The following is a 56,070-nucleotide window of genomic DNA, read 5'->3' on the forward strand; positions in this document are numbered from 1 at the left end:
ACAGAACGCCCGCGTGCCACGGCCTAGCCTTTCCAAAGAAAACCGGCGTGAAGGAATGGATGGTGACGATCCGCGTGGCCCGCCCTAGCCTGTCCCGCTCGCCAAGATGCGCCTGCACGCGCGCATGGAAGGGTGCGAAAATTCGATCGATCCGTCGCCGTCTCTCCGCCGGCGGCAAAGCCTCATTGCCCGGAATCTCGGTCGCTTCCGAGCGCAGGGGAATGCTGGTCGGACTGTCGAGCGGCCGGTTGAGGTCGATCAGCATGCGAGAATAGGTACCGAGAAAGCAGATCGCATCCAGCCGCTGCGAAAGCGTTCGCGCCACGGCCTCCGCCCCGATATCCCAGGCAATATGACGACAGAGTTCCTCCGGCGGCAGGCCGAGTCCGTCATATTCGATCGGGATATGACTGGAGGCGTGCTCGCAGATCAGCACGATATCCGAGGCGCCGGCCTCGTTGAGCATCGTGACCGCCGGCGGCCAGTCCGACCCGTTGAGCGGCGCGGTCATCGTCAATAGACTTCCCGGTAGCGTTCGCAGATCGCGGCATCGTCGAGTCCGGCCAGCGCCTTCATCTCCTCCGACTTTACCCCGGCAAAACTTTCAAGGAAGAGCGGCGCGAACCAACCGCGGACGGTGGCATCGGCTTTCAGCGCGTCGAGTGCGGCAGGCAGGCTTTCAGGCAGGCGGATCAGGCCTTTTTCCGCCCGTTCTGACTCGCTCATAATCGAAGGATCGCCCGAGACGATCGGCGGCGGCGGCAGCTTTTGCTTCAACCCGTCCAGCCCAGCGCGGACGATGGCCGCCAGCGCCAGATAGGGATTCGCCGTCGCATCGGCGGCGCGGTATTCGATGTTGAAACTCTTCACCGGATTCCGGCCGCCGATTGTCACCGTCGGGCAGATGCGCAAGGTCGCCTCGCGGTCCCTGTCACCCAGCCAAGTATAGGACGAGCTCCAGCTGTGCGGCTTCAGGCGATAGTAGGAAGAAACGCTCGATGCCGTCAGGACCGTCATCGCCGGCAGATGCTTGATTACGCCGGCGCAGAACGCAGCGGCCGCCGCGGACAGGCCCGCCGGGCCGGCGTTGTCATAGGTCGCCGGCTCACCTTTGCTGTCGATGAGGCTGAAATGGATATGCACGCCATTGCCGACCGAATCCGGCGCGGTCTTGGGCGCGAAGCTTGCCTTCCAGCCACGGACCCGGGCGATCTCGCGGGTGATTTCACGGATCGCAACGGCGCGATCGGCGGCCGTCAGCGCGTCGGCCGGTGCATGCGTCACCTCGAACTGGTCGATGCCGAATTCGGCGATGATCACTTCCGGCGAAACGCCCGCTTCGGTCAGCGCCGCCATCAATTGCGACGCGAACGGATCGGCCCGGCGCAGTCCTTCGAAGGAGAGCACATGTGCGGGCGGCAGGTTGGCGCCGAAAACCTGGAATTCCTGCTCCACGGCAGCCAATAGCGATAGCCCTGTCTCAGCCTTGAGATCGGCCAGCGCATCGCGCAGCATCGTGCGCGTGCAGCAGGACCAGGGCGTGCCGTCGAGCTCGACCAGATTGCCGGGTACGAGGTCGAAGGCGGTCGCCGCACCGGTCTTTTCCGTGCGTAAGCGGGCGTCCAGGTCCGGGATCAGCCGGAGATCGCCCGATGAGCCCCAGGGATTGGGATCGGCGATCGAATTTAACGGCGTCAGCGACACATTGGCCTGCAGCCAGCCGATGCCGATTTCGCTGAGCTGGTCCAGCCGGCTTGTGGAGACGAAGCGGCCCCTGGTCACGGCGGAAATGTCCGTGGTGACGATGCCGGTCAACGGTTCGTAGAGATCACTCATGCGGCTTTGCTCATCGCCTGCATGCGGCCGACCACCGTGTCAGTGTCGGCAACCCAGCAATAGCCGCCGAACGCCTTTAGCGCTCCCTCATGCCGTTCCCCAGAGGCGGCGCAGCAGGCGTCCGAGACGCAGGTGACGTAATAGCCGCGATCGGCGGCATCGCGCACCGCCATGTCGACGCATTGGTCGGTCATGATGCCGGTGATGATCAGGTAGCGGATGCCGAGATTCTTCAGGAGATAGTCGATATTGGTCGAGTTGAAGACGCCCGACGACGTCTTGGGGATCAGGATCTCGTCGCCGACCGGGGCGAGATTTTTGGGCGGCAGGCCCTCCGGCAGCGACGGGGCGATATGGATCGGCGTCAGCTTGTGATCGAGCGAGCGGTCGCGGCCATCTTCAGTGAGGCTCTGGATGATCGTGTGCATCACCTCGATGCCCCTGGCGCGGGCGGCAGCCAACAGGCGCTCATTGTTGGGAATGGTGGTCGAGGCCGTGGTTTTGTAAAAATAGTGCTCAGGCCCGCGTTCGGGATGCGACGGGTCGAGCCCCGGCTCAAGCCAGATGCGCTGCATGTCGACCAGGAGAAGTGCTGTCTCGCCGGGACTATAAGGCGCGTCGCGGCGCATGAGGGGTGGTGTCATCGTGTCATCCTTTGACGGTCTTGGGTCCGGGAAAATCGCGGATCGAGGTTCCCGTCATATTGTCGATCGCCTCGTGGTCGAGCGTCACGGCATTGGCGTGGCGGATGATCTCCAGCGTCTCGATACGGTTGCGCATGGCCTCGTCCATGCCGGCGAGGATATGCGCGACGAAGGCTTCCAACTGCGCCAGCGCCGGCGCCAGCGTGTCGTAGGGTGACGCGGCCTCGACGGGGCTGGTGATGGTCACTTCGGCAATCTCTGCGATCGGCGACAGCCAGGGATCGGTGAACAGCACAATGCGCGCGCCACGAGCCGCGGCTTGCCGCGCGAAGGCGACAATGTCGTTCTGATAGCGCCGATAGTCGAACACGACCAGCACGTCGCGTTTGTCCATGTCGATGAGTGTGTCGAAGGCCTGCGGCGAGAGGGGCCCGAGGTCGCGGACACCGGGCCGGAGCTGCGCAAGATAGCCGGCCAGCATGCCGGCCAGATACCGGCTGAAGCGGCCGCCGAGCAGCGTCAACGGCAGGCGGCTATCGGTCACCAGCTTCGCCGCGCGGTCATAGGTTACCGCGGGCGTCGTCAGCATTGCCTTGTCGATACAGCCGGCGACCGAATGCAGATAGGCATTGATGGCGTCGTCCTCGGCCGATCCGCCGTGGCGCTTGGTTTCCATCATCAGCAGCGGCGAATGCAGCCGCGCCTCGACCTCGGCCAGCAATCTCGCCTGAAAATCCGGATAGCCCTGGAAGCCGAGCTTCATCGCCAGCCGCACCACTGTCGGGTCACTGACGCCGGCACGCCGGGCGAGCCCGGTGGCTGTGCCGAGCCCGGCCGTCGGATAGTCGGCAAGCAGCACCTGCACGATCTTTTCCTCTGACGGCGTCAGGGAAAGGCTGCTCTTCAGCAAGAGGTCGCGCAGGCTCACCCCTGCCCCCATAGTTAGACCCACATGAAGAAAGACTTACAGACAAAACAGTTCTCGTCAATCATGAAGAATTGTTGACAGAGAGGTAAATCTGGCATTTACTTTCGCGCAACGCAGCGAGAGACTGTCCGGAACAGCACGCGATCATTGGTTTTTCCGCCATTTCACCGATGGACGCGAAGCGCGTTTCCGCGCCTTTTGCTGCAGTTCGAGCCGTTGGGGACAGGGCCGGTCGCATGCAGTGGATGAACCTCCGCAATCTGAGCCAGGAGAAGATCGTCTTCGCCATCGCGGTGATCATCTTCATCGCCGCCTCGATCGGCCTGCCGGGCTTTTTCACCTCGGAGAATATCGTCGCCATCGTCCGCTCGGTCTCGGTGCTCGGCATTTTGGCGCTCGGCATGGCGATCGTCATTATCGGCCGCGGCATCGATCTCGCCGCCGTGGCGATCATGGCCATGTCGGTTGCCTGGTACCTGCAGCTGCTCAATGACGGCACGGCCGATGCCATCGCACTGCCGACGGTTCTGGCTGGCGTGCTGTTCATCGGCCTGCTGAATGGCTTTCTCGTCGCCTATGCTGATGTGCCGGCGATTTTCGTGACGCTCGCCAGCGGTTCCTTCGTCTTCGGCTATGTTCGCTCGCAGCTGATCGCGCAGGACGCAGTGCCGGTGCCGCCGGGGCACTGGATCGAGCTGTTCGGCGGCGTGCGCTATTTCAACATTCCCGTCGAAGTGTTCATCTTCCTGGCGCTGGCCTTCCTGATCTTTCTCTTCCTGCGCTTCACCAAATGGGGCCGCTATGTCTATTATGCCGGCGACAATCCGGTTGCGGCGCGCAATGCCGGCATTCCGGTGCGGCCGATGCTGGTGCTGCGCTATGTCATCTCGGCGCTGATCGCCTTTCTCGCCGGCCTGCTGACGGCGGCGAGCCTGCATTCGATCAACACCCGTGTGGTCAATTCGACGCTGCTCTATGACATCGTCCTGGTGGCTGTCATCGGCGGCATCGGGCTTTCGGGCGGCAAAGGCAGCGTCCGCAATGTGCTGTTCGGCGCGGCGCTGATCGGCATCATGCTCAATGCCATGACCATTATCGATATTCCGCTGATCTACCAGAACCTGATCAAATCGACGATCCTGCTGGCCGCGATCATCATGGACGGCGTGCTCAATCCGCGCGACGAGCAGACGGCGCAGCAGGGAGACATCTAGCAATCGCACCCGGCCGAGGCCGGACCGCAACAAGGAGAGGACCGACATGAACTATTGGAAGACCATATTGGCGGCGACCGCCGTGCTTGGCATTTCGCTCTCGGCCACCGTCTCGACCAAGGCTGCTGACGATCCGGCACCGGCGGCCTATTCATCGGCGCTCAAGGGCAAGCGCATCGTCATGGTGCCGATGGCTATGGGCTTCGACCTCGCCCAGGGCTGGTCGGCGATCATCCAGCGCGAGGTCAACGCCTTCGGAGGCAAGTTCGAAACCCGCGATCCGAATTGGAGCGTCGAGGCCGGCGCGCAGGCAATCACCGAAGTGATCTCGTCGGACAGCAAGCCTGACGTGCTGATCGTCATGTCGCCGGACCTCAACTCCTATTCCAAGCTGATGAAGAAGGCGCAGTCGGAGGGCATTTTCGTGCTCCTGATCGACAACCCGGCCAACTTCAAGGCCGATGCCTATGTCGGCGGCGACTGGACTGAACTCGGCCGTCTCGAAGCCGAAGCCGTGGTCAAGGGCTGCGGCCCGAACTCCTCCAAGAAGATCGGTCTCGTGCAGGGCGATGAGGTCAACGCCACCAGCCTGTATCAATATGCCGGGATCATGGAAGTGCTGGCGAAACATCCAGATTTCCAGGTCGTCGCCAAGCCGGATTCCAACTGGGATGCGACCACCTCGCGCAACGTGACCACGACCATGCTGCAGCAGCATCCGGACATCTGCGGCATTATCGATTTCTGGGATGGCGACGCCACCGGTGCCTCGGCGGCGATCCGCGACGCCAAGCTGCAAGGCAAGGTGTTCCTGGTGACCACCGGCGGCGGCGAGAAGACTGCCGATTGCGATCGCATCGCCGATGGCACCTATGGCGCGGTTGTCATGACCGAACTCGCCAAGGAAACCAACAACATGGTGTCGGTGATCAAATACCTGCTGCAGAGCGGCCAGAAGCCTGCGACGGCGTCGCCCTATATCTACACGCTGATGAAGTCGACGACGAAGGAGAATCTGCGGCCCGACAGCTGCTGGGATCTGAAGGCGCTGCAGGCTGAGGCGAAGCAGTAAGGCTGCGTCTCATACTGGACTGCCCCTCATCCGCCTGCCGGCGCCTTCTCCCGGTAGTGACGGGGAGAAGGGAGATGGGCGCACCGACCTGCGCCTCTCAGACGTTTGAGAGCTGTTCCGACAGCGAGCCACCCGCAGAGCAAGTCCCCTCGCCCCGTTTACGGGGAGAGGGCTAGGGTGAGGGGCGAGCGCGCCTCTTGCCCGATCGTTTGCAATTCAATCAGGTCCGTCGATGTCCTTTCGTGAACGCCTGCAAGCTTGGCGATACAACAATATTCCCGATCATCTTATCGGCGAGATCCTCACCAAGCGCTGGACGGACAATGCCATTCCGTTCATCGCGCTGGTGATTGTCGTTGCCAGCTTCGGCACTGCCATCCCCGGCTTCTTCAAGCTCTATTCGCTGCAGGAATCGACCCGCCAGCTCGGCGAATTCTCGATTGTCGTCACCGGGTTGACTGTCGTCATGTTCGGCGGCGGCATCGACCTGTCCGTCGGCTCGATCTTCGCGCTCTCGTGCTTCGCCGCCGTCGGCGTGTTCATGATTCTCGACCAACCCGTCTGGCTGGCATTCATCGCGGCACTGGCGACCGGCGTCGCCTTCGGCGCCATCAACGGCTATCTCGTCGGCTATCTGCGCCTGCGCGCCTTCCTCACCACGCTGGTCACCTTCATCATCGGCCGTGCGATCTTCGATATCCTTGTTGTCAACTATGGCGCAGCAATCCAGACCTCGATGGCCTCCTCCGACATCTGGGATTTTGTCGGTGACAGTACCGTCTACGGCTTTTCCGTCCCGGTGATCGCGGCGGTCGTCATCGCCATCCTCACCCATATCGCGCTGACGCGGTCGCGGCCGGGCTGGCATGTTCTGGCCGTCGGCGGCTCACGCCGGTCGGCCCACAATGCCGGCATCAAGGTGCGGCAAACCGTCTTCATGACCTATGTATTTTCCGGTCTCTGCGCCTCGATTGCTGGCTTCCTGATCGCCTGCCGGCTTTCGGGCGCCGGACCAGGCACAGGTCTCAATCTCGAAATCCTGGCGCTGACGGCGGCGGTGGTCGGCGGCAATTCGCTCGGCGGTGGACGCGGCTCGGTGGTCAAGGGCATGATGGGCGCGATCATCGTGCTGGTAATGACCAATGGCCTGATCCGGCTAGGCTATGGCACCGGCACGAACCAGATGGTGCTGGGTATCATGCTGGCGGTTGCCGTGACGATCGACATCCGCTGGCTGAAGAACCGCCACAAGGTGCTGAACGAAGTCTACGTCGCCCCAGTCTATCTGAAGATGGGCGAGACGCAATCGGCCGAACCGAATTCCGGCACGCCTTATGCGCTCAACAATGCGATTTCGAGGACCGACTATATCGGTCTCGGCGAACTCGAAGGGCCGGAAGACGTCATTCTCGACCGCAACGACCATCTTTATTGCGGCACACGGCATGGCGAAATCATCCGCTTCTTCGCGCCGGATTATGTCAAGTCGGAAGTCTTCGCCCACGTTGGCGGTTTCCCGCTCGGGCTTACCTTCGACAAATCCGGCAATCTGATCTCGTGCGTCGGCGCCATGGGGCTCTATTCGATCTCGCCCGATCGCGAGGTGAAGAAACTGTCGGCCGAGACGCGGCGCAGCTGGACCTCCGTGGTCGACGACGCCCGGCTGCGCGACCCGAATGACTGCGACATCGCCCCCGATGGCCGCATCTATTTCACCGACTCGACCAAGCGTTACGACGCGCATGACTGGGCACTCGATTCGATCGAAAACCGCGCCACCGGCCGCTTGCTCGTTTATGACCCGAAGGACGGGACGACGAAAACCCTGCTCGACGGCTACCGCTATCTCAACGGCGTCTGCATCGCCCATGACGGCAAGTCGCTGTTCGTCGCCGAAAGCTGGGCCTGCCGCGTACACCGCTACTGGCTGGAAGGGCCGAAAGCCGGCATGGCCGAATGCGTGATCAAGGACATGCCCGGCTATCCCGACAATATCAATCGCGCCTCGGGCGGGAAATACTGGATGGCGTGGCTCGGCATGCGCACGCCGAGCTTCGACCTGTCGCTGCGCCATCCCGGTTTTCGCAAACGCATGACCCGGCGCCTGCCGCAGGACGATTGGCTGTTTCCCAACATCAATACCGGCGGCGTGGTGAAATTCGACGAAGACGGCCAAATCGTCGGCACGCTCGGCGACATGACCGGTGTGTCGCACCCCATGGTCACCTCGATGCGCGAGCACAAGGGCCATCTGTTCATCGGCGGCATTCTCAACAACCGCATCGGCAGGTTCAAGCTGCCGGAGGCCGATCCCGACTGGGTTGGCCCGGCATCCTATTGGGGAGCGGTGAAATGATCTTCGATCCGATCCTCGATATCTTTCGTGGCAAGGCGGTGACCATTCCGCCGCTCGACGGTGCGTTCAGGCCGAACACGATATTGGATGAGGCGGATGTGGTCGCCGAGCTCGAAGCGCCGGATGATATGGCGCCTCTGGGTTTTGATGTCGTGCTCATCTCCAGCGGCAACAGCCTTTGGCGGATGAAAGTCAACGAGCCGGCGACCCTTTATCAGACATTTACCGCTCCGATCACGGCGTTAGATACGACAGAAGCCGGTGTCATCGTTGCACTTGAAGATGGCACTCTTCTCATTGATGGTGTTGCGATCGACAAACCCGACGAGATCAAATGCGTCACCGCATTGATCTCTGGATCAAGCAGTGGTCGGCTCTACCTCGCGAATGGTTCGCAGCATGTCAGCCCATCACGCTGGTCGCGGGATCTGTTGTCTCACGGCAGCACCGGTTCGGTTTGGTTCATGGATATGAAATCGCGCGATTTTCATAAGATCGCCGACGGACTTGCCTACCCATCCGGCCTTGACATCACTTCGGGAGGTACCGGGAGGGACGACATTGTCGTCAGCGAGAGTTGGAAACGAAGGTTGATCCGGATTGATGGCAAGACGCACGAGCAAAGCACTCTCATCGACAATTTGCCTGGCTACCCTTCTCGGATGGATGTAGCTGTCTACGGCGGCGTAAGTCTCTGCATTTTCGCGCCGATGAATCGGCTGATCGAGTTTGTTCTGCAAGAAGACGATTATCGGCGCGCAATGATGGAGGAGGTGCCGGAAGAATAYTGGATCGCACCAGCTCTGTCGTCGGGCCGCTCTTTCCTTGAGCCGCTGCAATGTGGTGGCATTCGCAGCATGGGTGTTCACAAACCCTGGTCGCCAAGCAGGTCGTACGGCATGGTCGCCCTTCTCAATGATCATTATCAGCCGACTTACAGCCTCCACAGCCGAGCAAACGGCTCACGCCACGGCATCACGAGTGTCATCCAACTCAAAAACCACGGGGACATCAGATATTACGCTACGTCCAAGGGCGGCAACTGTGTTCTGTCGATCGACCTGGACAAGGGGGCCTGACATGACCGACAGCAGCGACATCATCATCCGCCTCGAAAACGTCACCAAGGCCTATCGCGGCGTCCCAGCGGTCAAGAATGTCAGCTTCGACCTGCGCAAGGGCGAGATCCACGCGCTGCTTGGCGAAAACGGCGCCGGCAAGTCGACGCTGACGAAAATCATTGCCGGCGTGGTCGACATGACCTCGGGAAAGATGTTCCATCATGGCAAGGAGATTGCCTATGCGACGCCGCATGCGGCGCTCGACGCCGGCATTGCCATGGTGTTCCAGGAAACCAGCCTAGTGCCGTCGATGACGGTGGCGCAGAATCTCTATCTTGGCTCGGAAGCCTTCCTCAATCGCCTGCGCGGCATCTATATTTCGGCGCAGCAATTCCTGCAGTCGCTGAATTTCCCGGTCGATCCGACGGCCATGGTCGAGACGCTGGGTGCCGCGAAGAAGCAGATGGTCGAGATCGCCCGCGCCGTCCAGCACAATGCCGAGATCATCATTTTCGACGAGCCGACGGCGACATTGACGCCGGAGGAGAAGCGGCATTTCTTTGCGCTGGTTCGCCGGCTGAAAGCGCGCGGCGTGTCGATCGTCTTCATCAGCCATGCGCTGGAAGAGGCATTGCTGCTCTCCGACCGGCTCACCATTCTGCGCGACGGCGAACTGGTGGCATCCGGGCCGACCGCGGATTTCGACCGGGAAAAGATCATCGCCGCCATGGTCGGCCGCACGCTGTCGGGCGCGCTCTACCGCCAGCGCGATGCCTCCACGCTGCGGAAACCGGGCAAGAAAGTGTTGTCGGTGCAGGACATTTCGATGAGCAATGTCGTGCGCAACAATTCCTTCTCGATTTTCGAGGGCCAGATCACCGGCGTCTTCGGCCTGATCGGCTCGGGCCGCACGGAGACATTCAAAGTCGTCGCCGGCATCTACAAGCGCGACTTCAATCGTGGCGGCACGATCGAACTCGACGACAAACCGGTGCGCTATTACGTGCCGCGCGAGGCAGTCCGCGACGGCATCGTCTATGTCACCGAGGACCGCAAGAGCGAAGGCTTTTTCGAGACCATGTCGATCGCCGAGAACCTGTTCGGCGGCTTGCTGGCGGCCGGCCGCGAGAAGAGCACGGTCATGAGCGTCAAGGAGATGCATGCGCTCTCGGCCGAATGGACGAAGGCGCTCAATATCCGCGCCATCAACGACAATGCCCGGGTCGTCGAACTTTCCGGCGGCAACCAGCAGAAAGTGGTGATCGGCAAAGGGCTAGTGCAGAAGCCGCGCCTCGTCATCTTCGATGAGCCAACCCGCGGCGTCGATGTCGGCGCCATCGCCGAAATCCACCAGATCATCAATGGACTGGCGGACCAGGGGCTGGCGGTGGTGGTGATTTCCTCCTATCTGCCGGAGATCATGAACCTGTCGGATCGCATTCTGGTCTGCCGGCAGGGGCGGATCGTCGAAGAATTCTCGCCGACGGAATCGACGGAAGAGAAGATCATGTATGCGGCAGTTCATTAGCTGCGAGAAGGAATAGCCATGTCCACCGTAAAACTCCTGACCGACACCGAGATCGATGCCATTCCTGCGGCCAAGGCGGTATTTGACGATATCCGCGCCACACGCAAATCCGATTTCGTCAACAATTTCTGGCGTGGGCTGGCGAACGATCCGCCGCTTCTCAAACGCACCTGGGAAGGCCTGAAGGCGGTGATGGCGACGGAAGGCGCGCTCGATCCGCTGACCCGCGAAATGATCTATATTGCCGTCTCGACTGCCAATTCCTGCAGCTATTGCGTCCATTCCCACACCGCCGCCGCACGTGCCCGCGGCATGACGGATGCGCAGCATGCCGAGCTGCTGGCTGTGATCGGACTGGCGGCCCAGACCAACCATCTGGTCACGGTGATGCAGATTCCCGTCGATCCGGAATTCCAGATCGGTTGAATTTGGTACGAGAGTAGAGCGAGCCGTTTCAGTCCTTGCCAACCGTGAAGGTCACCCGCTCCGACGACCAGACCGTTTCGCCATAATTGAAGGGCATGCCGTTCTGGTCGATGTCGACTTTGCGGACGACCAGCACCGGCGTCGACTTCGGCTGGCGTAGCAGGCGGGCTTCGTCGGCGGTCGGCAAGCGTGCCTCTATCTCGGTGACCAGTCTGTCATAGTCGCGGATGCCGTAGGTGGCGAACGCCGCGGTGACGGTCGGAAAACATTCGCGGACCTTGTCGAAATCGGGAAAGCGCGCCGCTGGATAATAGGAATCACCGATCTCTACTGGAATGCCGTCAGCGGTCGACACGACGACGCGATGGATAACGGCGGCGCCGAGCGGCAGCCTCAGCCGAACCACGACATGCCGCGGCGCCGGGATGATTTCGTGCACCAGCAATTCGCCGCCGGGCTCGAAACCCTGCTCGATCAGGTTCTTGGAAAACCGGGTTTTTTTCGATAGCGGATAGTCCAGCATGCCCTTGTGCACGAAGGTGCCGCGGCCCTGTTCGGCGCGCACCAGGCCACGGGCTTCGAGATGGGCGATGGTCTGCCGGATGGTGAAACGGCTGACATTGAAGCGCTGCATCAGCTTGGTCTCGGTCGGCAATTGCTGGCCGGGTCGCAGGGCGCCGGATTCGATCTCGTTTGCCAACAGTTCGGCGATCTGGTGCCAGAGCGTGCTGCCGGATTCACGGTCGATTTCTGCTGTCATCTCGCCCTCCATGCCGAGGCAATCGCCTATGGAAAGGCCCTCTCTGGCCTCCTGAGTTCATCGAAGGGCGGCCATCTCCCCCACAAGGGGAGAAGACTCGCGGCACTCTCCTTGCCTCAATCAGGCACGGCGGAGCCGCAAGTTAAGCCCCTCTCCCTTGCGGGGAGGGGTTTTGGTACCAAAGACGAATGCCTGCCCTCTAAGTTATGGCGAAGCACATACGACGGTTCTGTGACAACCGCGTGAATTCGTCCGGACGACTGGAGGAATTATGCGGCGGCCACAATGTAGGCGCCGGCCATCTTGCGCACCTCTGCAATCTGCCTCTCCGCATCCGCCCCGCCCTTGTCGGCAAGGGGGGGAACTGATTTCAGCAGGTGCAGGATCACCGAGCCCATCGCCGTCGCATGCTCCTCGGCGAGGCGATTGTTTTGCGCTTTCAAAGCCTTGGCGATCCGCTCGATCGATCCGTTGCGCAGCGCGCCACGGCGGCCGGAGGCATCCTCCTGATGATCGACCAGCGATACGGCCACGGCACGGTCGCCCCGCAGCGCGATCATCAGGTCGATGAAGCAGTTGGCAAGCTGTTCGCCGGAAAGGCTTTGGCTGTCGCCGATGATTTCGTCGAGCCCTTCGAACAGCTTTTCGGCGTAACGCATGATCAAGGCGTCGGCGAGCGTCTCCTTGGTCGGGAAGAAGCGGTAGAGCGAGCCGATCGCGGTGCCGGAGCGGGCTGCGATCTCCGTCATCGTCGCTGCATCATAGCCCTTTTCGGCGAAAAGTTCGGCGCCAGACTGCATGATGGCATCGACGCGCAGGCGGCCTCTCGCCCTTTTCGGCGCCACGGCTGATATCACTGTTGACATTTGCGAGGATATCCTCAACTATCTGTTTTGCGAGTCTATCCTCACATAACACGACAGATCTCTCCCGTCATCTCTCCGTTGCAATCCTGTCTCAAGAGGCATTCCCATGCTTGATCCCAAGACCACGGCCCTCGTTCTCATTGATCTGCAGAACGGCGTCGCCAGCAATCCGCAAATCCGCCCGCGCCTGGGCGCGGAGGTGGTCGCCAATGCCATTCCAACCGCCGAGAAATTCCGTGCCGCCGGCGCACTCGTTGCCCTGGTGTTCGTCAACTTCGCCAAGGACTATGCCGACATGCCGTCGCGCAATGTCGACCAGCCGATGCAGCTTCCGCCGGGCGGCCTGCCGGACGGATGGTCGGATCTTGTCGAAGGCATCGAAGGCAAGGGCGATCTCAAGATCCACAAACGGCAATGGGGCGCCTTCCATGGCACCGATCTCGACCTTCAGCTGCGCCGGCGCGGCATCAACACCATCGTGCTCGGCGGCATTTCCACCAATATCGGCGTCGAATCCACCGCCCGCGCGGCCTGGGAACATGGCTATGATCTGCAGATCGTCGAAGACCTCTGCGCCGGACCGAGCGACGAGGCGCATAATTTCGCCTTTACCACTATCTTTCCGCGCATATCGCGTGTGATAAAGAGTGAGAACATTCAATTCCCGGCATCATGACGACCTCTGCCCAACCAAGCACTCGGACCATTGCTTTTCGATGGTCCGGGCTCCTCATCCTCTCGACCGCTTTCGTGGCCGTGCTGGAACTTCTGCACCTCCCGGCGGCCCTGCTGCTCGGGCCGATGCTGGCCGGCATTCTGTTTTCCGCGGCGGAAAAGACGGTGAAGGTGCCGAAGCTGGCGACGGCCTTCTCGCAGGCGCTGGTGGGCTGCCTGATCGCACAGTCCATCCCTCTCTCCATCCTCACGGAGGTGGGCAAGGACTGGCCGATCTTCCTGGGCGGTGTGATCTCGGTGATCGCCGCCGGCGCCTCGCTCGGCTATCTGCTCGCCAAGCTGCAGGTTCTGCCGGGCACGACGGCCATCTGGGCCTCCATGCCCGGCGGCGCGTCGGCGATGTCGATCATGGCCGAATCCTTCGGCGCCGACATGCGGCTTGTCGCCTTTATGCAATATCTGCGCGTCGTCTGCGTTGCGGTCGCCGCCACAGCGGTCTCACGCATCTGGGTCAGTGCCAGCGGTGCCGCGCCGCCGGCAATCATCTGGTTTCCGCCGATTGCCGTGGTGCCGATGATCGAGACGATTGCGCTCATCGTCTTCTCAATCGTCTTTTCGCAGGTGATGAAGCTGCAGGCGGGGATTTTCCTGCTGCCGATGATGCTTGGGCTGGCGCTGCAGACGCTCGGCCTGATCCAGATCGAGTTGCCGCCTTGGCTGCTTGCGATCAGCTATGCCTTCATCGGCTGGAATATCGGCCTGCGCTTCACCCGGGCCATCCTTCACCACGCAGCAAGGGCGCTGCCACGTGTGCTCGGCTCGATCGTCATTCTGATCACGATCTGCTGTGGCTTTGCGGCGATCCTCGTCGAGGTCATGGGCGTCGATCCGCTGACTGCCTATCTGGCGACCAGCCCGGGCGGGGCGGATTCGGTGGCGATCATTGCCACGTCAACGCCCGTCGACGTGCCGTTCATCATGGCGATGCAACTGATGCGGCTCTTCGCCATCCTACTGACCGGCCCCCTCATTGCCCGTGCCATCGTCAAATGGTCGAAGCTGCGGGACGAGCCGATAGCGCCCGCCCCAAGCCAACTGCCGGCGGAGTAGTGCACCGCCGGCTCTCGTTTCTTATTGCCCGCTTTCGAGCCAGCGTACCTGCTCCGGGGTCAGCTTGATGTCCAGCGCAGAGAGACTGTCCTCGAGCTCCGTCAGGTTGCGCGGGCCGATCAGCGGGATCACCGGGAAGGGCTGCGCCAGGACATAGGCGAGCGCGACGTGGATCGGATGGCGGCCGAGCTTGGCCGCCAGTTCGATCGCCCGGTCGCGGCGTTCGAAATTCTTTTCCGAATACCAGCAGCGGACGATTTCCTCATCGTCATGCTTGTCGCGGCCGGCGCGGTCGGTGAAGAAACCGCGGCCCTGGCTCGACCAGGCAAAGTTGGTGATCTGCGTTTCGTTCAGCCAGGCTTTCCAGGCATCGTCGGAGGCGGCGACGCAGCCGGCCCAGATCGGGTCCTGCATTTCGGCCAGCGCGAAATTGTTGGAGAGCGCGCCCGGAGCGGTCTTGCCGTTCTTTTTGGCATAGGCGATCGCCTCGCCCATGCGTTCGCGCGTCCAGTTCGAGCCGCCGAAAATGCCGCGGATGCGGCCCGCTTTCACCTCTGCGTCCATGGCATCGACGAATTCGCCGACCGGGATTTCCGGATTGTCGCGATGCATGAAGTAGACGTCGATATAGTCCGTCTTCAGCCGGCCAAGGCTTTCGCTGAGCTGCTTGCCGATCCGGTCGGGATAGCAGAGCGGCGAGTGCACGCCCTTGCCGATCAGGATGATCTCCTCGCGCGGCACCTTGCGGCTCGTATGCCAGTCGCCGAAGATCGATTCCGTCTTGCCACTGGCATAGATCCAGGCGGTGTCGAAAATATTGCCGCCGGCTTCATAGAAGGCGTCCATGGTCAGCGAGGCGGAGACAAAATTCGGGAAAAATTCGAAACCGAGTGCGGCGACCGAACCCTGTTTCGCCAGGCCGGGGATGGAGCGACGCGGTAGAGCATTGCCGGGCTTAACCGGCGCGCCGACGATATTGACGGTGCGCGTGGCCGGCTTCTCGACCTCGTATTCAAGACCGGCATCGGCGCGCCACTTGTCGAGAACCCGCATGGTCCCCAAAGAATCGGCATGATCCGTGCCAGGTGACGTGAATTCGGTCTGTCCCGCCGCGATGGCGCGGCCAACGGCATCGGCCTCGAAAGCATAGAGCCAGCCGGGTTCGGCGACCTCGACCACCTCTTCCGCGCCATCCGGCTTGATGATCCGGATCGTGCCAGTACCGCCCTTATGGCCGGAAGCGAACCAGAAATCCTTGACCTCTATGCGGCCATCAGAGCCGATGATTCTGAGCGTATTGTCCTGCTGCGCCATGATCGAGCAGGAGACTTCGGCAATGATGCCGTTGGGGAATTTGAGAATGGCTGAGGCCCATTCGTCGGCGCCGGTCTGGCCGAGCTCAGCGATGCCATGCACCGTCACCGGATCGAGGAAGGGCTTGCCATCGACGGCACCGGCGATCAGCCGCACCATCGACACCGGATAGCCGCCGACATCGAGAATGCCGCCGCCGGCCGTCGCTTGTGAGAACAGGCGGTGTTCAGGCTTCACCGTGCCCATGTTGAAGCCGAAGCTCGACCGGATGAGGCGAACTTCACCCACAGCGCCGGATTTCACCAGTTCGACGATCTTCGCCGTCTGCGGATGCAGGCGGTACATATAGGCCTCGCCGCAGAACACGCCGGCTTTCTTTGCTTCGTGATAGATGGCAGCGGCGTCGAAGGCGGACAGCGCGATCGGCTTTTCGACCAGGACATGCTTGCCGGCGCGCACCGTCTTGATCGCCCATTCGGCATGCGAGGGATGCGGCGTGGCAATATAGACTGCGTCGATTTCTGGGTCTCTCAGCAGCGCATCATAGCCGTCGAGGATGTGGGCGCCGGGGAAACCCTCTGCCAGGCCGGGCTTGTTCGGATCGCGGCTGGCGATGGCCGCCAGAACGCCGGTGGCGGAATGGGCGATCCCATCCGCAAAAGTGCGCGCGATGGTGCCGGGGCCGATAATGCCCCAGCGAATCTTCTTGTTGTCGGACATGGCAACTCCTTTCGTGATGAAACAGGAGAAGCAGCGAGGAGACTAAGCCGACTTTCGTTGGCAAGCCAACGATTCATCCGCTTAGCCCCTTGTTTTGTCGCAGGTTCTTGTCGGAAAACCGTGGAACACTTTTCCGGAACCTGCTTAGCGCAGGCGCTTCTCGTTGCTGTCGAACAGGAAACAGTTCTTCGCCGGGATGCCGACGGTCAGCCGATCCTGCTTGCTCGATATCGAGCGCGATTCCTCGCGTTCGATGATGATCCGTTCGCCGGATCCGATATGGGCGTAGATATAGCTGGTGCTGCCGAGATGTTCGGCAACGTCGACATCGACCGCCAGATCCGCATCACCCTGGCCGGCCTCGACGAAGCGTTCCGGGCGGATGCCGATCGTGACCTTGTCGCCTTTGCCGACGGCTGCTGAAACGGGCAGAGTCAGCCGCACGTCCCGCTGGCTCGTCAGCGTGACCGTTACCTGGCTGGTGCTCGTCTCCGCCACTTCGGCGGCGAGAAAATTCATCTTCGGTGAGCCGATAAAGCCCGCGACGAACTGGTTGGCCGGGTCGTCATAGAGTTCCAGCGGCGCGCCGACCTGTTCCACGATCCCTGAACGCAGCACGACGATCTTGTCGGCCAGCGTCATCGCCTCGACCTGGTCATGGGTGACATAGATGGTCGTCACCTTGAGTTCCTTGTGCAACCGGGCGATCTCGACGCGCATATGGACGCGCAGTTCGGCATCGAGGTTGGAAAGCGGTTCGTCGAACAGGAAGACTTCGGGCTGGCGAACGATGGCGCGGCCGATGGCAACGCGCTGGCGCTGGCCGCCGGAGAGCGCCTTCGGCCGGCGCTCCAGCAAAGGTTCAAGTTCGAGGATCTTGGCTGCGGCCATGACTCGCTTTTCGATTTCAGCCTTCGGCATGCCGGCGAAGCGCAATGCGAAACCCATATTCTCGCGCACGGTCATATGCGGGTAGAGCGCATAGGATTGGAAGACCATGGCGATGCCGCGCTTGGACGGGTCGACATCGTTCATCGGCTTGCCGCCGATCGACAGCAGGCCGGAAGAGATGTCCTCCAGGCCGGCAATCATTCTGAGCAAAGTCGACTTGCCGCAGCCGGACGGTCCGACGAAAACCACGAATTCGCCCGACCTTATGTCGAGATCGACGCCCTTGATGATTTCAAGGCTGCCGAAACTCTTGCGGATGGCGGCAAGCTTTACATCGCTCATACCTGGTCTCCGACCGTAAATATCAGGGTCTGATCATCGAAGGCAGCGCAGGATACGCTGAGTTCCAACGTGCCTGCCGTCTCGCCCGCTTCGACCCAGAAGCCGGTGGCGCCGCCCTTGAAGGTGACGGCGGACGGGCCCTGGATACGGCCGTCGCCCTTGAGTGCCAATTGCACCGGCTCTTCGAAGAAGGGCAGAAGATTGCCTTCCTGGTCGAGCGCCCGGAGGATGACGCGAACGCTGTCCCTCTCGGCGGCGCGCAGCTCGGTGGCGTCGGCAGCGACTTCGAGCCGGGTCGGCACGGGATCGGCGGGCAAGGTCATGGTCTTGACCGGCTTGCCGTTGACATAGCCGGTGATGATGCTTTCGCGCCAGACGCGGCCCCAGGTGCCGAATTCCTGCGGGGTCACGGTGCGGAGGTCGACGACCACGGGCGGATGGGCGAGATGCGGATAGCTCTCGCGGTCCGGCATGATCCGCTTGGGCTCGAATTCACCGAACTTGAGCTCGATATAATCGCAGTTGGTGAGGATGATCAGCGGCAGCACGCCGCCGATGTTGCGCTCGCCGCGCGCCCAATAGGTCACCGGCTGCAGCACCACGCCGCCGGCCGGATCGCCCTGGGAAGAGTAGGCGTAAGCGGCGAATTTCGGCTCGCGGAACATGTCGAGGACGCCATGATAGCAGATGCGGTCGCCCGAGCCGAAATCCTTGTGCGTGTTGTAGTCGAACATGCACCAGCCGGTGGAGCCGGAAATGTTGCTGTCGCCGGCCACGGCATTGAGGATCAGCAGGTGGCGGGTCACGTGCTCGGCCTGGCGCTGCTCTTGGTCGAAGCGCTTGGTCGGGTACATATGGCCGTTATATTCGGTGATCATATAGGGAATCGGCCGGGTAATGCCCGTCGTCTCGACCCGGTCGCGCAGCACGACGCGGCCGCGATTGTTGCCCGGCATTTCCTCCTGCCCGAGGATGAAGTCGTTCATGGTGTAGACGTCTTCGAGCAGTTCGGAATTGGTGATGAAGCGGACGCCGCCGGTCTGGCGGGTCGAATCCAGTTCACGGGCCAGCCGGTTGGTCTCGGCATAGAAGTCGTGATTGTCCTGGCTCTCGTTGATGCGCACGCCCCAGATGATGATCGACGGGTGGTTCCAGTCGCGCTCGATCATGCGGCGGACATTCTCGATCGATTCCTGCTGCCAGGCTTCGCCACCGATATGCTGCCAGCCGGGGATTTCTTCGAACACCAACAGGCCGATCTCATCGCAGCGGTCGAGGAACCACGCCGATTGGGGATAATGCGAGGTGCGGACGATGTTGCAGCGGAGATCGTATTTCATGATGTCCGCGTCTTTTTCCTGCGGCCGCCTGCCCATGGCATAGCCGGTATATGGCCAGGCCTGATGGCGATTGAGGCCACGAAGTTTCAGCGGCTTGCCGTTCAGCAGGAAACCATCCGGCGTATATTCGGCGGTGCGGAAACCGAAGCGGCTGGAAAAACTGTCCCGGCCGGCCTCAGTCTCGATCGTCGCCGTCAGCTGGTAGAGCACCGGATTGTCGATATCCCAGAGTTCGAGGCCGGTGAGATCGTCGATCTCGATCGTGGTTTCGAGGCCTGCCAGTTCCATAGCCTGGGTGATGATGTGCCGGTCATCGGCAGCGGTGATGGTGACGGAGAGCGTGCCTGCCAGCGCGCGGTGTTCGGGATTGGCGAGAATGACGCGGGCTTTTACCGCCTTGCTCTCGGCCAGTGGGTCCGGCGTCTCGATCTTGACATTCTTGATCGCGACCGGGCTCGTGACCTTTAGCCAGACGTCGCGATAGATGCCGGCATAGCAGAGATAGTCGATCTGACCGCCGAAGGGCGGGATTTCGGGGTTTTCCGAACCATCGACCTTCACCGTCAGGATGTTGTCGCCCTTCCTGAGATGCGGCGTCAGCCGCGCCTCGAACGGGGTATAGCCGTCCTTATGGGCGATGATCTTCTCGCCGTTCAGCCAGACGACGTTATCGGCCATGGCGCCGTCGAAGACCAGCGAGACTTCGCGGCCCTCGAAATCGTCTTCCCAGGCTATCAGCTTCTGATAGGTGAACGGCTTCTGGTAACGGGTTTCGTCGAAGTAGTTGTAAGGAAGTTCGACGGCGCTGTGCGGCAGGCGGACCTTTTCGCCGATCTGCAGTTCATGGACGCGATGCTCGGCAAAGCCCTCCGCGAAAATCCAGTTGCCGTTGAAATTCTCGTATCTGCGCATGATAAATTCCTATTTCACCGAACCAAGCATGCCCTGGACGAACTGGCGCTGCATGGCGAAGAAGACGAAGATCGTGGGAAGCGTAGCAACGATGGTGCCGATCATCACTGTGCCGTAATCGGGATAATAGGCCGAGCCGAGCGAGGAGACGACGAGCGTGATCGTCTTCATGCCGTTGGACTGCAGCACGATCAGCGGCCAGAGATAATTGTTCCAGTTGAGCATGAAGACGATGACGAACGCCGCCGCATAGGTCGAGCGCATCACCGGCACATAGATATAGAGGAAGATCTGCCATTCCTTCAGCCCATCGACCCTGGCGGCATCGCGCAGTTCCGGCGGGAAGGCCTTGGTCGCCTGGCGGAAATAGAAGATGATGAAGGCCGACGCGATCATCGGCAGCATGATGGCGATATGCGTGTCGATCAGACCGGCCTTGGCCATGATCCGGAAGAGCGGGATCATCAGCGCCGCGAACGGCACGAACAGCGTCAGCAGCACCAGCGAATAGACGCGATCGCGCCATTTCGAGTGGAACACCTCGAAGCCGTAGCCGGCGAGCGAGGAGACGATGATCGTCAGAAGCGTCGACAGGATCGCCACCTTCGCCGAGTTCCAGAACACCAGCGGCAAGTCCACCTTGGCCAGGAAATTGCTGATATTGGTCATCAACTGCGTGCCGAACGACACTTTGCCGTCGATGATGTCGATCGACTTGTTGGTGGCGCCGATCACCATCCACAGGAACGGAAACACCGACAGGAAGGCTGCGAGCCCGAGGAACACATATTGCGCCGTGTTCTGCGCGAGGCGGGACAGATTCATGTGCGCTCCCTCGCGAAATAGAACTGGATGAGCGCGAGAAGCGCCACCATGACCACAATCACGTAGGAAACCGTCGCCGCGTAGCCGTAGCTTGGCACGTAGCGGAAGGTCAGGTTGTAGATATAGAGCGACAGCGTCAGCGTCGAATCAGCGGGACCACCCTTGCCTTCGGCGCTCAGGTTATAGACTTCGTCGAAGAGCTGCAGCGTGCCGATGGTCGAGGTGATGGTGGTGAACAGGATCACGGGCTTCAACAGCGGTACGGTCAGGTGGACGAAGCGTGCCCAGGCCGGCACACCATCGATGCGCGCCGCCTCGTAGACCGAGCGGTCGATGTTCTGCAGTGCTGCCAGATAGAAGATCATATTGTAGCCGGTCCAGCGCCAAGTGATGGCGATGACGATCAAGACCTTGGCCCAGAAGACGTCGGTGAACCATTGGATCGGCGCGGACGCAAGGCCGATGGCGATCAGTGTCGAATTGACGATGCCGTCGACCGAGAACATGCTCTTGAACAGCACCGAATAGACGACCAGCGACGACACGCAGGGCAGAAAGATCGCCGTGCGGAACAGGCCGACGAAGCGCAGGTTGGGATTGTTGAGCAGGCTGGCGAAAATCAGCGCCAGCGTGATCATGATCGGCACCTGCACGACGAAAAAGGTCATCGTGTTGCCGAGCGCGTGCAGGAAGACCGGGTCGCGCGCCAGCCGCTCGATATTGCCGAAGCCGGCGAATTTGATGATCAGCCCCTTGCCCGAATAGAGCGACCAGCTGAGCGAATCGAGGATTGGAAAGGCCAGGAACAACGCCATCAGGGCCAAAGCCGGCAGGACGAACAGCCAGCCGTTGACATCGTAATAGAAGCGTCTCGCTGAGCCCGATCGCGCGGCAGCCACGGTGCACTTGCTCCTTAGAAAATGGGGGGCGGAAACAGCAATCCCTCAAGGCGAGCGGCGTTCGCCGCTACGCCCCGGGGAGGAAACGGGCCACGAGGGCCCGTCCGGGAGTTTCTTACTGCATCTGGTCCTTGGCCTGGCCTTCGATCGCCTTCAGGACGTCGTCGACCGGCGTGCCCTTGGCAAGCGAAGGCAAGTTGGCGGTCACGGCGTTGTCGACTTCATTGGTGAAGACGCCATAATTGACCGGCGGAACCTTGGCGAGCCAATCGGAGAAGTTCTGCCAGACCTTTTCGCCACCGAAGAACGGATCGGCCGCCGAATAGGCCGGACCCTTGCGGGCAGTCATCAGCGAGCCGACAGCGCCCTGGTCGATCAGGATCTTCTGGTAGAAGTCGACGTCCTTGGCATAGACTTCATTGAGGAAGTCGATCGCGGTATCCTTTTCCTTGGACGCCGAGAGCACGTACCAGCTCGAGCCACCGAGGTTGGAGGCATGGCCGGCGCCGTCGATGGTCATGGCCGGAATGGGTGCGACGCCCCATTTTTCAGCCTGGTCCTTCTGCGCCTTGACCGTGCCGGTGATCCAGACGCCGGTGATGACGGAAGCGACATCGCCCGAGGTGAAGGAAGCGACCCAGTTGTTCCAGCCGGCCGTCGGCTTGTAGATATTGGCCTGGAGAATCTTGCCTTCGGTCTCAAGCGCGCCCTTCAGAGCCGCATTGTTGGTGATCGAAAGGTTGCCGTCCTTGTCGAAATACCAGCCGCCGGCAGACTGCATGAGAATGCGGATCAGGCCGGCATCGTTGGGGTCGACGCCCATCATCTTGTGGCCGGTCTTGGCTTCGACAGCCTTGCCGATCTCGATGTACTTGTCCCAGGTGAGGTTCTGCATGTCTTCCGGCTTGTAGCCGGCCTGGGCGAGATAGTCCTTGCGGTAGTAGAGGCCGGTGACGCCGGAGTCGAAGGGCATGCCGTAGACCTTGCCGTCGACGGTCATCAGCTGCACCTTGTAGGGCGCGAAGCCGGTATAGTCGATCTTGCCCGACAGCTCGGCGAAGGAGCCGGGGAAGGACTGCAGATATTTCTGCGCGCCGTAGTCTTCGATCAGCACGATGTCGGGAAGCGCATCCGACGTGCCCGAAGCCAGGCCCGTCTGCAGCTTCTGCTCGACGTCGGCCTTGGCGAAATCGACGACGTTGAAGGTCGTGTCGGGATGCGCCTTGGTGTAGCGCGCGCCGGCTTCCTTCATGATCGCGACGTTGAAGTTCGGGTCCCAGCACCAGATGGTGACCTGGCCGGCATAGGCGGCAGTGGCGGCAAACAGGCTGACGCCTGCAACGGCCATGGCGGCGAAGCGTTTTAGAATACGGGACTTTTCCATCTTATCCTCCCTCGAAATGGATTGCCTGAAGACGGGTTCCTCTCCCGTCTTGCGGGGRGTATTTCCAAAATGAGGGAAAAGGCAAGAAAAATTTCAGTAAATATTTATTGCAGGTGCGAAGAGCCTGGAATCTCCGGCAAAATCTCGGGTTGAGGCTGGCCGAGGGATTTTCGTTGCGTGCTAGGCGCCGACCGCAGTCGATGCCAAAGCATCGGCGAGGATCGGCAACGAAGCAAGCGACGAAAAGCGCCGGCCAGCCGACCCACGAGGTTTTGCTGGAGGTTCTAACTTTGCACCGGTTTGCGACTGCTCTCGCGCCAGATCATTTCGGTCGCGATGGTGACGTTCTTTGTGTAATCGCGACCGGCCAGGCGCTCGACCAGAAGGTCGACCGCGGTCTCGCCGATATGCTCACCATGGATCTTCATGGTCGAGAGCGGCGGGGTGAGGAATTGCGCGACGGGAATGTCGTTGAAGGAGACGACCGCGATGTCGTCGAGAACTCTGAGGCCCGCCTCCGCCATTGCCCGATAGGTGCCGATCGCCATGTTGTCGTTGGCGGTGACGATGACATCCGGCAGCGGCTTCAACTGCAGGACTTGCTTGGCAAGCATATAGCCGGTTTCCAAGCGCAGATTCTGGCCGGAATCGCAGCTTTCGCCGAGCACCAGCAGCGCGGGATCAAACTGGCCGCGCTCCTTCTGCCAGTCGATATAGGCCTTGCAGCGCCGCTCGCCAAAGGGCTGGGTTTCGCCATTGAGATGTTCGTAGGAGCCGATGAAGGCGATCCGCTGATAGCCCATGGCATTGAGTTCATTGAGGATTTTTCGCGTTGCGAAAGCGACGTCGGGATGCACGCAATCCATCGTGTCCGACTGCGGATCGAAATCGGCGAAGACGACGTGACGGCAGTGATCGGCAAGCCAGGCGATCTCATTGTCGGACTGCTTGCCGACGACGATGACGCCCGAAACGCTTTCCAGGAGAGCCGGGTCCGGCAGCGTATCAGAATGAAAGATCTTGACGATTTCCGTGCCGTGCGCCCGGCAGCGGTTCTCGATGCCGAAGCGCACGCCAACATAATAGGGGTCGGCAAGCTCGTCGTAAGGCTCGAGGAAATGCACGATTGCAAGCCTGGAAAGCGGCGTTGCCGGTGCGGGCAGGTAGGCGGCGACATTGCCGTTGACGCGATTGCGGTTGCGCGGCGTCGCATAGTTCAATGCTTCGGCAGTTTCGATGATCGCCTGGCGCTTGGCGGCGGAAATCGACAGCGCCGGATCATAATTCAGCACGCGCGACACTGTCGTGGACGACACCCCCACAGCCTTGGCGATTTCCTTGATGGTGACCATGCCCGACAATCCGGCTTCTTGTGGGTTAAACTCTCACAGTTTTCCCGTCGCTGGAAGAGTGAGCGAGTAAATATTTACTGACTTTTCGCCACGAGAAGACGAACTGTCTATTCCGCTTTGCCGGCTAAGTCGAGGGCTTGTATTGCGGCCTGTCATCGCGGAAATATTTCCGCCGGCCAGTTTTCAAGCCCAGTGAACTGATATATCAGATTGCCTCGAAGACGCCGTAAGGGCGGCAAAGGTCTCGCATGGAACACAAGCATCCCGTTATTGTGGCAGGCGCCGGCATTATCGGCGCGACGATCGCCCATGAGCTCGCGGCGCGCGGCGAAAAAGTCATTCTCGTCGACCGGCAGGAGCCCGGCCTGGGTGCCTCCTTCGGCAATATGGCAAGCATCGCCGTCAACGGCTTCGACGCCGTCTCGCGGCCGTCCACCTGGCGAAAAATTCCCGGCTGGCTGATGGATCCCCAGGCGCCGGTCACGGCCGATCCCATCTATGCAGTGAAAATGCTGCCGTGGTTCCTGAAATTCCTCGCCGCCGGCCGACCGAGCCGCATCCGCGCCATCGAGGATGCCGGTGCCAGCCTCGCCACCCGCTCGCTCCCCGACCTGAAAATGCTGCTCGACCGGATCGGTGCGCGCAGCATGCTGAGCGAAGCGACCTGCCTGTCGCTCTACGAGAGCGAACGCGCCTTCGAGGATGACCACGGCAATCGCGAACTGATGCAGCGCTACGGCATGACATACGAGGTGCTGAGCGGCGGCGAGATCCGCGAGCGCGAGCCGCAGCTTAATCCGGCAATCATCAAAGCGACGCTGCTGCCGGACAATCCGTTCATTTCCGATCCTCATCTGCTGGTCAAGCGCCTGGTCGAGGCGGCTCAAGCGAATGGCGCCGAACTGGTCACCGGCGATATTGCGCGTGTCGAACGCGACAATCGCGGCGTCACTGCCGTGATCCTCGGCGACGGGCGCCGCCTGGAAGCCGACAGGCTGATCCTTGCCATGGGTGCTGAGACCGGCGCATTGGCAGCGTCGCTGGACGAGCCGTTTCCGCTGGAAACCGAGCGCGGCTACCACACGCAGATCATGTCGCCCGGCATCGACCTGACCTATTCGCTGATCTGGCCGGAACGCGCCTTCATGGTGACGCCGACGGCGGGCGGCGTCCGGGTCGGCGGGTCGGTGGAAATGGCGGGGCTGAAGAAGCCGCCGAACTGGCGGCGGGCGCGCATCCTCGTCGAACATGCGAAATTCGCGCTGCCCGGCCTGAAAGTTGAGAATTATACCGAATGGATGGGCCATCGCCCCGCCATGCCGGACACCATCCCCGTCATATCACCCTCGGCGAAGACGAATGGCCTTTATTATACGACCGGCCACGGCCATTTCGGCGTCACCTATGCGGCGACCAATGCACAATTGATGGCCGACATGGTTCAGGGCAGGACGCCGGCGGTCGACATGCGGCCGTTCCGGATCGACAGGTTTTGAGGATAAAGAAATGCGTTGGAAGCGGACCATTCAGCTCGTCGATGTGCATTGCGAGGGCGAGATCGGCCGGTTGGCGACCGGCGGCGTGCCGAACATCCCCGGCAATTCGATCGCCGAACAGTTGAACTATATCAACACGGTGGATGACAGCATTCGCCGTTTCCTCTGCCTCGAGCCGCGCTCCGGCCCGCTCGGCTCGGTCAATCTGCTCCTGCCGCCGCGGCGCGAAGGGGCGGATGCCGGATTCATCATCCTCCAGGCCGACCAGGCGCATGCCATGTCCGGCTCGAACGCCATCTGCGTGACGACGGCGCTGCTCGAAATGGGCATTGTCGAAATGAAGGAACCGGAAACCGTGGTCATGCTCGACACCGCCTCGGGCCTGGTCAAGGCGACCGCCACCTGCAAGGATGGCCGCTGCGAGCGCGTCGAACTCACCATGCCGCCGTCCTTCGTGCTCGATCTCGACGTCGAAGTGCCGACCGAGCGCTATGGCAAGGTCAAGGTCGACATCTGCTATGGCGGCATTTTCTATGCCATCGCCGATGCCTCAGCCGTCGGGACGTCGATCAGCAAGGCCAATGCCCGCGAACTGGTCGAGGCTGGCATGCTGCTCAAGGAGACCATCAACCGGACGATGAAGATCGTGCATCCGGAAATTCCGGAAATTTCCGGCGTCGCCTATGTAATGTTCCGCGGCGAGGAACCGGATGGCGCGGTGCGCACCTGCACGACCATGTGGCCCGGCCGCGTCGACCGTTCGCCCTGCGGCACCGGCAGTTCCGCCAATCTCGCCACGCTTCATGCACGGGGCAAGGCCAAGGTGGGTGACGTACTGACCTCGCGTTCCACCATCGGCACGGAATTCCGCGTCGGCCTCAAGGACGTCACGGAAATTGCCGGACGCCCCGCCATCATCCCGACCATTTCCGGCCGCGCCTGGACGTTCGGGCTGACGCAGGTGGCGCTCGACCCATTCGACCCGACGGCGGAGGGCTTTGCCGTTACCGATGTCTGGGGCCCGGAGGCCGGCGCGATCAGATAGAGCGATTGTTTCAGGCTCTGTTCCCGCGGGAACATCGTCTTGAAACATCGCCAGCGATAATGCCGTGGAATTCGAAGGACAGTCGACTGACGCTTGGAAACCGGCAGCGGTTGGCGTAGTCTTTGTGGACAGCTTTCAGGAGGCTCCCTGCCATGTTCGGTAAGATATTCTACATCAACAGAGGCCTGACGCGACGCGAGACGCTTGGTCTCGCCGGCGCGCTGGCGCTGTCGCATGCGCTGCCCGCCTTCGCCGACGACGCAATCGGCCAGGTGCTGGAAGCCAAGGGCGACGTTCTCAAGAGCCAGAACGATATCGAGACCAAGCTCAAGATTGGCACGGCACTGATCAACAACGACCTGATCACCACCGGCGCCAAGAGTTTCGCTTCGCTGACGCTCGGCTCGGACACCAAGATCAATATGGGCGAGAAGACGGAAGTCCTGCTTGACAGCTTCCTTGCAGAGCAGGGCGGCACGCTGGACCTGGTCAACGGCGACATGGTGTTCGACCGGCCGGAAGGCAAGCCGAAGATCGATCTCACCATCCGCACCACATTCGGCCAGATTGGCGTGCGCGGCACGAAATTCTTCGCCGGCCGCAATCGTGGCAACTATGCCGTCTTCGTCGAGCATGGCCTGGTCGAGGTCAGGAGCGGGATCAGCGTGCGCAAGGTCGGCGCCGGCGAAGGTGTCGATATCGCCTCGGATGCCAGGACACGCTCGCTGTTCGGCGGCGACGTCTCGGATGTCAGGAGATGGGGCAAGGGCCGCATCGAAGAGGCCTACAAGAGCGTCGGCCTGATGTAATCTCATTTGCTGAAAGCCAATCAAGATCTCCGGATGCTCCCGGAGATCTTTGTTTTTGCGCGTGCCTCGTCAAACGCTGCACAGTTTCGCAAACATGCTTTTGAAAAAGGAAAGACCGCCATGGCTGGAGGGCTATGCCATGACGGTCTTTTTATGAAGCGGACAAAGAATAAGGGGCGTCTCGGTCCGCATGTCCGGGCCGGCGGGGGACGTGCCGGTTTTCCGGAGGGGACAGCCAAAGGGGCACGGCTGTCTGTACTCATTTAGATGGCGATTCGATTATGTCATTTCAATGAAGCAGAATGCGACTTAAACATTAAAAAATGTTAATGCAAGCACGGGTGCCCGCAGCAGAACCACATTCAACGCGAAATCGTACCATGTGTGACCGTGAAATTTTCTGCGCGGTCGCCGAGCGCATCGAAAAGATGCCGATCCGTACCGGTCATGAAGGCCTGGCCGCCAATATGGTCGATGAGATCGAAGAGGGCGGCGCGGCGGCGCGCATCGAAATGGGCGCCAATCTCGTCGAGCAACAGGATGGGTGCGGCGCCGGTCATGTTGGCGGTCAATTGCGCGTGCGACAGCACCAGGCCGGCCAGAAGCGCTTTCTGCTCGCCGGTCGAGCAGAGGCTTGCATCGATCCCCTTCTGCCGGTGGGTGACGATCAGGTCGGTGCGATGTGGCCCCTCCAGCGTCCGCCCGGCGGCCTGGTCGCGAAAGCGGCCCTCCTGCAGCAGCGCCAGATAGCGATCCTCCAGATCAACCGCCGGCAGGCCATGCGCCTCGTCGAGGAAGCCGGACAGATGCAGGTCGGCAGCCGGAAAGGCCGACCCGACCTCGCCGCGCTCGCCGAGCCGGGTCAGCAACATCAAGAGTTCGCTGCGCGCCAGCGCCATGGCCACGCCGAGGCTCGCCATCTGCGCTTCGATGCCGGCCATCCAGTCGGGATCGTAGCGGCCTTCCTCGAGCAGCTTATTGCGCATCTTCATGGCGCGCTCGAAATCGGCGGCCCGCCGGCCATGGGTTGGATCGAGTGACAGGACCAGCCGGTCGAGGAAACGGCGGCGATCGGAGGCAGGGCCGGTGAACAGGCCGTCCATTGCCGGCGTCAGCCAGAGGATGCGCAGGTGATCGAGCAGTTCGTCGGTCGATTTCGCGTCGGTGCCATTGATGCGCACCCGCCGCGAGGCGGCGTCGCCGGCAGCAAGGCCGGTGCCGATCTCGACCGGCCCCTCCATGCCGTCGATCTCGGCGAAGATGGAAAAGCCGCTTTCGGCACCCTGCAGGCTGATATCGGCATAGACGGCGCGTCTCAGCCCTCGCCCGGGGGAAAGCAGGGAGACGGCCTCGAGCAGATTGGTCTTGCCGGAGCCGTTCTCGCCCGTCAGCACGACATGCCGGCCATCAAGCGCAAGCGCCGCCGATCCGTAATTGCGGAAGGCGGTGAGCGCGATGCGGCGGATGGCGATTTTCTCGGGCATGAACCGGCGGGGTTTTCCTGCAAACTTGAATCAAATCGGCGCGGTCTGTTGCGTGGCGATACACAAAATCGGCGATACAGACAATTTTATTGATCGCCTTAAGCGGCTTTCAAGCGAGCCGGACTAATCTGCCGTCATGACCGGATGCCATAACAACAATCGGCACCGAAAATGGACAGGGATTGGAACATGAAAAAGCTCGTCTTCGCATTCGTGGCCTGCATGGCCGTTTCCACTTTCGCACCGTCGGCCAGCGCCATGAATCTCGGCGCGCTGACCCGCACCAGCCCGGCGGCTGCCGCCGAACTGGTTGCCGTCACCGAACCGGCCATCTGCCGCGATRCCACCTGCGGTCTGGGCGACCGCCAGGCGTCGAGCGTGGCACCGGTGATCCACGTCATCTTCGCCTCGTTCAGCCAGTTCGTCGGCAAGGCCAGCCATCAGTTCATCGCGGCGGCCTCGGCCGCCTGAAGCTCTCGCACCAGGGCCACCCAGGCCCGCGCGATCCTGAGCCCGGCCGCATCGGCGGCCGGACCGGATCGCTCTGCCGTCGCCGTATAATCCGGCAACCAGCCGGGATGCTCGCGGTCGAGCATGTCCCTGAATTCGGTATTCCATTTCTCGACCACGCCGCGATCCGCCTCGAAGTGGAACTGCGTGCCGTAGGCGGCGTGGCCGATGCGGAAGCATTGGTTTTCCACGGCCGTGTTGCGGGCGAGCCGCACCGCTCCCTCGGGCAGTGTGAACGTATCGCTGTGCCATTCGAAGATCGGAAAGCCGGCTTCAACCGCCGACAGCACAGGATCGTCCTTGGCAGCCTCCGTCAGCTCGACCTTATGCCAGCCGAATTCCGGCGCGGTGCCGATGAGGTTGGTCGCGCCATAGGCTCGGGCGAGAATCTGACTGCCCAGGCAGATGCCGAGAACCGGCCTGTCGGCGTCGCCGAAGGCCCGCATCAGGCGCGCAAGTTCCGGCAGATAGGGATGGCTATGGTCGTCGACGGCGCTCTGTTCGCCGCCGAACACTGCGATCGCATCATGGTCGTGCGAGCCTGACGGCAGGTCGTCGCCCTTCCATGGCCGGCGGATATCGAGTGCTGCGCCCGCCTCCGCAAGTGCCGCCCCGACCTGCCCAAAATGGGTGTTGGCCATGTTTTCGACGATCAGGACCCGCATCTTTCCGCCTCGATTCTCGTTTGCCGTCCAAAATGGGGCCATCCCGCTGAAAAGCCAAGCGTCCCAGCGGAAATTCCCTCTGGCGGAAGCATATCCGCCTATCTATGATATTGCCGACAACGGAGATTTTTCGGCGAAATGGCCAAGCGTTCCAGCCGTCTCGATGATGCCGCGCGTGCCGGCTGGCTCTACTATGTGGCGGGCAATACCCAGGACCAGATCGCTGTGAAGCTCGGCGTTTCCAGGCAGTCGGCGCAGCGTCTCGTCTCGCTCGCCCGCTCGGAAGGCCTTGTTCGGGTGCAGATCGACCACCCCATCGCCAACTGTCTGGAGCTGTCCGACGCGCTGCGCGAGCGCTTCAAACTGAAATTCGTCGATGTCGTGCCAACCGATCCCGGCTCGGAATCGACGATTACCGGTGTCGCCGAGGCTGCGAGCGCGGAAATGGAGCGCTGGCTCAGGCATGAGGAACCGGTGCTGATCGCCGTCGGCACGGGCCGCACATTGAAAGCGGCCGTCGAACTCCTGCCGCGCATGGATTGCCGCCAGCATCGCGTCGTGTCGCTAACCGGCAATATCGCACCGGACGGATCGGCTGCCTATTACAACGTCGTCTTCACCATGTCGGACTCGGTCAATGTCCGCTCCTTCCCGATGCCGCTGCCGGTCATTGCCTCCTCGCCCGGCGAGCGCGAAATGCTGCATGCCCAGGCGATGATCCGCCCGACGCTGGAACTGGCCGAGAAGGCCGACGTCACCTTCGTCGGCATCGGCGAACTGACCGACGATGCGCCGCTCTATGTCGACGGCTTCATCACCACGGCGGAACTCAAAGCGTTGCAGAAGGCCGGCGCGGTCGGCGAGATCGTCGGCTGGGCCTTCGACTCCGAGGGCAAGTTCATCCGTGACATCACCAATGAACGGGTCGCGTCGTCACCGATCCCGCCGAGAGACACATCACTGGTGATCGCCGCCGCCAAGGGGCCGCGCAAGCTGCCGGGCATTCGCGGCGCCATTCATGGCGGGCTGGTCAATGGGTTGATCACCGATGAGGAGACGGCAGCGAAACTGTTACACGGCGGCTGAACCGCAACCTATTCGGACACCACATCAGGCTTTTCCGGCAATTGCCAGTCGATCGGTTCCATGCCGTTTGACGTCAAAAACTGATTTGCCTTGGAAAAATGCCGCGAGCCGAAAAAGCCGTTATGCGCCGAAAGCGGCGAGGGATGCGGCGCCTTGAGCACCAGATGCTTGCGGGTGTCGACGAAAGCCGCCTTGCGCTGCGCATAGGAACCCCAGAGCATGAAGACCGCCGGGCTCTCCTGCTCGTTGACGCGGGCGATCACCGCGTCGGTGAATTTCTCCCAGCCCTTGCCCTGATGTGAGGCGGCGAGCGAGCGCTCCACCGTCAGCACGCTGTTGAGCAGCAGCACGCCCTGCTTCGCCCAATATTCGAGATAGCCATGCCGCGCCGGCGCGATGCCGAGATCGTCCTCCATCTCCTTGTAGATATTGACCAGAGACGGCGGGATGCGCACGCCGGGCCGGACGGAAAAGCAAAGCCCATGCGCCTGACCTTCGCCATGGTAGGGATCCTGGCCGAGGATGACGACCCTGACCTGACCGAGCGGGGTGAGGTCGAGGGCACGAAAATACTCCGAGCCTCTCGGGAAAATGACCTTCCCCGCCTGCCTTTCTTCCTGCAGGAAGTGCTTCAGCGACGCCATGTAGGGACTGGCGAATTCGCTCGCAAGCGCCTGCTTCCAGCTGTCTTCGAGTTTGATGTCGCTCATTGAAATCCCTACTCTGCCGGCTGGTAGCGCTTGACGTCGATTTCATCGGCATGCTGCCGCATCATCACCGTGTCGTACCAGGCCTGCATCTTGAGAAGCGTGTCCATGTTGACGCCGAACGCCTTTTCGATCCTGAGCGCCATTTCCGGAGTCAGCGATGCCTTTTCATTAATGAGATCGGAAAGCGTCGCCCGGCGCACATTCAGCACATCGGCCGCCTTGGAAATCGAGAGATTGAGTTCGTCAAGAATTTCCTCGCGGATGAAGGTGCCGACATGTGGTGGCGTCATGCCGATTTTCGAAACCAGTTCGCTCATCAGTGGTAGTCCTCCAAGTCGAGATCGGAAATCTCGCCATCTTCAATCAGGAAGGTAATGCGCCAGTTGCCGGATGCAGCAATGCTCCAGACGCCGGCGCGATCGCCGGCCAATTGATGAATTCGCCATCCCGGCGGGCAACGTACACCATCGATATCATCAGCGACGATCAACGTGGCCAGGATGTTTCTAACCCTATTCAAAAGGTCTGGACGAATGCCTTTAGCATCATCGTCTTCGATGAAGCGCTTCAGACCCTTATGCCGGACGGAACGGATTTTCATCGTCTAATATATGTACGGTCTTACCGTACGAATTGCAAAGAAGAATTATTTTACGGATGGAAGCGGATCTGCGCGCGCTCCGCAACTTCGATCTCCTGTTCTCCACAGCCGGTTCAAATTCCGCCTCGATCCTGACGGTTTGCGGCAGGCGTCGCGGCGCAAAATCGGCTAGGAGTGTCGCAACCAATTCGAGGGAGCGAGCATGAAGATCACCGATGTGAAAACCTGGGTCGTCGCCAATGAGGCCGGCTTTGGCGGACCCTATTTCATCTTCGTCAAACTGACCACGGACGGCAATGTCGTGGGTTATGGCGAGGCCTATAATGCCACGTTCGACCCGCATCTCACCGCCAAGCTGATCGAGGACTGCGCCGCCCGCTATCTCGTCGGCCGCGATCCGCACGACATCGAGACTTTCTTCCGCAATTGCTATTCCTCCGGCTTTTCGCAGCGGCCCGACATCACCATGATGGGCTGCTATTCGGCGCTCGAAATCGCCTGCTGGGACATTATCGGCAAGGAAGCCGGCAAGCCGGTCTACAAGCTGCTCGGCGGCCAGGTGCACGAGGCGCTGCGCACCTATACCTATCTCTACCCAAAGACCGGTTCCGTCGTGCCGGCCGAGATCGCTGACCAACGCAATGTCTACAACGACCCGGAAATCGCTGCCCGCACGGCGCTCGAATATGTCAAGGACGGCTTCAATGCGATAAAATTCGACCCGGCCGGTCCCTATACGATCTATGACGGCCACCAGCCGCGCCTTATCGACATCGAGTTGTCCGCCGCAATGGTCAAGGCGGTGCGCGAGGCAGTCGGCACCAAGGCCGATATCCTGTTCGGCACACATGGCCAGTTCACTGCCTCCGGCGCGCTCCGGATGGCCAAGGCACTCGAACCCTATGATCCGCTGTGGTTCGAAGAGCCGGTGCCGCCGGACATGCCGGAAGTGATGGCGCAGGTGGCGCGCGGTACCTCGATCCCGATCGCCACCGGCGAGCGGCTGACGACGAAATTCGAATTCGCTCGGCTGATCGAAAACCGTTCCGCCGCGATCCTGCAGCCGGACCTCGGCCGTTCGGGCGGCATTCTCGAAACCAAGAAAATCGCCGCCATGGCGGAAGCCTTCCACATCCAGATAGCGCCGCACTGCTATTGCGGCCCGATCGTCGCCGCCGCCAATATCCAGATGGCGGTAACACTGCCGAATTTCCTGATCATCGAGGCGATCAAGACGTTCGACGGTTTTCACGAGACGTTGCTCAAAAAGAAGATCGAGTGGCAGGACGGCCATGTGATCCCCTCCAAGGAACCCGGCCTCGGCGTCGAACTCCGCGAAGACATTCTCGACGACTATCCCTTTTCCGGACCGCAACTGCACCTCTCCATGGTGCCCAGGGCGGTTGGCGGCTGAGCGACAAAACGGTCTCTATTTTGCAAATCCGACCAGTGGTAATGCTTTCGCCTCGAACCGGGGCGAAGGCGGAAAATGGAAAACAGTGACAGCCTGACCGGCGTCTGGCACGGGCTTTACACCTACACCACCCAGCCTCAAATCCCGGAAAGCCATTTCGTCTGCGTTCTCATGGAAAGCGGTGGCCGACTGACGGGCACGATCCATGAAAGCATGAATCATAATGGCAGGGCGGCCACACAGGAGAATGCAATAATCGAAGGCCTTCACCACGAAGGTGCGATCAGCTTCATCAAGACCTATGACGGCAGCGGGGTGCAGTCCCATTCGGTGGTTTATTCCGGCAACGTCAACGCGACGCGTGACGAGATCGAGGGAATGTGGACGATTGCGGTCGAGCGGCGCAATCTCACTGGCCGATTTCTGATGATCCGGAAGCGCGGCGAAAAGCAGCGAAAGAAAAGCGTCCTGCATGCGAGGCAGGATGTGCCAGCTTTCTGAAACCAGGACATAGGCGAAGCATGAGTCTCGGAATTGTTTTCCGGTCCGGGTGAATCTAAGCTGGATCCGGTAAAATATGCCGACACGCCATGCCCGATCCGAAAACGAATTCAGACATTCCTCCGCCGATGAGGCCGGCCTTTCAACTCGGCTCCCTGTTTGCGTTGCGCAAACCGGTGGTTCGGCGCTGGCCATTCGCGCTGCGCGCCGCCCTGGCAATGGGTGCGCCAGCGGCGATCGGCTGGCTGGCCGGTGACCTGCCGGCGGGTTTGATGGCGACGATCGGCGGGTTCACCGCCGTCTATGGCAATGACCGGCCGTTCCTCAACCGCGCCTTTCATCTGGGCGCGATCGCACTGTCCTTCGCACTCGCCGTGATGATCGGCGTGGCGGCGGGCAGCACGGCATGGCTGGTCATTCCGGTGATCACGCTGCTCGCGACCGCTGCCGCCTTCCTGTGCAGCGCGCTGAAGGTCCCTCCACCGGGCGCCTATCTCTTCACGCTGGCCGTTGCCGCCGGCACGGCGATGGGCGCCGAGCATTTGCTCTGGTGGCATGTCGGCATGCTCGTCTTTGCCGGTGGCGCCTTCGCCTGGGTGCTGCATATGGCAGGAGCGGTGTTCGCGCCGCGCGGGCCTGAAATCCTGGCGCTCAAGACGGCTGCCGGCGCGGTGCGCGATTTTATCGCTGCCGTGGGCACGCCGCGCATGGACGCGGCCCGGCATCAGGCGGCGACGGCTCTGCATCTTGCCTGGACGGCGTTGGTCGGCCAACAGCCGGTCCGGCCACGTCCGGACGGCACGCTGACGCGGTTGCGCACCGAAGGCCGGGAGCTGCATATGATCTTCGCCGAGACGATCAATGCCGCGGCCGCAGGCGAACCCATTCCGCAGGCGAATGTCGACCGAGTAAAGGCGACTGCCGCGCAGGCAACAGCGCCGCGGGACATAACCGATCCCGGCCATGTGCCGCTGGGCCGCGTCAGTGGCTGGCAATTGCTGGAGGAAGGCATAAGGCCGGGCGCGCAGGCTTTCGAAATCGGCCTGCGCGTGGCTGTGGCGTCGATGATCAGCGGCGTGGTCGGCTGGGCGATCAATATCGAGCATGCCTACTGGATCACCGCCGCAGCGGTGCTGATGCTTTATCAGGGGCTCGACTGGGCAACGATGCTGCAGCGGGCGATCCAGCGCGTCGGCGGCACGCTCGTGGGCACCGTACTGGCGGGCGGCGTTCTGCTGCTGCATCCCGAGGGACTGTGGCTTGCCGCGACGATCGTCGTGCTGCAATTCATCATCGAAATGCTGGTGCTGCGGAATTACGGCATCGCCGTTATCTTCATCACCGCGATTGCGCTGACCATCGCGTCAGGCGGTCATGCCGTGCCTGACATCGGCCATCAGGTCTGGATCCGCGCCCAAGATACGATGCTTGGCTGCGCGATCGGGGTCATCGTTTTTACTCTTCTGGCGAAGCGCGGCGCCAATCGAGCCATCTCGCAGGAATTGTTCCGCACCCTGGCGGCCATCGATCTGGTCGGGCAACATCTCGCGATCGGGGACGCCGATACGGCCGAAGTCCGCTCCGCACGGCGCAATCTGCAACATCATACGATGCTGCTGCTGCAGAGTTTCGATGCCGCGGTCGGCAGCAGTGCCGAGGCGAGGACGGCGGCGGAGCCGCTCTGGCCGGCGGTCGTCGCCACGCAAAGGCTCGCCTACCGCCTGCTTGCCGCTGCCTGGCAGATAGAAGCCGCCACGGCCGGTGGCCGCAACATCTCATTGGCCAGGGACTTGTTCGGCGAGGACGGCGGCGAGCAACTGCATGCCTGTCTTGCCGCGGTCATCCATGCGATTCACAGCGGTGTGGCAGCACCATCCGCGCCCAACATTCCGGCCTTTCTGTCGGCGGAAATCCGGCTTCTCAGCAATTCGCTCGTCACGTCGCCAAAGCGCGCTTAAAAGCCACTATGCCGGTTTGTTCTCGCGTGCAGCGGGCGACGACAGGGCGAACAGGCCAGCGGCAGCGATCAGTACGGCGCCCACAATGGTGGCCCGATGCGGGATCTCGCTGAAGAACAAATAGCCCCAGAGCGAGGCCCAGAGCATGGCACTATATTCGAAGCTGGTGACCACGCTTGCCTTGGCGATCTGGTAGGCATTGGTGAGCAGCGTCATGGCGACCGCCGCGATCACGCCGCAGGAGGCGATCAGAAGGAAATCGAACACCGTCGGCCAGACCCAGGGCCGGACAAGGAAATCAAGCGATTTGTACGGCGCGTGCTGGATACCGGTCAGATGGCAGAAGCCGGCAATGGCCAAAGCGCCGACAAGATAGACGCCGTTTTGATAGAAGGCCATGACGGTGGCGGTGGTTTGCGACCCCAGCTTGCGGGCAAACAACATGGCGAGCGCATAGGTCAGCGCCGAAAACAGCGACAGAAGTGCTGCCGGTTCGAAAAGGCCTGCCCCCGGTCGCAGCATGACGATGACGCCGACGAAGCCGACACTCACAGCGGTGATCCGCCGCCAACCGATCGCCTCGCCCAGCAGGAAGGGAGCGAGTGCCAGCGTGAATAGCGGCACCGTGAGATAAAGCGCCACGGCATCGGCGAGCGGCAGCGCCGGAAAGGCCATGTAGTAGGTCGTATAGGCAAGCAGGAGCAGGAAGGCCCGGCCTGCCAATGGCCAGAATTCACGTGAAACCAGTGCGCCCAGCCCGGCCTCGAAATGCACCATGACGATGAGGATCGGCGCCGAGACGAAGCAGCGCGTCGCAACGACCTGCGGTAGCGGATATTCGCCTGACACCGCCTTGATGACGGCGTCCTGCAGCGAGAAGATCAGTATGCCGGAACAAAGATAGATGATGCCGAGCGTGGCGCGGTTCTGCACATGGCTCTCCCGATTGAGGTCGCCATAGTGGATCAAAGCCGAACCTAATGTCACTCAATCCGCGACATCAACCATTCGACCGCGACAATCGGTCGTCAGGCGCGGACCAAAGGCCGGTATCCGGACGTGTTCTGCTGCGGACTGCTCAACGCTGAGCCGCAGGGTTTTTATGCGCCTGCCGAGATTGCTCGTGACGCTGTCAACACGGTGTCGATCTCCGTCCGAGACGCATCGGCGCGCGTCACGTTGGGATTGCGCACTCGGGCCGACCGATGCTGCGGCCAAGCCTGTTGTAAGAAGATCGTTCTCCATGTAGCGTGGCTCTCACTGCACAGTCACCAAGGAAAGTTGAGCATGCCCACAGGAACAGTGAAATTCTTCAACAACGACAAAGGTTTTGGTTTCATTACGCCCGAAAACGGTGGAGCGGACGTGTTCGTTCACGTCTCCGCCTTACAGAGCGGCGGCTCCCTTCGCGAAGGGGACAAAGTGAGCTATGAACTCGGCCAGGATCGAAAGACCGGCAAGTCGAAGGCGGAACGCGTAACGACCGTCTGAGTAATATCCTCAATCCGCCTCTGCTTCGGCTTCTCCGCTCGGGCATGCCTGACCGAGGGGCCGATTGTGGAATCCTGAACGATAGGAGGCTTGTTGATGGCAAACGCACCGCGAAGACCTGCCAATCCAATGGACGCGGCGGAGGCTTTGTTCAAACCAGCCAAAAAGGTCACCGCGCCGGCCGTCGAACGACGGGTCTTGCCAGTGACCAAAGAGGCTGTGTCGCTCAAACTCGACAGCGACGTGCTTGCCTATTTCCAGGAGGATGGACCGGGCTGGCAAGATCGCATCAACGACACATTGCGCGCAGCGATGAGAAATAATCGATCATCGTGATCTCTGGTTCGACAGTTCGGCTTTGGCGAGATCCGGCGATTTACCGATCCGGATCTGTCGCCATTCTCCGACGTTATGAGAATTAGGCTCAAACGGCGAAGCTTACCGGTCTTTCAGGCGAGGTCGCCAGTGTTGGTAAGCGCGATGGCGCCTCTCCGCTGCGGCATGGCCGCGGCGACGAGATTCATGACTTCTGCAACATGCTGCTACAGACTTGGTTGTCGTTTGCCGCGAGCCCGATATAGTCGGGCCAGGTCAGGTGAGGAGCGGACATGAAACCCAATGTAGTGATGGTGACCGGCGCGGCCGGCAATCTCGGCCAGGCTGTCGTGGCAGATCTGGCTCAACGAGGCGCGAGCCTTGCTTGTATCGAGCGCGATCCCGCCAAGCTCGACGCGTTCGTCGCCTCGCTGCCGACGGATGCGGTGGTACTGAAACTGCCGGGTGTCGATCTCGGCGATTTCGACGCCTGCCGCAAGGCAGCGCAGGAGGCCGAAGGCCGCTTCGGCCGCATCGACGCGCTGGTCAACACCGTCGGCGGCTTCAAGATGGGGCCTATCGGTGAGGACGGGCTGGCACAGTGGGATGCGATGCTGTCGATCAATGCCCGCACGGCCTATGCGATTAGCGCCGCCGTGCTGCCCGGCATGCAGGCGGCCAAGCATGGCCGCATCGTCCATATTGCCGCGGCACCCGGGCTGAAGGCCGGTGCCCGCCAGGCAGCCTATGCGGCGTCGAAGGCGGCGGTGATCCGGCTGACCGAGGCGCTCGCCGCAGAAAACCATGCCCACAGGATCACAGCCAACTGTATCCTGCCGGGAACGATCGACACGCCGCAGAACCGCGCCGCCATGCCCGACGCCAATCGCGACAACTGGGTGACGCCCGAGGCGATCGCCCGGCTGATTGCCTTCCTGATTTCGCCGGAAGGCGGCATCGTCACCGGTGGCGCAATACCGGCAACGGGGTTTTAGGCAGCAAGAGGCATGATAGTTAGCCGGCTTCGCCTCTCGAAATCCCGCGGAGCGACGTGAAAGTTTTCGCGCGGTCGACGGCCTCGGGCAGCCAATCGCGTATCGCCGATCGTCATTGCCTTGCGGCAAGGCGGCTGACAATGCCCTGCCGGCCACGTTCCATGACCACACCATGGTTCCACGAGAAAACTGGTTTCAAGACGAAAGCGAGCTTGACCATCCAGGGTTTCGTCACCTCGACGATCCAGTCGTAGCGGAGATTGCACCCGGCGCCCTCCGATGTCAGCGTCCAGCGGCCGGTGCCATCGAGTTCGCCTGAGGCGCGGCCTTCGATGACGGTCATCGGCTCGACCCTGGTGGTGCGCATATCGAAGGTCAGGTTATAGGGCAGCGCAGTCCCCCAGGTCAGCCGCCGCAGCGCTCCGATGCCATCGGCATCGCCGGGCTCGATCACCTCGACCTTGCGCACTGAGGACCACCATTGTGGCCATGTTTCCGGCGCGGTCAGGATGTCCCAGACCGGCTCGGCCGGAGCGTCGAGACGCCAGTTGGTGACGAGATGAAAGTTCGTGGATGCCATGCCAGCCCCTCCGGCCCACCCTCTTCGTCGGAAAATCACGGCGAAAGTTTCGATCTCGAAATCCCGGACCGGATCGATAGTGAGACCTGCGCTCCTGCTTGTCCAGATCGTCGTTTGATCGCAGCCATCGAGCCTGCGCCACCAATATTTCATGCATCAACGAATCGCCTTGCATCGCGACATTTTTGGTATATGGTCTGGACAATAAACCATAAAAGCGGGAACGCATGCTGGACGATCTGGATCGCGCGATCAACGCGCATCGGGAGGCCATGTTTGGCTTTCTGGAAGACCTCGTTCGTGCCCCGAGCCCTGTCGGTTCGGAACAGGCAGCGATGGAGGTGTTTGCCAGGTGGGCCGAAGCGCTTGGCCTCGATGTCCAACGTCTGCCGTTTCCCAATACCAAGGTCGAGGATCCACGCGCCGGCGTCACGCCGACGGCCGATCTCCTCACGCCCAACCGTTACCAGGTGTTGGCGACCACGCCGGGAAAGGGCGAACTGACGCTGCTGCTCAACGGCCATATGGATGTCGTGCCGGCAGATTCGCCCGAACTCTGGACCACGCCGCCCTTCGAGCCGTCCCGCCGCGACGGCCGGCTCTATGGCCGTGGCGCAATGGACATGAAGAGCGGCTTTGCTGTCGGCATGCTGGCGCTTAAAGGTCTCAGCGATGTTGCACCCGATCTGTTCGCCGAAAAACGGCTCGGTTTCGTCGCCGTGGTCGAGGAAGAATGCACCGGCAACGGTACGCTTCTGTCGGTCGCCGACCATGGTGTCACCGCCCGAGAAGTTGTGGTGCTGGAGCCGACCGATCTCGGCCTGCTTCTCGGCGGCGTCGGCATATTGTGGGTCGACATCAAGATCGCGACCGAGGCCGGTCACGCCTATTCCGCCGCCGCGGTCAATGCCATAGAACTGGGCATGCGGCTGGTCGCGGGGCTGCGCCGCTGGGCCGACGACCTGCACCAAACCAATCCCGAGCCGAATATCGGCGCCAATGAGCGGGCCTATAACATCAATCTCGGCAAGGTCGCCGCTGGCGACTGGACGTCCAGCGCTCCGGCCAGCGCAACATTCAGCATCCGCATCGGCTTTCCGCGCGGCTGGGCGCCGGAGGAGGCGGAGGCGCGGGTTCGGGCTGCGATTTCCGATATGGCTGAGGCCGATCCGGATTTCACCAGCGAGCCAATCGTGACGCTCAGCGGCTTCCGCGCCAAGGGCCACTTCATTGAACGCGATGCCGCGCTGGTGCGTGATCTGGCGCAGGCGCATGCCGAGGCGCACGGCGCGCCACCGGCGGCCTTCATGCTCGGCAGCACGTCGGATGCCCGCGTCTATCTCGAGGATTTCGGCATTCCCGCCGTCTGCTACGGCGCCAAGGGTGCCAATCTTCATGGCGTCGACGAATATGTCGAACTGCAGAGCATCGTCGATGCGGCCCGCACGCTGGCGCGGTTCCTCTTGAAGCGGTTCGGCCGCGAGGAGGGACAATGATGCCGGGCGACGATATCATCAGCGATGTGGTTGAAACGGAGGAGCACCCGCCACGTCGCCGACTGCATCTCGGTGCGCCGATCGTCGGCCGCCGCATTGCCGAAGATGTGGTTGACCGACTGGTGACTGCCGTGGCGCTCGGACTCTATGTGACCGGCCAGCAATTGCCGACTGAACGCGAGCTCGCCACCATGCTCGGCGTCTCCCGCACCTCGGTGCGCGAGGCGCTGAAGGAACTGACCGATACTGGCTATCTGGAAGTCCGGCGCGGCCGCAATGGCGGCTATTTCGTGCTGGCGAACTGGGGGCCAAGTTCGGCCGAGCATGTCCGCCGCCAGCTCGTCGACAACTGGACCGAGTTCGAGCACATATTCGATGCTCGCCGGCTAATCGAGTCGACCATTGCCCATACCGCCGCCGAGCGACGCCTCGACAGCGACATGGGACCGATCGTGGCCGCTTTGCAGGCCTATCTCGACGCACCCGACCGCGACGCCTCGCGGCAGGCAGATTCCGCCCTACATCGGGCAATCGCGCAAGCGACGCACAATCCGATCCTCGTCGACCTGTCCGTCGACCTGCGCACCCGAATCAGCCTCAATCTCGGCGCCGAACCCTTTACCGAAGAGGTGCGCCGGATCGCCATCGGCCAGCACCAGGAACTGGTCGCAGCCATCGCCGAAGGCAGGGCCGACGATGCCGCAGCGATCGCCGCCAGGCATTTTACGCTCACCGAACGGCTGATGCGCGAAATCGTCGCCCGCGCCGGCGCCGAAGAGCAGCAAGGGCGCTCACCATGAACCGGCAGATCGCCTTCGTGCTGCGGCGCGTGCTGCTGACCATTCCGACGCTGTTCGTCATGAGCGTCATCGTCTTCCTGATCATTCGCCTCGTGCCTGGCGATCCCGTCCGCACCATGCTCGGTTTCCGCGCCACCGACGAAAATGTCGCCGAACTGCGCCGCCAGCTCGGCCTCGACCAGAGCCTGTTCGACCAATATATCAGCTGGATCGGCGGACTTATGCATGGGGATCTCGGCAAGGATATTGTCAGCCATGCATCGCTTTCCGAACTTCTGGGGCAGCGCCTGCCCGTCACCTTCGAACTGACCGGACTTTCGATGCTGCTCGCTGTCATCGTCGGCGTACCGCTGGGAGTCAAGGCGGCGGTTGGCGGCAAGTGGCTCAATCGGCTGACGGAAGGTTTTGTCGTCTTCGGCATCAGCGTGCCGGATTTCTGGCTCGGCATCATCCTCGTGCTGCTGTTCGCCGCCACGCTCGAATGGCTGCCGCCCTCAGGCTATATGCCCTTCAGCCGCAGCCCGCTGCTGAACCTGCGCTATATGGCGCTGCCGGTGCTGACGCTCGCTGTCGGCGAGGCGGCTTATATCCTGCGCACCACGCGCAGCGCGGTCACCGCCGTGATGGGCCGGCCTTTCGTCACCTTTCTGCGCGCCAAGGGGATCAGCACCCAGCGCATCGTCTTCGGCCATGCGCTGCGCAATGCCGGGCCATCGATCGCCACCGTGATCGGCATCCAGATCGGCGTTCTGCTCGGCGGCGCGATCATCATCGAGACCATGTTCGCACTGCCGGGCGTCGGCCGCCTGGTCGTGACCGGCATCAACCAGCGCAACTACCCGACGGTCCAGGTCGGCGTGCTCGCCATCGCCACCATCTTCATCGTCGTGTCGCTGATCACCGACCTGATCGTCGGCTGGCTCGATCCGCGCGTCATGGATGGAGAGGCGACATGAGCGCGGTGGAACCGATCACGACGGCAGCGGAAGTGGCGACACGCAGCTCGGCCTCGCGCTTCATGCTCATCGGCGGCGTCATGCTGGCGGTGCTGGCACTGCTGGCGCTTGCCGCGCCATTGGTCGCGCCGCACGATCCCGAAGCAGTGGAAGTGCATCGCGTGCTCGGCGCGCCGGATATGCAGCATCTGTTCGGCTCCGACGTGCTCGGCCGCGATGTGCTTAGCCGGGTCATCTATGCATTGCGCGTCAGCCTGCTGGTGTCGATCTCGGCGGTCGCTGCGTCACTCATCATTGCCGTGCCGCTCGGGCTGCTGGCCGGCTATTTCGGCAGTTGGGTGGATACGGCCATTTCGCGATCCGTCGACATGATCCTCGTCCTGCCGGCCATGCTGCTGGCGATCACCTTCATCGCCATTCTCGGGCCGGGCAGCGTCGTCGCCACGCTTGCCATCGCCGTCATCTACCTGCCGATCCTCGCGCGCGTCATGCGCACCAGCACGCTCGTCGTGACCCGTAACGACTACGTTGCCGGCTCCCGCGCCCGAGGCGCCAGCCATTTGCGTGTCATTTTCCAGCATGTCGCGCCCAATGCCTTGGGGCCGGTGATCGTGCAGGCCTCGGTGCTCTGTGCTTTTGCGCTGCAACTTGAAGCGGGGCTCTCGTTCCTCGGCCTTGGCGTACAGCCGCCGACACCGTCGCTCGGCGGCATGTTGTCGGATGGGCGCGATGTGCTCAACCAGGCGCCGTGGGTGGAGATCTTCCCGGGTCTGGCGATCGTCGTCGCCGCGCTGGCCTTCAGCTTCCTCGGCGAAGGGCTGCGCCGCGCCTTCGATCCGCGCGGGGTGGCCGGATGAGCGCGGTCCTGTCCATCAGCAATGTCGGAGTCCGGTTTGCCGGCGACGACGCGCGGCCAGCGGTCGACGGCGTGTCGCTGGAGATCGAGAAGGGCGAGATATTTGGCATTGTCGGCGAGAGCGGCAGCGGCAAGAGCACGCTCGCCAATGCCGTCATGGGCCTGCTGCCCACAAACGCCAAAGTCAGCGGCAGTATCCGTCTCAATGACCGGGAGATTGCCGGCCTTGGTGAGGATGAATTGCGGCGCCTGCGCGGCGTCGACATGTCGATGATCTTTCAGGATGCTTCGGCGAGCCTCGACCCGGTCTGGCCGGTCGGCGACCAGATCGCTGAAACGGTCCGCGCCCATAGCAGCGTCAGCCGGCGCGAAGCCAAGGCGCGCTCGATCGCGCTGATGAACGAAGTGGGCATTCCCGACGCTGCCGCGCGCTATGGCAGCGTTCCGCATCGTTTCTCTGGCGGCATGCGCCAGCGCATCGTCATTGCCGCGGCGCTTGCCAACAATCCCGGCCTGTTGATCGCAGACGAGCCGACGACGGCGCTCGATGTGACCATCCAGGCGCAGGTGCTGCAGCTGATCGACCGGCTGCGGCGCCAGCACGGCACCACTGTTCTCCTGATCACCCATGATCTCGGCGTCGTCTCGCAGGTCTGCGACCGCGTCGCGGTCATGTATGGCGGACGGCTGCTGGAGGTGGCAAAGACCGCCGATCTGTTTGCCCGGCCGAACCATCCCTATACGCGGGCATTGCTCGCCGCCAATCCGGCCGGCGCGCCGCGGCACAGCCGGCTGCCGGTGATCCCCGCCGAATGGAGCGTCGAGAGCCTCGAACAATCGGAGCGGCTGAGGGCAGCGGCGCCACGACAGGCGGAGGAGGTCGGCCATGGCTGAACTTCTTCGTGTCGACGGTTTGAAGAAAACTTTCGTCACCGGTGGGCCGCCCTGGAACCGCCACATGGTGGCTGCGGTCGACAATGTCTCGCTGTCGGTCATGCGCGGGCGGACGCTGGGCCTGGTCGGTGAATCCGGCAGCGGCAAGAGCACGCTTGGCCGCTGCATTCTCGGCCTGACGCCTGTCGATGGCGGTCGCGTGGTGTTCGATGGCGCCGAGGTGCAGGGCCTGCGCGGTAAGGCGCTGCATGATTTCCGCCGCCGCGTGCAGCCGGTGTTCCAGGATCCGTATGGCAGCCTCGATCCTCGCTGGACGGTTGGCCGTAGCGTGCGTGAATCGCTCGATTGCTACCGGATCGGCAGCACGGCCGATCGCGAGAAGCGCGTGCTCGATCTTTTCAGTCGCGTTGGACTTAACCCGGCTCTGGCCGGCCGGCTGCCGAACCACCTCTCAGGCGGCCAGCGGCAGCGCGTGGCGATCGCGGCGGCATTGGCGAGCGAGCCGGAACTGATCATTGCCGACGAGCCGGTCAGCGCGCTCGACATGAGCGTCCAGGCGCAAATCCTCAATCTGCTGCTCGACCTGCAGCAGGATCTTGGCGTCGCCTGCATCTTCATCACCCATGACCTCGGCGTCGTCGAACATGTCAGCGACGACGTCGCCGTGCTCTATCACGGCAAGATCGTCGAGATGGATGCCACCGACCGGATCATGCGCAATCCGCAGCACCACTATACCCGCACTTTGCTCGCGGCCGTGCCCCGCCCCCCGTCAACCCCTTACCAAGGAGGCTCCCTTGCCTAAGACGAATGTCAATGGAATCAGCATCAATTATGAAGTGGATGGTGAAGGCGCCCCGAATGGCACCATCGTGCTGATCAACGGCCTAGCCGATGACCTGCTCTCCTGGGGGTTTCAGATGCCGGCGCTGCTCGAAGCCGGCTATCGCGTGCTGCGCATCGACAATCGCGGCATCGGCCTGAGCGACCGGCCGGCCGGCCCCTATTCCGCCCGCATGCTCGCCGATGACGCCAAGGCCGTGATCGACCAGCTCGGCTTCAGGAATTTCCACCTGATGGGCGTGTCCATGGGCGGCATGATCTCACAGGAATATGCGCTGGCCTATGGCGGCGACCTCAAATCGCTGACGCTTGCCTGCACCTATGGCACGGTCGACAAATTCTGCCTGACCATGTTCAACATGTGGGCCGATCTCGCTGCCAGGATCGACGTGCCCTTCGTCATGCGCGATGTGTCGCTCTGGGCTTTTACCGTGCCGTTCTTCAACGAGCGGCCGGCTGATGCCGCCGAGTTCGCCGAGGCAATGGCCGCGCTCGACATGTCGCTCGAAGCCTATCTGGCGCAGCTCGCCGTCATCCAGAATCATGACGCCATCGGCCGGGTCGGCCAGATCAAGGTGCCGACTTTGGTGCTTGCCGGTGAAGAAGACATCCTCATTCCCGTGCGGCTGTCGAAGAAACTGCATGAGGCCATACCCGGCGCGCAATGGGCCACGACACCGGGCGGTCATGCCTGCCTGTGGGAAACACCCGATCCGTTCAACAAGGCCTTCCTCGATTTCGTTCGCAGCCAGTCCCGTTAGCCCGTTTTCAACAAGGGAGAGTTTCATGCATACGATACCGCATTCTCTGACTTCCGCCTTTGCCAGACCGCTCACCCGCACTCTCGCCGCGCTGTCGATCGGCCTCCTCGTCTCCGTCGCCGGCAGCACGGCCTGGGCCGCCGCGATCAAGGATGGTGGCGATCTCCGCGCCGCGCTCACCGGCGAACCCGACGTGCTCGACCCTGCGACCTCGTCCATCTATACCGGTGCGCAGGTCTATGAAAGCATTTTCAGCAAGCTGATCGACATCGACGCCTCCGGCAAGTTCGTGCCGGATCTCGCGACCGCCTGGACCCAGGTCGATCCAAAGACCTGGAAATTCACGCTGGTCGACGGCGCCACATTCCACAACGGTGAGAAATTCACCTCGGCCGATGTGAAGTACACGTTCGAGCGCATTCTCAACCCGAAGACCGCGAGCGCCTATGCCGGTCTTTACGCGCAGATCGATTCAGTCGAGGCACCCGATCCGAAGACGGTGGTCTTTCACTTGAAATCGTCGTTCGGCCCGTTCCTGACCAATCTCGCCACGAATGGCGAGATCGTCAACAAGAAGGCGATCGAGAGCGGTGATCCGGCCCGCAAGCCGGTCGGCACCGGTCCGTTCGAATTCGTCGAATGGGTGCAGGGCGACCATATCACCGTCAAGAAGAACCCGAGCTATTTCAAGAAGGGCCTGCCGCATCTCGATTCGGTGACCTTCAAGTTCCTGCCGGTCGACCAGAGCCGCATCGATGGCCTTTCCGCTGGCGAACTCGACTGGGTCGATGCCATTCCGCTGCAGCAGGTGACGGCGCTGAAGAGCGATCCGCGCTTTACTTATGTCTCTGACGCCGTCGCCGGCATCCCTGATTATATCGGCCTCAACACCAAAAAGCCGCCGTTCGACAATGAGAAGGTCCGGCAAGCCGTGGCACTGGCCGTCAACCGCGCCGACATCCGCGACGTTGCCTATCTCGGCACCGGCGAACTCGGCCTCACCGAAATGCCGACGGGTTCGAAATGGTATGACGAAAAAGGCCTGTTCGCGCCGAAGCAGGATATCGACAAAGCCAAGCAACTGATGAAGGAAGCCGGCTTTGCCAACGGCGTCAAAGTCGAATATCTCGGCCTGCCGCAATATCCGGAACTGCTGAAGACCGGCCAGGTGCTGCGCGATGAACTCAAGCAGATCGGCATCGACATGGAGATCAAGCAGGTCGACGTCTCGGTGTGGTATGACGCCTTCTCCAAGGGCAGCTACCAGATCACCAGCGCCTATCAGGAACGGACGATCGATCCGGACAATTTCTATTCTCTGGTGCTGAAATCCGGCGGGCCGATCAACTCGACCAACTATTCCAACAAGGATGTCGATGCCCTGATCGACAAGGCGGCGGCGAGCAATGACGAGGCCGAACGCAAGGGGATCTACGAGCAAATCCGCACGACCACATCAAAGGATTCGCCACTGGTGTTCGTGCATTTCGAGACGCTGCATTACCTGATGAACACCAATGTGACCGGCTCAGGCATTACGCCGACACTGAGCCTGCATATGGAGAATATTGGTTTCACCCAGTAGGCGGCAGAAACGATCACTGCTCATTCGAGTGGCCGGCTTTGCAATGCCGGCCACTCGGCATTCGAACACTATTGAACGATAAAGTCCGGCTCGGTCGGATAAGGCAATTTGAAGGAGGCCGATATGGCACGCGTGATCGTCATCGGAGCAACAGGCCATGTCGGCACCTATCTTGTTCCCCGGCTTGTCGAGGCGGGGCATGAGGTCGTCGCGGTCAGCCGCGGGCAGGCGGAACCCTATCAGCCGAATCGCGCCTGGGGAAACGTCGAGCGGCGGCAATTGAACAGGACGAGCCTTGAAGACGAAGGGCGGTTCGGCCGGGAAATCCTAGCGCTGAAAGGAGACATCGTCATCGACATGATCTGTTTCACGCTGGACAGCGCAAAACAGCTCGCTGAAGCGCTTAGCGGCCATGTCAGCCATTTTCTGCATACGGGAACGATCTGGACGCACGGCTTCTCTACGGTCGTGCCGACGCCGGAGGAGGCGCCAAAAAAGCCGTTCGGCGAATATGGGATACAGAAGGCGGCGATCGAGGATTATCTGCTGCAAAAGGCACGGCTGTCGGGCTTTCCCGCCACCCTCATCCATCCCGGCCACATTGTCGGTCCCGGCTGGGACCCGTTGAACCCAGCCGGCCACTTCAATTCGGATGTATTTTCGAAACTGGCGCGGGGCGAGACGCTGGTGCTGCCGAATTTCGGCCTGGAAACCGTGCATCACGTTCACGCCGACGATATTGCCGGCCTGTTCATGAGCGCAATTGCCAATTGGAACGCTTCGGTCGGCGAGAGTTTTCACGCGGTGTCCGAGAAGGCATTGACCCTGCGCGGCTATGCCGAGGCCATGTCGCACTGGTTCGGCAAGGAGCCAAAGCTGGAATTCCTGCCCTATGACACATGGAAGGAAGGCCAGACGCCTGAGGAAGCGCAGGCGACCTGGGAGCACATTGCCCGCAGCCCCAATTGCTCGATGGAAAAAGCCAAGCGATTGTTGGGCTTTTCGCCGCGTTATACGTCGTTACAGGCGGTGCAAGAAGCGGTCGAATGGCTAATCGCCAATGGGCGCATTGAAAGCAAAGCTGTGTGATGGTCTTGAGGGATGGGCGCTCGCGCGCCACCAAAAATGGATGCGCGGTGCGACGCCTTGTCAAGCAACATTTTCCGCCGGAACTGGGGTCAATCCACGTCGCCTGTGAATTACGGGATTTGCATCAAACAAGCGTGATCGTCGCATCAATGAAACTTGCGGCGGTTATACATTAGCGTATCGTATTAAAGTGCGACCGGGGAGTTGGTGGAGCGTCGAACCGGTCTGGATGGGTTGGAGGCGATATTGGACAAGACAAATATGCCAGCGGCAGCGCCGCGTGCCGCTGCCGAGCGATTTCGGTCGGAACTGCGTGATCGGCTCATGCGCATGCGCGCGGTTGCGGGCCAGAACACAGGCAAATCGCACTATCTCGACAGCCTGGAGCAAAGTTCAGCAGCTATTCTGCGTGCGATCGCCAATGACGATAAAAAACCGGCATCGGCGACGAAATGAAGGCATGCGCATCGCGACATTGTCGCAAATTGCTGCACTGCAAATTTATTACTTGAAATTTGTGCGACGCAGCATTATATGTCTGAACAGGAAATCAATTCTCCTCCCAAGTGATTTCCGCATGATCGACGGTCATCCTCCTCCCGACCGTTGACCTATATCAGAAGCCCGGTGTACCTCCTCCCACACCGGGCTTTTTTATTTGCCATTTACGAGATGTTCATGACCGCAGATATAGGGTCGCTATAGCCGCGATCCTGTAGTGCGTACGCGGTCACTTTCTTCCGATTCAGATCAAGACCGTGCTCGCCGTTTCAGATGTGTGGCGTTGAGAGCGGGTCATTTGCCAATTCAATCGGCTTGCCATGCGGCGTCGCCTCCGCGGCGCGCTGCCAACTCTCCCGGAGAGCTTCGACGGTTTCGTGGTCCGCTATGCCACGGCTTTCAATCAGTGACGCGAGTGCCGAGACCCAGCAGTCGAAATAATCCTCGCCGCATTTCTGGGGGTCCTGATGCCTGAGTGCTACCGACAGCGATTCGGCCCATTCGGTCCACGTGAACAGGCCGCGTTCATGCAGATGAACGGTGAGCGCGAAGGCTTGCGCAGCCCAAGGCTCCGGAAATGCCGGCGCGCCATTATCAGTGAGTTTCAATCCGGGGGAGCGAAGCAGGCTGGTTTCGATCTCAGGCCTGTTCAAGATAGCTCTCCCAGGCATCGATGGAGATCGTGAGTGACGGATCGGCGCCGTCACCCCAGATCTCCCCGCCGTCGAAGACGACAGTGTATATCCATTGCGGATTTTCGCCCCGGCCATGCGCATTGTCGTCGGGAAAGACGAAAGATCCCTGGACGGCCTCGATCACACCCTGCTTGGCGCGGGCATAGCGCGGCAGACGCGTATGGCCCGCCGGGTTGAAATTGCGCGTCCTGACCTTTTCGCCTACGGCAAAACGGGGAGCGGAATCGACCGGCCGGTCGCATGGGCCGCCCTTGGCCAGCGCACCGGCCACCATGTCGGCCGTGAGGATGCGTTTCGGCACTGCTGGCTCGATGTGCTTGCGGCTGGCGTCGATCTCGGCTTGCGTCGCAAAACCGTGCCGCTCCAGAAGCACTTCGAGTGCGCGGATCCAGATTTCGTAATAGCTTGCGGCGAGATAGGCGGCGGGCGGGATGTTTTCGCGCGCATGCCGGCTTTCATCGATCGTCCAGGCGCCGAAAGCGCCGCAGGAGAGCACGATCCCAAGCGCCTGCTTTTCCCATTCGGCGTGGAAATAGGGTTCGTTCGGCTCGGGCGCAACGGGACCGAAACCCATCTGCCCGCCAAGGTCATGCGGGCCGTTCATGCCGGCATCCCCGCGACGGCCGTGCCGATCATCGCATCACGGCTGACGAGAGCGGAGAGTGCTTTTTCGTCGAGGCCATCCGTCCCTACCGGCCGCTCGGGGATGACGATGTAGCGAAGTTCGGCAGTGGAATCCCAGACGCGGATTTTCTTCTCCGCCGGCAAGGTCAGCCCGAATTCGGCCAGCACGCCCCGCGGATCGATGACCGCCCGCGAGCGATAGGCTGGCGCCTTGTACCAGACCGGCGGCAGGCCGAGCACGGCCCATGGATAGCAGGAGCACAGCGTGCAGACGACGAGATTATGCGTCTCGGGCGTGTTGAAGACGGCACGCATATGCTCACCCTGGCGGCCGGTATAGCCAAGGCTGGCGATCGCAGCCGTGGCATCCCGCCTCAGCCAGTCGGCGAAATCCCTGTCGCTCCAGGCTTTTGCCACCACATGGGCGCCGTTGCGCGGCCCGACCTTGGTTTCGTAGGTTTCGACGATGGCATCGATCGCGGCCGGATCGATCAGTCCTTTTTCCGTCAGCACCGTCTCGAGCGCCTTCACCCGCGCCTGCATGTCGGAATAGCGATTGTCATGATGATGGTCGTGGTCGTGGTGATGTCCGTCGTGCAAAATCCGGCCCTCCAGAGGACTTGTCTTAAGCTTTAGAAGATTGATCGCCAAGCATACATTTGCTTGCTGGTTCAGCGGCGCCCTTCGCATTTCCACGCTTGGATTTCATCCTGGGTGACGGGCTTGGCCTGACTGCGAGCTGCACGTAGCCCTTCGATTGCCGCGAGCCGGCGGCCGCGCTCATTGATTGTTACAAAATGGGCAATAGGATCGTCACCACGCATAATGATGATCTCCTCGCCTGCCTCAACGCGAGCGAGCAGTTCGGAGAAACGGACCTCGGCTTCTGTAACATCGACGATCATGGCCATATCAGCGCTCTGAGTTGAATTTCTTCCGAGTTAGGCATCCGCAAAAACCAGCCGATCAGCCGACCAACCTCAAAACGATATTCGCATGCTCTTTCGGCAAAGCCAATCTGGACTTGAAATTCCGCTCCAGCCGCGCCATGTCTCGCGCAAAATTTCAGTCTGAACGGAGAGATCCCTATGACACAAGACGTTCTCGACCAGCCCGCCGAACAGCATGCCTTCGAGGCCGATGTCAGCCGCCTGCTCTACATGATGGTGCACTCGGTCTATTCGGACAAGGACGTGTTCCTGCGCGAACTGATTTCCAATGCCGCCGATGCCTGCGAAAAGCTGCGCTATGAGGCGATCGCGCAGCCGGAGCTGGCGGCCGATGGCGAGGCGCCGCGTATTCTGGTGTCGCTCGATGAAGAAGGCATGCGGCTCAGTGTCGAGGACAATGGCATCGGCATGAGCCGTGACGAGATGATCGATGCGCTGGGCACGATCGCCCGCTCCGGCACTCGTGCCTTTATGGAGCGGATCGAGGCCGCCAAGGCTGGCGAAGGGGCGGAGCTGATCGGCCAGTTCGGCGTCGGCTTCTATTCGTCCTTCATGGTGGCCGATCGCGTCGACGTGATTTCGCGCCGGGCCGGTGCGGCCGAAGCCTGGCTCTGGTCCTCCGACGGCAAGGGCAGCTATAGCGTCGCCCCGGCAGCGGTGGAGGATGCCCCGGTACGCGGCACGCGCGTCGTGCTGCATCTGATGGAAGATGCCAAGACCTATACCGGCAAGTGGGCGGTCGAGCGGATCATCCGCGAACAGTCCGGCCATGTGCCGGTGCCGATCCAGGTGCGCGATAAGCCGGACGCCGAGCCGAGTTCGGTGACCGATGGTGCGGCGCTGTGGACCAAGTCGAAAAACGACATCAAGCCTGAGGAATATACGGATTTCTATCGGGGCGTCTCCGGTCAATACGACGAACCGGAATTGACCGTGCATTTCCGCGCCGAAGGGCGTCACGAATATACAGCACTTGCCTTCGTGCCGGGTACGCAGCCCTTCGATCTCTTCGATGCCGATCGCAAGGGTCGGATGAAACTCTATGTGAAGCGCGTCTTTATCACCGACGAGGCGGAACTCCTGCCGCGCTATCTGCGCTTCGTGCGCGGCATCGTCGATACTTCGGACCTGCCGCTCAATATTTCCCGCGAGATGATCCAGGACAGCCCGATCCTTGCCGCGATCCGCAAGGGTGTGACCAGCCGCATTCTCACCGCGATCGAAAAGCTCGCGGAGAGCGAAACAGAGAAATTCCTGAAACTCTGGGAAATGTTCGGCAGCGTGCTGAAGGAAGGGCTTTATGACGATTTCGAGCGCAAGGGCCAGCTGCTGGCACTGTCGCGCTTCCGCACCACCGCTTCGGGCGATGGCTTCCGGTCGCTTGCCGACTATGTGAAGGACATGAAGGACGGCCAGGACGCGATTTACTATCTGGCCGGCGGCAATCTCGACCAGCTCAAGGCGTCGCCGCAGCTCGAAGGGTTTCGCGCCCGCGGTATCGAAGTCCTGCTGCTCACCGATCCGGTCGACAGTTTCTGGGCGCCGAATGCGCAGGAATTCGAGGGCAAGACGCTCAAGTCGATCACCCAGGGGCTTGCCGACCTCGACAAGGTGGCCAAGGTCGACGGCCAGGCTGAGGACAATGCCGAGGCCTCCGACGAGGTCAGGAATTTCATCACCTTCGCCAAGGAGACATTGTCTGCCGAAGTCGCCGATGTGCGTGTCTCGGCCCGGCTGACCGAAAGTGCAGCCTGCTTGGTCGCCTCTGAAAATGCGCTCGACCGGCAGCTGGAAAAGCTGCTGCAAGGCGCGGGACGGCTGCAGACGGCGGAGAAGCCGGTGCTGGAAATCAATCCCGGCCATACGCTGGTCAAATCGGTGGCAGGCCTCGGCGATGCCGATTTCCGCACCGACGCGGCCTGGCTGCTGCTTGATGAAGCGCGTATCCTCGACGGCGACAAACCGGCCGATCCGCGGGCCTTCGCCGGTCGCCTGTCGCGCCTGTTCGAGCGGGCGCTGGCGGGGCGTTCGTAAAACAGGGTATTTTAGCCCTCTCGCCCTTGAAACGGTGCGATGTCATATTAGATTCATCTCAACGGGACTGATTTTTCTCCTCCCCTCGGTCCCCGTCATCGGCAATCTCCCTGGCTGATGACATTGTCAGAAGCCCGGCGTTCCCCCTCCCACGCCGGGCTTTTTTTGCCTTGATTTTACTGAGAATCGTCAAGCCACTTCGCTTGTGCCGCTTTGCGAAATACGCGTAGCGATGACGTCGCTCAGCTTCGTGTTTCCTTTCAGTGCCATGCGGCCGTTATTCTCCCGAAACCAGGGACCACTTTTGGTCGACATGCTGCAGACTGCCAAAAACGGATCGCATTCGTGCTTGATCCGGATCGGCGCCATCATCGTTGATCGCAAAGTCTTGCTCCAGGGACTCCCCAGCAACGGCAATAGGCATGTATAAGGAAAATGCCTTTGGGACGGGGCTGCCTTTTCAGGATTCGGGGGATCCATCGTGCAGATTGCCAGTTATCGCCGCATCTTTCTTTTCTACGGGCTGCCACTCATCTGTATCCTGACCGCGCTGATCGTCCGGACGAGGCCGTTGCAGGGTTATAATCTCGGGCCGACATTCATGGCCACGGCCGGCGTCCTGCTGATCGTCCTCGTCCTGGCGACCGTCTTCATCGCACTGCATCACGCCGACACCATTGCCAAGCATCTGGGCGAACCCTGGGGGACGCTGGTTCTGACCTTCGCGGTCACCGCAATCGAAGTTTCGATCATCATTTCCATGATGCTGCATGGCGAAAACAATCCGACGCTGGCGCGTTCTTCGGTGTTCTCCACGGTGATGATCGTCTGCAGCGGTCTCGTCGGGATCTGCATGACCTTCGGTGGCTGGAAGCATCGCAACCAGGAGATCAGGCGCCAGGGCACGAGCGCGTTCCTGGCCGTGCTCATCGCCATCACGGTCCTGACAATGGTGCTGCCGAACTTTACGCTGACGACATCTCCAGGCACGTTCTCCACGGCTCAGCTTGCCTTCGTCAGCATCCTCTCCGTGTTTCTTTACGCCAGTTTCATCTTCGCGCAGGTGATCAGCCAGCGCGACGACTTCATGGAGGCGTTCGAGGGCGAATTGGCTGAGGCCGACGCCGAAAACACGACGAATGGAGCAGCACTGAAGCATGGCGTATTTCTGCTTGTCAGCCTGCTTGGCATCGTGCTTCTCACCGAAGAAGTGGCCTCCCGCGTCGAGGACGCATTGCATCATTTCCAGATCGCACAGGCGGATTCGATCGTCGGCGCCCTGATCGCGCTTATCGTGCTGATGCCGGAGGCGCTGTCGGCCGTCCGAGCCTCCATGGCCAACGAGCTGCAGCGCGGCCTCAACATCGCGCTGGGTTCGGCCTGCGCCACGATCGGGCTGACGATCCCAGCGGTCGCCATGGGAAGCCTGATCACCGGCCGCGGACTGACATTGGGCCTCGACGCGGCGCAGACAGTGCTGCTGCTTCTCTCTCACACGATCTGCATCGTCAGCTTCGGCACTGGCCGAACGACGACGCTCACCGGCGTGACGCATCTCGCCGTGTTCCTCACCTTCATCCTGCTGACGATCATTCCGTAGAATGCCGTCGCCGTCTCAGCGCCAGCCCAGCGCCGGGGCGACGTATTTCAGGATCGATTCAATGACATGGGCGTTGTAGGCGACGCCAAGCTGGTTGGGCACGGTGAGAAGCAGCGTGTCGGCCTCGGCAATTCCTTCGTCCTGCTTGAGCTGCTCGATCAACGCGTCCGGTTCGGCGGCGTAGCTGCGGCYGAAGATCGCCCGCATATTGGCGTCGATGAAGCCGATCTTGTCCTCGTCGTCACCCTCGCGGCCGAAATAGGCGCGATCC

At 61.5% G+C, this 56,070-nt stretch carries 56 protein-coding genes (2 of these 56 cut by a window edge); 31 read left to right on the plus strand and 25 right to left on the minus strand.

What is annotated here, in order from left to right:
• The 4 genes in view from AC1DYF_RS07090 to AC1DYF_RS07105 are tightly spaced (at most 4 nt apart) and all read right to left on the minus strand, a layout consistent with a single transcriptional unit that may run on beyond the window.
• Positions 1-511, minus strand: the 5' portion of a protein-coding gene (locus AC1DYF_RS07090) for an N-formylglutamate amidohydrolase (protein ID WP_477875987.1). 236 nt of this gene lie to the left of the window's left edge; 511 of the gene's 747 nt are visible here — the first part of the coding sequence; its start codon is at positions 509-511; its stop codon lies beyond the left edge, outside the window.
• A 2-nt stretch (positions 512-513) separates the two neighbouring features.
• Positions 514-1,836 carry a type I glutamate--ammonia ligase gene (locus tag AC1DYF_RS07095; RefSeq protein WP_477875988.1) on the minus strand — a complete coding sequence of 441 codons (1,323 nt, stop codon included), beginning with the start codon at positions 1,834-1,836 and terminating at the stop codon, positions 514-516.
• Positions 1,833-2,480, minus strand: coding sequence for a cysteine hydrolase family protein (locus tag AC1DYF_RS07100; protein ID WP_477875989.1), 648 nt, complete (start codon positions 2,478-2,480; stop codon positions 1,833-1,835). Before AC1DYF_RS07100 ends, AC1DYF_RS07095 begins: the two co-directional genes overlap by 4 nt.
• 4 nt (positions 2,481-2,484) lie before the next feature.
• Positions 2,485-3,408 (minus strand): MurR/RpiR family transcriptional regulator, encoded by a 924-nt coding sequence (locus AC1DYF_RS07105; protein ID WP_477875990.1) that lies wholly within the window; start codon positions 3,406-3,408, stop codon positions 2,485-2,487.
• A 236-nt stretch (positions 3,409-3,644) separates the two neighbouring features.
• Between AC1DYF_RS07105 and AC1DYF_RS07110 the strand changes: the two genes are divergently transcribed.
• The 6 genes from AC1DYF_RS07110 to AC1DYF_RS07135 all read left to right on the plus strand — a co-directional run bounded on the left by AC1DYF_RS07110 (position 3,645) and on the right by AC1DYF_RS07135 (position 11,065).
• Positions 3,645-4,622, plus strand: a complete 978-nt coding sequence (locus AC1DYF_RS07110) for an ABC transporter permease (RefSeq protein ID WP_477875991.1) — start codon at positions 3,645-3,647, stop codon at positions 4,620-4,622.
• 46 nt (positions 4,623-4,668) lie between these two features.
• The gene (locus AC1DYF_RS07115; RefSeq protein ID WP_477875992.1) at positions 4,669-5,694 is read left to right on the plus strand and encodes a sugar ABC transporter substrate-binding protein; all 1,026 of its coding nucleotides are present in this window, start codon (positions 4,669-4,671) and stop codon (positions 5,692-5,694) included.
• 232 nt (positions 5,695-5,926) lie between these two features.
• A complete protein-coding gene (locus AC1DYF_RS07120) occupies positions 5,927-8,050 on the plus strand; it encodes an ABC transporter permease (RefSeq protein ID WP_477875993.1) in 2,124 nt (707 codons plus the stop codon).
• On the plus strand, positions 8,047-9,129 hold the full coding sequence (locus AC1DYF_RS07125; protein ID WP_477875994.1) for a hypothetical protein: 1,083 nt from the start codon (positions 8,047-8,049) through the stop codon (positions 9,127-9,129). Before AC1DYF_RS07120 ends, AC1DYF_RS07125 begins: the two co-directional genes overlap by 4 nt.
• 1 nt (position 9,130) lies before the next feature.
• Complete coding sequence (locus AC1DYF_RS07130) at positions 9,131-10,639, plus strand: sugar ABC transporter ATP-binding protein (protein ID WP_477875995.1); 1,509 nt, start codon at positions 9,131-9,133, stop codon at positions 10,637-10,639.
• A gap of 18 nt (positions 10,640-10,657) precedes the next feature.
• Complete coding sequence (locus AC1DYF_RS07135; RefSeq protein WP_477875996.1) at positions 10,658-11,065, plus strand: carboxymuconolactone decarboxylase family protein; 408 nt, start codon at positions 10,658-10,660, stop codon at positions 11,063-11,065.
• Positions 11,066-11,093: 28 nt separating this feature from the next.
• Here AC1DYF_RS07135 and phnF read toward each other — a convergent pair whose 3' ends face one another.
• On the minus strand, positions 11,094-11,825 hold the full coding sequence (gene phnF / locus AC1DYF_RS07140) for a phosphonate metabolism transcriptional regulator PhnF (protein WP_477875997.1): 732 nt from the start codon (positions 11,823-11,825) through the stop codon (positions 11,094-11,096).
• Between the two features lie 269 nt (positions 11,826-12,094).
• Positions 12,095-12,691: a TetR/AcrR family transcriptional regulator gene (locus tag AC1DYF_RS07145; RefSeq protein WP_477875998.1), complete on the minus strand. Its 597-nt coding sequence runs from the start codon at positions 12,689-12,691 to the stop codon at positions 12,095-12,097.
• A gap of 106 nt (positions 12,692-12,797) precedes the next feature.
• Between AC1DYF_RS07145 and AC1DYF_RS07150 the strand changes: the two genes are divergently transcribed.
• Positions 12,798-13,367, plus strand: a complete 570-nt coding sequence (locus AC1DYF_RS07150; protein ID WP_477875999.1) for a hydrolase — start codon at positions 12,798-12,800, stop codon at positions 13,365-13,367.
• On the plus strand, positions 13,364-14,476 hold the full coding sequence (locus tag AC1DYF_RS07155) for an AbrB family transcriptional regulator (RefSeq protein WP_477876000.1): 1,113 nt from the start codon (positions 13,364-13,366) through the stop codon (positions 14,474-14,476). Before AC1DYF_RS07150 ends, AC1DYF_RS07155 begins: the two co-directional genes overlap by 4 nt.
• 21 nt (positions 14,477-14,497) lie before the next feature.
• Here AC1DYF_RS07155 and AC1DYF_RS07160 read toward each other — a convergent pair whose 3' ends face one another.
• The 7 genes from AC1DYF_RS07160 to AC1DYF_RS07190 form a co-directional block, all read right to left on the minus strand.
• Entirely contained in the window at positions 14,498-16,510 is a 2,013-nt protein-coding gene (locus AC1DYF_RS07160) for an aldo/keto reductase (RefSeq protein WP_477876001.1), read from the minus strand.
• Between the two features lie 144 nt (positions 16,511-16,654).
• The gene (locus AC1DYF_RS07165; protein WP_477876002.1) at positions 16,655-17,743 is read right to left on the minus strand and encodes an ABC transporter ATP-binding protein; all 1,089 of its coding nucleotides are present in this window, start codon (positions 17,741-17,743) and stop codon (positions 16,655-16,657) included.
• Positions 17,740-19,995, minus strand: coding sequence for a glycoside hydrolase family 2 protein (locus AC1DYF_RS07170; protein ID WP_477876003.1), 2,256 nt, complete (start codon positions 19,993-19,995; stop codon positions 17,740-17,742). The genes AC1DYF_RS07165 and AC1DYF_RS07170 overlap by 4 nt, the downstream gene beginning before the upstream one ends.
• 9 nt (positions 19,996-20,004) lie before the next feature.
• Positions 20,005-20,820 (minus strand): carbohydrate ABC transporter permease, encoded by an 816-nt coding sequence (locus AC1DYF_RS07175; RefSeq protein ID WP_477876004.1) that lies wholly within the window; start codon positions 20,818-20,820, stop codon positions 20,005-20,007.
• Positions 20,817-21,719, minus strand: a complete 903-nt coding sequence (locus tag AC1DYF_RS07180; RefSeq protein WP_477876005.1) for a carbohydrate ABC transporter permease — start codon at positions 21,717-21,719, stop codon at positions 20,817-20,819. Before AC1DYF_RS07180 ends, AC1DYF_RS07175 begins: the two co-directional genes overlap by 4 nt.
• 115 nt (positions 21,720-21,834) lie before the next feature.
• Entirely contained in the window at positions 21,835-23,103 is a 1,269-nt protein-coding gene (locus AC1DYF_RS07185) for an ABC transporter substrate-binding protein (RefSeq protein WP_477876006.1), read from the minus strand.
• A 284-nt stretch (positions 23,104-23,387) separates the two neighbouring features.
• On the minus strand, positions 23,388-24,455 hold the full coding sequence (locus AC1DYF_RS07190) for a LacI family DNA-binding transcriptional regulator (protein ID WP_477876007.1): 1,068 nt from the start codon (positions 24,453-24,455) through the stop codon (positions 23,388-23,390).
• Between the two features lie 248 nt (positions 24,456-24,703).
• Between AC1DYF_RS07190 and AC1DYF_RS07195 the strand changes: the two genes are divergently transcribed.
• The 3 genes from AC1DYF_RS07195 to AC1DYF_RS07205 all read left to right on the plus strand — a co-directional run bounded on the left by AC1DYF_RS07195 (position 24,704) and on the right by AC1DYF_RS07205 (position 27,805).
• On the plus strand, positions 24,704-25,951 hold the full coding sequence (locus AC1DYF_RS07195; protein WP_477876008.1) for an NAD(P)/FAD-dependent oxidoreductase: 1,248 nt from the start codon (positions 24,704-24,706) through the stop codon (positions 25,949-25,951).
• A gap of 10 nt (positions 25,952-25,961) precedes the next feature.
• Positions 25,962-26,996, plus strand: a complete 1,035-nt coding sequence (locus tag AC1DYF_RS07200; RefSeq protein WP_477876009.1) for a proline racemase family protein — start codon at positions 25,962-25,964, stop codon at positions 26,994-26,996.
• A 152-nt stretch (positions 26,997-27,148) separates the two neighbouring features.
• Complete coding sequence (locus AC1DYF_RS07205; RefSeq protein ID WP_477876010.1) at positions 27,149-27,805, plus strand: FecR family protein; 657 nt, start codon at positions 27,149-27,151, stop codon at positions 27,803-27,805.
• Between the two features lie 362 nt (positions 27,806-28,167).
• Here AC1DYF_RS07205 and recF read toward each other — a convergent pair whose 3' ends face one another.
• Positions 28,168-29,289 (minus strand): DNA replication/repair protein RecF, encoded by a 1,122-nt coding sequence (recF, locus tag AC1DYF_RS07210; protein ID WP_477876011.1) that lies wholly within the window; start codon positions 29,287-29,289, stop codon positions 28,168-28,170.
• Positions 29,290-29,478: 189 nt separating this feature from the next.
• On the opposite strand from recF, the gene AC1DYF_RS07215 reads away from it, so the two are divergent.
• Positions 29,479-29,760: a hypothetical protein gene (locus AC1DYF_RS07215; protein WP_477876012.1), complete on the plus strand. Its 282-nt coding sequence runs from the start codon at positions 29,479-29,481 to the stop codon at positions 29,758-29,760.
• On the opposite strand, the gene AC1DYF_RS07220 is transcribed toward AC1DYF_RS07215, so the two are convergent.
• Positions 29,730-30,464 (minus strand): type 1 glutamine amidotransferase, encoded by a 735-nt coding sequence (locus AC1DYF_RS07220; RefSeq protein ID WP_477876013.1) that lies wholly within the window; start codon positions 30,462-30,464, stop codon positions 29,730-29,732. The genes AC1DYF_RS07215 and AC1DYF_RS07220 overlap by 31 nt on opposite strands.
• Positions 30,465-30,602: 138 nt before the next feature.
• On the opposite strand from AC1DYF_RS07220, the gene AC1DYF_RS07225 reads away from it, so the two are divergent.
• Positions 30,603-31,550, plus strand: a complete 948-nt coding sequence (locus AC1DYF_RS07225; RefSeq protein ID WP_477876014.1) for a sugar-binding transcriptional regulator — start codon at positions 30,603-30,605, stop codon at positions 31,548-31,550.
• A gap of 8 nt (positions 31,551-31,558) precedes the next feature.
• Here AC1DYF_RS07225 and ung read toward each other — a convergent pair whose 3' ends face one another.
• From ung to AC1DYF_RS07240, 3 genes are read right to left on the minus strand one after another with little or no spacing between them, the layout of a single operon-like run.
• Entirely contained in the window at positions 31,559-32,260 is a 702-nt protein-coding gene (ung, locus tag AC1DYF_RS07230; protein WP_477876015.1) for a uracil-DNA glycosylase, read from the minus strand.
• Positions 32,261-32,268: 8 nt separating this feature from the next.
• Positions 32,269-32,577, minus strand: a complete 309-nt coding sequence (locus tag AC1DYF_RS07235; RefSeq protein ID WP_477876016.1) for a HigA family addiction module antitoxin — start codon at positions 32,575-32,577, stop codon at positions 32,269-32,271.
• Entirely contained in the window at positions 32,577-32,861 is a 285-nt protein-coding gene (locus AC1DYF_RS07240; RefSeq protein WP_477876017.1) for a type II toxin-antitoxin system RelE/ParE family toxin, read from the minus strand. The genes AC1DYF_RS07235 and AC1DYF_RS07240 overlap by 1 nt, the downstream gene beginning before the upstream one ends.
• Positions 32,862-33,063: 202 nt before the next feature.
• On the opposite strand from AC1DYF_RS07240, the gene AC1DYF_RS07245 reads away from it, so the two are divergent.
• The 3 genes from AC1DYF_RS07245 to AC1DYF_RS07255 all read left to right on the plus strand — a co-directional run bounded on the left by AC1DYF_RS07245 (position 33,064) and on the right by AC1DYF_RS07255 (position 36,734).
• Entirely contained in the window at positions 33,064-34,275 is a 1,212-nt protein-coding gene (locus tag AC1DYF_RS07245) for a mandelate racemase/muconate lactonizing enzyme family protein (protein WP_477876018.1), read from the plus strand.
• A gap of 75 nt (positions 34,276-34,350) precedes the next feature.
• Complete coding sequence (locus AC1DYF_RS07250) at positions 34,351-34,776, plus strand: hypothetical protein (RefSeq protein ID WP_477876019.1); 426 nt, start codon at positions 34,351-34,353, stop codon at positions 34,774-34,776.
• Positions 34,777-34,865: 89 nt separating this feature from the next.
• Entirely contained in the window at positions 34,866-36,734 is a 1,869-nt protein-coding gene (locus AC1DYF_RS07255; protein ID WP_477876020.1) for an FUSC family protein, read from the plus strand.
• 6 nt (positions 36,735-36,740) lie between these two features.
• On the opposite strand, the gene AC1DYF_RS07260 is transcribed toward AC1DYF_RS07255, so the two are convergent.
• Entirely contained in the window at positions 36,741-37,721 is a 981-nt protein-coding gene (locus AC1DYF_RS07260; protein ID WP_477876021.1) for a DMT family transporter, read from the minus strand.
• Positions 37,722-38,021: 300 nt separating this feature from the next.
• Here AC1DYF_RS07260 and AC1DYF_RS07265 point away from each other — a divergent pair, with 300 nt between their 5' ends.
• The 3 genes from AC1DYF_RS07265 to AC1DYF_RS07275 all read left to right on the plus strand — a co-directional run bounded on the left by AC1DYF_RS07265 (position 38,022) and on the right by AC1DYF_RS07275 (position 39,535).
• The gene (locus AC1DYF_RS07265) at positions 38,022-38,225 is read left to right on the plus strand and encodes a cold-shock protein (RefSeq protein WP_477876022.1); all 204 of its coding nucleotides are present in this window, start codon (positions 38,022-38,024) and stop codon (positions 38,223-38,225) included.
• A 96-nt stretch (positions 38,226-38,321) separates the two neighbouring features.
• Positions 38,322-38,561, plus strand: coding sequence for a BrnA antitoxin family protein (locus AC1DYF_RS07270; protein WP_477876023.1), 240 nt, complete (start codon positions 38,322-38,324; stop codon positions 38,559-38,561).
• A gap of 272 nt (positions 38,562-38,833) precedes the next feature.
• Entirely contained in the window at positions 38,834-39,535 is a 702-nt protein-coding gene (locus AC1DYF_RS07275) for an SDR family NAD(P)-dependent oxidoreductase (RefSeq protein ID WP_477876024.1), read from the plus strand.
• 112 nt (positions 39,536-39,647) lie between these two features.
• Here the strand turns inward: AC1DYF_RS07275 and AC1DYF_RS07280 are convergent, their stop codons facing one another.
• The gene (locus tag AC1DYF_RS07280; RefSeq protein ID WP_477876025.1) at positions 39,648-40,115 is read right to left on the minus strand and encodes an SRPBCC family protein; all 468 of its coding nucleotides are present in this window, start codon (positions 40,113-40,115) and stop codon (positions 39,648-39,650) included.
• A gap of 227 nt (positions 40,116-40,342) precedes the next feature.
• Between AC1DYF_RS07280 and AC1DYF_RS07285 the strand changes: the two genes are divergently transcribed.
• The 10 genes from AC1DYF_RS07285 (at position 40,343) to AC1DYF_RS07330 (ending at position 49,851) form a co-directional block, all read left to right on the plus strand.
• Positions 40,343-41,611, plus strand: coding sequence for a M20/M25/M40 family metallo-hydrolase (locus AC1DYF_RS07285; protein ID WP_477876026.1), 1,269 nt, complete (start codon positions 40,343-40,345; stop codon positions 41,609-41,611).
• Positions 41,608-42,411 (plus strand): FadR/GntR family transcriptional regulator, encoded by an 804-nt coding sequence (locus AC1DYF_RS07290; RefSeq protein ID WP_477876027.1) that lies wholly within the window; start codon positions 41,608-41,610, stop codon positions 42,409-42,411. The genes AC1DYF_RS07285 and AC1DYF_RS07290 overlap by 4 nt, the downstream gene beginning before the upstream one ends.
• On the plus strand, positions 42,408-43,367 hold the full coding sequence (locus AC1DYF_RS07295) for an ABC transporter permease (protein ID WP_477876028.1): 960 nt from the start codon (positions 42,408-42,410) through the stop codon (positions 43,365-43,367). Before AC1DYF_RS07290 ends, AC1DYF_RS07295 begins: the two co-directional genes overlap by 4 nt.
• Positions 43,364-44,224: an ABC transporter permease gene (locus tag AC1DYF_RS07300; protein WP_477876029.1), complete on the plus strand. Its 861-nt coding sequence runs from the start codon at positions 43,364-43,366 to the stop codon at positions 44,222-44,224. Before AC1DYF_RS07295 ends, AC1DYF_RS07300 begins: the two co-directional genes overlap by 4 nt.
• Positions 44,221-45,117, plus strand: coding sequence for an ABC transporter ATP-binding protein (locus AC1DYF_RS07305; RefSeq protein ID WP_477876030.1), 897 nt, complete (start codon positions 44,221-44,223; stop codon positions 45,115-45,117). Before AC1DYF_RS07300 ends, AC1DYF_RS07305 begins: the two co-directional genes overlap by 4 nt.
• Positions 45,110-45,922, plus strand: coding sequence for an ATP-binding cassette domain-containing protein (locus AC1DYF_RS07310; RefSeq protein WP_477876031.1), 813 nt, complete (start codon positions 45,110-45,112; stop codon positions 45,920-45,922). Before AC1DYF_RS07305 ends, AC1DYF_RS07310 begins: the two co-directional genes overlap by 8 nt.
• Positions 45,915-46,721 carry an alpha/beta fold hydrolase gene (locus AC1DYF_RS07315; RefSeq protein WP_477876032.1) on the plus strand — a complete coding sequence of 269 codons (807 nt, stop codon included), beginning with the start codon at positions 45,915-45,917 and terminating at the stop codon, positions 46,719-46,721. The genes AC1DYF_RS07310 and AC1DYF_RS07315 overlap by 8 nt, the downstream gene beginning before the upstream one ends.
• A gap of 25 nt (positions 46,722-46,746) precedes the next feature.
• Entirely contained in the window at positions 46,747-48,306 is a 1,560-nt protein-coding gene (locus AC1DYF_RS07320) for an ABC transporter substrate-binding protein (protein WP_477876033.1), read from the plus strand.
• Between the two features lie 123 nt (positions 48,307-48,429).
• Entirely contained in the window at positions 48,430-49,395 is a 966-nt protein-coding gene (locus tag AC1DYF_RS07325; protein ID WP_477876034.1) for an NAD-dependent epimerase/dehydratase family protein, read from the plus strand.
• 207 nt (positions 49,396-49,602) lie between these two features.
• Positions 49,603-49,851: a hypothetical protein gene (locus AC1DYF_RS07330; RefSeq protein WP_477876035.1), complete on the plus strand. Its 249-nt coding sequence runs from the start codon at positions 49,603-49,605 to the stop codon at positions 49,849-49,851.
• 314 nt (positions 49,852-50,165) lie between these two features.
• Here the strand turns inward: AC1DYF_RS07330 and AC1DYF_RS07335 are convergent, their stop codons facing one another.
• From AC1DYF_RS07335 to AC1DYF_RS07350, 4 genes are all read right to left on the minus strand, one after another.
• On the minus strand, positions 50,166-50,549 hold the full coding sequence (locus tag AC1DYF_RS07335; RefSeq protein WP_477876036.1) for a nitrile hydratase accessory protein: 384 nt from the start codon (positions 50,547-50,549) through the stop codon (positions 50,166-50,168).
• Positions 50,536-51,195 carry a nitrile hydratase subunit beta gene (nthB, locus tag AC1DYF_RS07340; RefSeq protein WP_477876037.1) on the minus strand — a complete coding sequence of 220 codons (660 nt, stop codon included), beginning with the start codon at positions 51,193-51,195 and terminating at the stop codon, positions 50,536-50,538. Before nthB ends, AC1DYF_RS07335 begins: the two co-directional genes overlap by 14 nt.
• Entirely contained in the window at positions 51,192-51,815 is a 624-nt protein-coding gene (gene nthA, locus AC1DYF_RS07345) for a nitrile hydratase subunit alpha (RefSeq protein WP_477876038.1), read from the minus strand. Before nthA ends, nthB begins: the two co-directional genes overlap by 4 nt.
• Positions 51,816-51,886: 71 nt before the next feature.
• Positions 51,887-52,126: a type II toxin-antitoxin system Phd/YefM family antitoxin gene (locus AC1DYF_RS07350; protein ID WP_477876039.1), complete on the minus strand. Its 240-nt coding sequence runs from the start codon at positions 52,124-52,126 to the stop codon at positions 51,887-51,889.
• A 177-nt stretch (positions 52,127-52,303) separates the two neighbouring features.
• Here AC1DYF_RS07350 and htpG point away from each other — a divergent pair, with 177 nt between their 5' ends.
• Positions 52,304-54,199 (plus strand): molecular chaperone HtpG, encoded by a 1,896-nt coding sequence (gene htpG, locus AC1DYF_RS07355; protein WP_477876040.1) that lies wholly within the window; start codon positions 52,304-52,306, stop codon positions 54,197-54,199.
• Positions 54,200-54,680: 481 nt separating this feature from the next.
• Positions 54,681-55,799: a calcium:cation antiporter gene (locus AC1DYF_RS07360; RefSeq protein ID WP_477876041.1), complete on the plus strand. Its 1,119-nt coding sequence runs from the start codon at positions 54,681-54,683 to the stop codon at positions 55,797-55,799.
• Between the two features lie 15 nt (positions 55,800-55,814).
• Here AC1DYF_RS07360 and AC1DYF_RS07365 read toward each other — a convergent pair whose 3' ends face one another.
• Positions 55,815-56,070 carry the final stretch of an LLM class flavin-dependent oxidoreductase gene (locus AC1DYF_RS07365; RefSeq protein ID WP_477876042.1) on the minus strand. Its footprint extends 767 nt past the window's final position, so the window shows 256 of its 1,023 coding nt (coding positions 768-1,023); the start codon falls outside the window, past its right edge; its stop codon occupies positions 55,815-55,817.

Source organism: Rhizobium sp. P2_G9 (assembly GCF_056403475.1).

What these genes read in the sequence shown, in the direction of transcription:
- AC1DYF_RS07095 (WP_477875988.1), bottom strand. Translation starts at nt 1,836, where the DNA reads ATGAGTGATCTCTACGAACCGTTGACCGGCATCGTCACCACGGACATT.
- AC1DYF_RS07100 (WP_477875989.1), bottom strand. Translation starts at nt 2,480, where the DNA reads ATGACACCACCCCTCATGCGCCGCGACGCGCCTTATAGTCCCGGCGAG.
- AC1DYF_RS07110 (WP_477875991.1), top strand. Translation starts at nt 3,645, where the DNA reads ATGCAGTGGATGAACCTCCGCAATCTGAGCCAGGAGAAGATCGTCTTC.
- AC1DYF_RS07115 (WP_477875992.1), top strand. Translation starts at nt 4,669, where the DNA reads ATGAACTATTGGAAGACCATATTGGCGGCGACCGCCGTGCTTGGCATT.
- AC1DYF_RS07120 (WP_477875993.1), top strand. Translation starts at nt 5,927, where the DNA reads ATGTCCTTTCGTGAACGCCTGCAAGCTTGGCGATACAACAATATTCCC.
- AC1DYF_RS07130 (WP_477875995.1), top strand. Translation starts at nt 9,131, where the DNA reads ATGACCGACAGCAGCGACATCATCATCCGCCTCGAAAACGTCACCAAG.
- AC1DYF_RS07135 (WP_477875996.1), top strand. Translation starts at nt 10,658, where the DNA reads ATGTCCACCGTAAAACTCCTGACCGACACCGAGATCGATGCCATTCCT.
- phnF (WP_477875997.1), bottom strand. Translation starts at nt 11,825, where the DNA reads ATGACAGCAGAAATCGACCGTGAATCCGGCAGCACGCTCTGGCACCAG.
- AC1DYF_RS07145 (WP_477875998.1), bottom strand. Translation starts at nt 12,691, where the DNA reads ATGTCAACAGTGATATCAGCCGTGGCGCCGAAAAGGGCGAGAGGCCGC.
- AC1DYF_RS07150 (WP_477875999.1), top strand. Translation starts at nt 12,798, where the DNA reads ATGCTTGATCCCAAGACCACGGCCCTCGTTCTCATTGATCTGCAGAAC.
- AC1DYF_RS07155 (WP_477876000.1), top strand. Translation starts at nt 13,364, where the DNA reads ATGACGACCTCTGCCCAACCAAGCACTCGGACCATTGCTTTTCGATGG.
- AC1DYF_RS07160 (WP_477876001.1), bottom strand. Translation starts at nt 16,510, where the DNA reads ATGTCCGACAACAAGAAGATTCGCTGGGGCATTATCGGCCCCGGCACC.
- AC1DYF_RS07165 (WP_477876002.1), bottom strand. Translation starts at nt 17,743, where the DNA reads ATGAGCGATGTAAAGCTTGCCGCCATCCGCAAGAGTTTCGGCAGCCTT.
- AC1DYF_RS07170 (WP_477876003.1), bottom strand. Translation starts at nt 19,995, where the DNA reads ATGCGCAGATACGAGAATTTCAACGGCAACTGGATTTTCGCGGAGGGC.
- AC1DYF_RS07175 (WP_477876004.1), bottom strand. Translation starts at nt 20,820, where the DNA reads ATGAATCTGTCCCGCCTCGCGCAGAACACGGCGCAATATGTGTTCCTC.
- AC1DYF_RS07185 (WP_477876006.1), bottom strand. Translation starts at nt 23,103, where the DNA reads ATGGAAAAGTCCCGTATTCTAAAACGCTTCGCCGCCATGGCCGTTGCA.
- AC1DYF_RS07190 (WP_477876007.1), bottom strand. Translation starts at nt 24,455, where the DNA reads ATGGTCACCATCAAGGAAATCGCCAAGGCTGTGGGGGTGTCGTCCACG.
- AC1DYF_RS07195 (WP_477876008.1), top strand. Translation starts at nt 24,704, where the DNA reads ATGGAACACAAGCATCCCGTTATTGTGGCAGGCGCCGGCATTATCGGC.
- AC1DYF_RS07200 (WP_477876009.1), top strand. Translation starts at nt 25,962, where the DNA reads ATGCGTTGGAAGCGGACCATTCAGCTCGTCGATGTGCATTGCGAGGGC.
- AC1DYF_RS07205 (WP_477876010.1), top strand. Translation starts at nt 27,149, where the DNA reads ATGTTCGGTAAGATATTCTACATCAACAGAGGCCTGACGCGACGCGAG.
- recF (WP_477876011.1), bottom strand. Translation starts at nt 29,289, where the DNA reads ATGCCCGAGAAAATCGCCATCCGCCGCATCGCGCTCACCGCCTTCCGC.
- AC1DYF_RS07220 (WP_477876013.1), bottom strand. Translation starts at nt 30,464, where the DNA reads ATGCGGGTCCTGATCGTCGAAAACATGGCCAACACCCATTTTGGGCAG.
- AC1DYF_RS07225 (WP_477876014.1), top strand. Translation starts at nt 30,603, where the DNA reads ATGGCCAAGCGTTCCAGCCGTCTCGATGATGCCGCGCGTGCCGGCTGG.
- ung (WP_477876015.1), bottom strand. Translation starts at nt 32,260, where the DNA reads ATGAGCGACATCAAACTCGAAGACAGCTGGAAGCAGGCGCTTGCGAGC.
- AC1DYF_RS07235 (WP_477876016.1), bottom strand. Translation starts at nt 32,577, where the DNA reads ATGAGCGAACTGGTTTCGAAAATCGGCATGACGCCACCACATGTCGGC.
- AC1DYF_RS07240 (WP_477876017.1), bottom strand. Translation starts at nt 32,861, where the DNA reads ATGAAAATCCGTTCCGTCCGGCATAAGGGTCTGAAGCGCTTCATCGAA.
- AC1DYF_RS07245 (WP_477876018.1), top strand. Translation starts at nt 33,064, where the DNA reads ATGAAGATCACCGATGTGAAAACCTGGGTCGTCGCCAATGAGGCCGGC.
- AC1DYF_RS07250 (WP_477876019.1), top strand. Translation starts at nt 34,351, where the DNA reads ATGGAAAACAGTGACAGCCTGACCGGCGTCTGGCACGGGCTTTACACC.
- AC1DYF_RS07255 (WP_477876020.1), top strand. Translation starts at nt 34,866, where the DNA reads ATGCCCGATCCGAAAACGAATTCAGACATTCCTCCGCCGATGAGGCCG.
- AC1DYF_RS07265 (WP_477876022.1), top strand. Translation starts at nt 38,022, where the DNA reads ATGCCCACAGGAACAGTGAAATTCTTCAACAACGACAAAGGTTTTGGT.
- AC1DYF_RS07270 (WP_477876023.1), top strand. Translation starts at nt 38,322, where the DNA reads ATGGCAAACGCACCGCGAAGACCTGCCAATCCAATGGACGCGGCGGAG.
- AC1DYF_RS07275 (WP_477876024.1), top strand. Translation starts at nt 38,834, where the DNA reads ATGAAACCCAATGTAGTGATGGTGACCGGCGCGGCCGGCAATCTCGGC.
- AC1DYF_RS07280 (WP_477876025.1), bottom strand. Translation starts at nt 40,115, where the DNA reads ATGGCATCCACGAACTTTCATCTCGTCACCAACTGGCGTCTCGACGCT.
- AC1DYF_RS07285 (WP_477876026.1), top strand. Translation starts at nt 40,343, where the DNA reads ATGCTGGACGATCTGGATCGCGCGATCAACGCGCATCGGGAGGCCATG.
- AC1DYF_RS07290 (WP_477876027.1), top strand. Translation starts at nt 41,608, where the DNA reads ATGATGCCGGGCGACGATATCATCAGCGATGTGGTTGAAACGGAGGAG.
- AC1DYF_RS07295 (WP_477876028.1), top strand. Translation starts at nt 42,408, where the DNA reads ATGAACCGGCAGATCGCCTTCGTGCTGCGGCGCGTGCTGCTGACCATT.
- AC1DYF_RS07300 (WP_477876029.1), top strand. Translation starts at nt 43,364, where the DNA reads ATGAGCGCGGTGGAACCGATCACGACGGCAGCGGAAGTGGCGACACGC.
- AC1DYF_RS07305 (WP_477876030.1), top strand. Translation starts at nt 44,221, where the DNA reads ATGAGCGCGGTCCTGTCCATCAGCAATGTCGGAGTCCGGTTTGCCGGC.
- AC1DYF_RS07310 (WP_477876031.1), top strand. Translation starts at nt 45,110, where the DNA reads ATGGCTGAACTTCTTCGTGTCGACGGTTTGAAGAAAACTTTCGTCACC.
- AC1DYF_RS07320 (WP_477876033.1), top strand. Translation starts at nt 46,747, where the DNA reads ATGCATACGATACCGCATTCTCTGACTTCCGCCTTTGCCAGACCGCTC.
- AC1DYF_RS07325 (WP_477876034.1), top strand. Translation starts at nt 48,430, where the DNA reads ATGGCACGCGTGATCGTCATCGGAGCAACAGGCCATGTCGGCACCTAT.
- nthB (WP_477876037.1), bottom strand. Translation starts at nt 51,195, where the DNA reads ATGAACGGCCCGCATGACCTTGGCGGGCAGATGGGTTTCGGTCCCGTT.
- AC1DYF_RS07350 (WP_477876039.1), bottom strand. Translation starts at nt 52,126, where the DNA reads ATGGCCATGATCGTCGATGTTACAGAAGCCGAGGTCCGTTTCTCCGAA.
- htpG (WP_477876040.1), top strand. Translation starts at nt 52,304, where the DNA reads ATGACACAAGACGTTCTCGACCAGCCCGCCGAACAGCATGCCTTCGAG.